This window comes from Candidatus Nanosyncoccus alces, from assembly GCF_004138395.1.
Lineage (GTDB): Bacteria > Patescibacteriota > Saccharimonadia > Saccharimonadales > Saccharimonadaceae > Nanosyncoccus > Nanosyncoccus alces.
In genome coordinates this window covers 55,640-111,845 of record NZ_PRLM01000006.1, presented here as the reverse complement: position 1 = coordinate 111,845, position 56,206 = coordinate 55,640, and the positions used below count along the sequence as shown (strand labels likewise).

General features: G+C 42.8%; 60 protein-coding genes and 1 other annotated feature (2 of these 61 cut by a window edge). Of the genes, 22 read left to right on the top strand and 38 right to left on the bottom strand.

Annotated features, from left to right (window positions below):
• Nucleotides 1–898, bottom strand: the 5' portion of a protein-coding gene (locus G3RUM_RS03195; protein WP_129735309.1) for a hypothetical protein. It extends 773 nt beyond the left edge of the window; 898 of the gene's 1,671 nt are visible here — the first part of the coding sequence; it begins with the start codon at nucleotides 896–898; the stop codon falls past the left edge of the window.
• Nucleotides 899–946: 48 nt separating this feature from the next.
• On the opposite strand from G3RUM_RS03195, the gene G3RUM_RS03190 reads away from it, so the two are divergent.
• Genes G3RUM_RS03190 through G3RUM_RS03175 form a run of 4 tightly spaced genes read left to right on the top strand, consistent with a single transcriptional unit; the run spans nucleotide 947 to nucleotide 4,827 of the window.
• Nucleotides 947–2,341: a sensor histidine kinase gene (locus G3RUM_RS03190; RefSeq protein WP_129735307.1), complete on the top strand. Its 1,395-nt coding sequence runs from the start codon at nucleotides 947–949 to the stop codon at nucleotides 2,339–2,341.
• Complete coding sequence (locus tag G3RUM_RS03185; RefSeq protein ID WP_129735305.1) at nucleotides 2,338–2,958, top strand: response regulator transcription factor; 621 nt, start codon at nucleotides 2,338–2,340, stop codon at nucleotides 2,956–2,958. Before G3RUM_RS03190 ends, G3RUM_RS03185 begins: the two co-directional genes overlap by 4 nt.
• Nucleotides 2,924–3,607, top strand: a complete 684-nt coding sequence (locus tag G3RUM_RS03180) for a pseudouridine synthase (RefSeq protein ID WP_129735303.1) — start codon at nucleotides 2,924–2,926, stop codon at nucleotides 3,605–3,607. The genes G3RUM_RS03185 and G3RUM_RS03180 overlap by 35 nt, the downstream gene beginning before the upstream one ends.
• Nucleotides 3,604–4,827: a cell division FtsA domain-containing protein gene (locus G3RUM_RS03175; RefSeq protein WP_206660904.1), complete on the top strand. Its 1,224-nt coding sequence runs from the start codon at nucleotides 3,604–3,606 to the stop codon at nucleotides 4,825–4,827. Before G3RUM_RS03180 ends, G3RUM_RS03175 begins: the two co-directional genes overlap by 4 nt.
• Nucleotides 4,828–4,859: 32 nt before the next feature.
• Here the strand turns inward: G3RUM_RS03175 and G3RUM_RS03170 are convergent, their stop codons facing one another.
• Nucleotides 4,860–5,081 carry a hypothetical protein gene (locus G3RUM_RS03170; protein WP_129735299.1) on the bottom strand — a complete coding sequence of 74 codons (222 nt, stop codon included), beginning with the start codon at nucleotides 5,079–5,081 and terminating at the stop codon, nucleotides 4,860–4,862.
• Nucleotides 5,082–5,149: 68 nt separating this feature from the next.
• On the bottom strand, nucleotides 5,150–7,030 hold the full coding sequence (locus tag G3RUM_RS03165) for an alanine--tRNA ligase-related protein (RefSeq protein WP_129735297.1): 1,881 nt from the start codon (nucleotides 7,028–7,030) through the stop codon (nucleotides 5,150–5,152).
• Nucleotides 7,031–7,109: 79 nt separating this feature from the next.
• On the opposite strand from G3RUM_RS03165, the gene G3RUM_RS03160 reads away from it, so the two are divergent.
• The 4 genes from G3RUM_RS03160 to G3RUM_RS03150 all read left to right on the top strand — a co-directional run bounded on the left by G3RUM_RS03160 (nucleotide 7,110) and on the right by G3RUM_RS03150 (nucleotide 11,156).
• Complete coding sequence (locus tag G3RUM_RS03160) at nucleotides 7,110–7,307, top strand: hypothetical protein (RefSeq protein ID WP_129735295.1); 198 nt, start codon at nucleotides 7,110–7,112, stop codon at nucleotides 7,305–7,307.
• Between the two features lie 14 nt (nucleotides 7,308–7,321).
• Nucleotides 7,322–7,498, top strand: coding sequence for a hypothetical protein (locus G3RUM_RS03825; protein ID WP_164998356.1), 177 nt, complete (start codon nucleotides 7,322–7,324; stop codon nucleotides 7,496–7,498).
• A gap of 182 nt (nucleotides 7,499–7,680) precedes the next feature.
• Nucleotides 7,681–8,979 (top strand): hypothetical protein, encoded by a 1,299-nt coding sequence (locus G3RUM_RS03155; protein WP_129735293.1) that lies wholly within the window; start codon nucleotides 7,681–7,683, stop codon nucleotides 8,977–8,979.
• A complete protein-coding gene (locus G3RUM_RS03150) occupies nucleotides 8,979–11,156 on the top strand; it encodes a hypothetical protein (protein WP_129735292.1) in 2,178 nt (725 codons plus the stop codon). The genes G3RUM_RS03155 and G3RUM_RS03150 overlap by 1 nt, the downstream gene beginning before the upstream one ends.
• A gap of 2 nt (nucleotides 11,157–11,158) precedes the next feature.
• On the opposite strand, the gene mnmA is transcribed toward G3RUM_RS03150, so the two are convergent.
• Together mnmA and G3RUM_RS03140 are read right to left on the bottom strand one after the other, a co-directional pair.
• The gene (gene mnmA, locus G3RUM_RS03145) at nucleotides 11,159–12,238 is read right to left on the bottom strand and encodes a tRNA 2-thiouridine(34) synthase MnmA (RefSeq protein WP_129735290.1); all 1,080 of its coding nucleotides are present in this window, start codon (nucleotides 12,236–12,238) and stop codon (nucleotides 11,159–11,161) included.
• Nucleotides 12,231–13,376 carry a cysteine desulfurase family protein gene (locus tag G3RUM_RS03140; protein ID WP_129735288.1) on the bottom strand — a complete coding sequence of 382 codons (1,146 nt, stop codon included), beginning with the start codon at nucleotides 13,374–13,376 and terminating at the stop codon, nucleotides 12,231–12,233. Before G3RUM_RS03140 ends, mnmA begins: the two co-directional genes overlap by 8 nt.
• Nucleotides 13,377–13,508: 132 nt before the next feature.
• Here G3RUM_RS03140 and G3RUM_RS03135 point away from each other — a divergent pair, with 132 nt between their 5' ends.
• Entirely contained in the window at nucleotides 13,509–14,975 is a 1,467-nt protein-coding gene (locus G3RUM_RS03135) for a DUF1846 domain-containing protein (protein WP_129735286.1), read from the top strand.
• Here G3RUM_RS03135 and G3RUM_RS03130 read toward each other — a convergent pair.
• The 5 genes from G3RUM_RS03130 to typA are packed head-to-tail and all read right to left on the bottom strand — an operon-like array spanning nucleotide 14,965 to nucleotide 18,393.
• Nucleotides 14,965–15,351, bottom strand: a complete 387-nt coding sequence (locus G3RUM_RS03130; protein ID WP_129735284.1) for a DUF5640 domain-containing protein — start codon at nucleotides 15,349–15,351, stop codon at nucleotides 14,965–14,967. The genes G3RUM_RS03135 and G3RUM_RS03130 overlap by 11 nt on opposite strands.
• A 9-nt stretch (nucleotides 15,352–15,360) precedes the next feature.
• The gene (locus G3RUM_RS03125; RefSeq protein ID WP_129735282.1) at nucleotides 15,361–15,750 is read right to left on the bottom strand and encodes a hypothetical protein; all 390 of its coding nucleotides are present in this window, start codon (nucleotides 15,748–15,750) and stop codon (nucleotides 15,361–15,363) included.
• On the bottom strand, nucleotides 15,729–15,878 hold the full coding sequence (locus G3RUM_RS03820) for a hypothetical protein (protein ID WP_164998355.1): 150 nt from the start codon (nucleotides 15,876–15,878) through the stop codon (nucleotides 15,729–15,731). The genes G3RUM_RS03125 and G3RUM_RS03820 overlap by 22 nt, the downstream gene beginning before the upstream one ends.
• A complete protein-coding gene (locus G3RUM_RS03120) occupies nucleotides 15,853–16,572 on the bottom strand; it encodes a TatD family hydrolase (protein WP_129735280.1) in 720 nt (239 codons plus the stop codon). The genes G3RUM_RS03820 and G3RUM_RS03120 overlap by 26 nt, the downstream gene beginning before the upstream one ends.
• A gap of 3 nt (nucleotides 16,573–16,575) precedes the next feature.
• On the bottom strand, nucleotides 16,576–18,393 hold the full coding sequence (typA, locus tag G3RUM_RS03115) for a translational GTPase TypA (RefSeq protein WP_129735278.1): 1,818 nt from the start codon (nucleotides 18,391–18,393) through the stop codon (nucleotides 16,576–16,578).
• Between the two features lie 63 nt (nucleotides 18,394–18,456).
• Between typA and G3RUM_RS03110 the strand changes: the two genes are divergently transcribed.
• Complete coding sequence (locus G3RUM_RS03110) at nucleotides 18,457–18,660, top strand: hypothetical protein (protein WP_129735276.1); 204 nt, start codon at nucleotides 18,457–18,459, stop codon at nucleotides 18,658–18,660.
• Here G3RUM_RS03110 and G3RUM_RS03105 read toward each other — a convergent pair.
• Nucleotides 18,657–20,456 (bottom strand): cutinase family protein, encoded by a 1,800-nt coding sequence (locus tag G3RUM_RS03105; protein ID WP_129735274.1) that lies wholly within the window; start codon nucleotides 20,454–20,456, stop codon nucleotides 18,657–18,659. The genes G3RUM_RS03110 and G3RUM_RS03105 overlap by 4 nt on opposite strands.
• Nucleotides 20,457–20,559: 103 nt before the next feature.
• Between G3RUM_RS03105 and G3RUM_RS03100 the strand changes: the two genes are divergently transcribed.
• On the top strand, nucleotides 20,560–21,108 hold the full coding sequence (locus G3RUM_RS03100) for a deoxycytidylate deaminase (RefSeq protein ID WP_129735272.1): 549 nt from the start codon (nucleotides 20,560–20,562) through the stop codon (nucleotides 21,106–21,108).
• Here G3RUM_RS03100 and G3RUM_RS03095 read toward each other — a convergent pair.
• A complete protein-coding gene (locus tag G3RUM_RS03095) occupies nucleotides 21,105–21,635 on the bottom strand; it encodes a hypothetical protein (RefSeq protein ID WP_129735270.1) in 531 nt (176 codons plus the stop codon). The two genes, G3RUM_RS03100 and G3RUM_RS03095, sit on opposite strands and share 4 nt — an antisense overlap.
• A gap of 54 nt (nucleotides 21,636–21,689) precedes the next feature.
• Complete coding sequence (locus tag G3RUM_RS03090) at nucleotides 21,690–22,337, bottom strand: uracil-DNA glycosylase (RefSeq protein ID WP_129735268.1); 648 nt, start codon at nucleotides 22,335–22,337, stop codon at nucleotides 21,690–21,692.
• Between the two features lie 42 nt (nucleotides 22,338–22,379).
• Between G3RUM_RS03090 and G3RUM_RS03085 the strand changes: the two genes are divergently transcribed.
• Both G3RUM_RS03085 and tmk read left to right on the top strand, forming a co-directional pair.
• Nucleotides 22,380–23,033: a thymidine kinase gene (locus tag G3RUM_RS03085; protein WP_129735266.1), complete on the top strand. Its 654-nt coding sequence runs from the start codon at nucleotides 22,380–22,382 to the stop codon at nucleotides 23,031–23,033.
• Nucleotides 23,017–23,643: a dTMP kinase gene (gene tmk, locus G3RUM_RS03080; protein ID WP_164998354.1), complete on the top strand. Its 627-nt coding sequence runs from the start codon at nucleotides 23,017–23,019 to the stop codon at nucleotides 23,641–23,643. Before G3RUM_RS03085 ends, tmk begins: the two co-directional genes overlap by 17 nt.
• Here the strand turns inward: tmk and G3RUM_RS03075 are convergent.
• The 4 genes from G3RUM_RS03075 to G3RUM_RS03060 form a co-directional block, all read right to left on the bottom strand.
• Nucleotides 23,640–25,421 carry an ABC transporter ATP-binding protein gene (locus tag G3RUM_RS03075; RefSeq protein ID WP_164998353.1) on the bottom strand — a complete coding sequence of 594 codons (1,782 nt, stop codon included), beginning with the start codon at nucleotides 25,419–25,421 and terminating at the stop codon, nucleotides 23,640–23,642. The two genes, tmk and G3RUM_RS03075, sit on opposite strands and share 4 nt — an antisense overlap.
• A complete protein-coding gene (locus tag G3RUM_RS03070; protein ID WP_129735260.1) occupies nucleotides 25,414–27,165 on the bottom strand; it encodes an ABC transporter ATP-binding protein in 1,752 nt (583 codons plus the stop codon). Before G3RUM_RS03070 ends, G3RUM_RS03075 begins: the two co-directional genes overlap by 8 nt.
• Before the next feature lie 62 nt (nucleotides 27,166–27,227).
• Nucleotides 27,228–28,322: a lysylphosphatidylglycerol synthase transmembrane domain-containing protein gene (locus G3RUM_RS03065; protein WP_129735258.1), complete on the bottom strand. Its 1,095-nt coding sequence runs from the start codon at nucleotides 28,320–28,322 to the stop codon at nucleotides 27,228–27,230.
• A gap of 1 nt (nucleotide 28,323) precedes the next feature.
• Entirely contained in the window at nucleotides 28,324–29,430 is a 1,107-nt protein-coding gene (locus G3RUM_RS03060; RefSeq protein ID WP_129735256.1) for an AI-2E family transporter, read from the bottom strand.
• Between the two features lie 41 nt (nucleotides 29,431–29,471).
• On the opposite strand from G3RUM_RS03060, the gene G3RUM_RS03055 reads away from it, so the two are divergent.
• Genes G3RUM_RS03055 through tgt form a run of 3 tightly spaced genes read left to right on the top strand, consistent with a single transcriptional unit; the run spans nucleotide 29,472 to nucleotide 32,227 of the window.
• Entirely contained in the window at nucleotides 29,472–30,062 is a 591-nt protein-coding gene (locus G3RUM_RS03055) for an epoxyqueuosine reductase QueH (protein WP_206660903.1), read from the top strand.
• Between the two features lie 51 nt (nucleotides 30,063–30,113).
• Nucleotides 30,114–31,112, top strand: coding sequence for a tRNA preQ1(34) S-adenosylmethionine ribosyltransferase-isomerase QueA (gene queA / locus G3RUM_RS03050; RefSeq protein WP_129735254.1), 999 nt, complete (start codon nucleotides 30,114–30,116; stop codon nucleotides 31,110–31,112).
• Nucleotides 31,106–32,227 carry a tRNA guanosine(34) transglycosylase Tgt gene (gene tgt / locus G3RUM_RS03045; protein ID WP_129735252.1) on the top strand — a complete coding sequence of 374 codons (1,122 nt, stop codon included), beginning with the start codon at nucleotides 31,106–31,108 and terminating at the stop codon, nucleotides 32,225–32,227. Before queA ends, tgt begins: the two co-directional genes overlap by 7 nt.
• Here tgt and G3RUM_RS03040 read toward each other — a convergent pair.
• Genes G3RUM_RS03040 through G3RUM_RS03030 form a run of 3 tightly spaced genes read right to left on the bottom strand, consistent with a single transcriptional unit; the run spans nucleotide 32,215 to nucleotide 35,285 of the window.
• Nucleotides 32,215–33,576 (bottom strand): cysteine--tRNA ligase, encoded by a 1,362-nt coding sequence (locus G3RUM_RS03040; protein WP_129735250.1) that lies wholly within the window; start codon nucleotides 33,574–33,576, stop codon nucleotides 32,215–32,217. The two genes, tgt and G3RUM_RS03040, sit on opposite strands and share 13 nt — an antisense overlap.
• The gene (locus tag G3RUM_RS03035; protein ID WP_129735248.1) at nucleotides 33,569–34,312 is read right to left on the bottom strand and encodes an alpha/beta hydrolase; all 744 of its coding nucleotides are present in this window, start codon (nucleotides 34,310–34,312) and stop codon (nucleotides 33,569–33,571) included. Before G3RUM_RS03035 ends, G3RUM_RS03040 begins: the two co-directional genes overlap by 8 nt.
• Nucleotides 34,305–35,285 (bottom strand): DHH family phosphoesterase, encoded by a 981-nt coding sequence (locus tag G3RUM_RS03030; protein WP_129735246.1) that lies wholly within the window; start codon nucleotides 35,283–35,285, stop codon nucleotides 34,305–34,307. Before G3RUM_RS03030 ends, G3RUM_RS03035 begins: the two co-directional genes overlap by 8 nt.
• Before the next feature lie 38 nt (nucleotides 35,286–35,323).
• Between G3RUM_RS03030 and G3RUM_RS03025 the strand changes: the two genes are divergently transcribed.
• Both G3RUM_RS03025 and pgsA read left to right on the top strand, forming a co-directional pair.
• On the top strand, nucleotides 35,324–35,755 hold the full coding sequence (locus G3RUM_RS03025) for a YqeG family HAD IIIA-type phosphatase (protein WP_129735244.1): 432 nt from the start codon (nucleotides 35,324–35,326) through the stop codon (nucleotides 35,753–35,755).
• A complete protein-coding gene (gene pgsA / locus G3RUM_RS03020) occupies nucleotides 35,752–36,309 on the top strand; it encodes a CDP-diacylglycerol--glycerol-3-phosphate 3-phosphatidyltransferase (protein ID WP_129735242.1) in 558 nt (185 codons plus the stop codon). Before G3RUM_RS03025 ends, pgsA begins: the two co-directional genes overlap by 4 nt.
• Here pgsA and G3RUM_RS03015 read toward each other — a convergent pair.
• On the bottom strand, nucleotides 36,301–36,984 hold the full coding sequence (locus G3RUM_RS03015; RefSeq protein ID WP_129735240.1) for a phosphatidate cytidylyltransferase: 684 nt from the start codon (nucleotides 36,982–36,984) through the stop codon (nucleotides 36,301–36,303). The two genes, pgsA and G3RUM_RS03015, sit on opposite strands and share 9 nt — an antisense overlap.
• A 48-nt stretch (nucleotides 36,985–37,032) precedes the next feature.
• On the opposite strand from G3RUM_RS03015, the gene G3RUM_RS03010 reads away from it, so the two are divergent.
• A complete protein-coding gene (locus G3RUM_RS03010) occupies nucleotides 37,033–38,766 on the top strand; it encodes a class I adenylate-forming enzyme family protein (protein WP_129735238.1) in 1,734 nt (577 codons plus the stop codon).
• Between the two features lie 3 nt (nucleotides 38,767–38,769).
• Here G3RUM_RS03010 and recR read toward each other — a convergent pair whose 3' ends face one another.
• From recR to G3RUM_RS02970, 8 genes are all read right to left on the bottom strand, one after another.
• Complete coding sequence (recR, locus tag G3RUM_RS03005; protein ID WP_129735236.1) at nucleotides 38,770–39,375, bottom strand: recombination mediator RecR; 606 nt, start codon at nucleotides 39,373–39,375, stop codon at nucleotides 38,770–38,772.
• The gene (locus tag G3RUM_RS03850; RefSeq protein ID WP_195157060.1) at nucleotides 39,376–39,678 is read right to left on the bottom strand and encodes a YbaB/EbfC family nucleoid-associated protein; all 303 of its coding nucleotides are present in this window, start codon (nucleotides 39,676–39,678) and stop codon (nucleotides 39,376–39,378) included.
• A gap of 1 nt (nucleotide 39,679) precedes the next feature.
• Nucleotides 39,680–41,125 (bottom strand): glycosyltransferase family 39 protein, encoded by a 1,446-nt coding sequence (locus G3RUM_RS02995; protein ID WP_129735234.1) that lies wholly within the window; start codon nucleotides 41,123–41,125, stop codon nucleotides 39,680–39,682.
• A 48-nt stretch (nucleotides 41,126–41,173) separates the two neighbouring features.
• Nucleotides 41,174–42,538 carry a replicative DNA helicase gene (dnaB, locus tag G3RUM_RS02990; protein ID WP_129735232.1) on the bottom strand — a complete coding sequence of 455 codons (1,365 nt, stop codon included), beginning with the start codon at nucleotides 42,536–42,538 and terminating at the stop codon, nucleotides 41,174–41,176.
• On the bottom strand, nucleotides 42,507–43,865 hold the full coding sequence (gene dnaX, locus G3RUM_RS02985; protein WP_129735230.1) for a DNA polymerase III subunit gamma/tau: 1,359 nt from the start codon (nucleotides 43,863–43,865) through the stop codon (nucleotides 42,507–42,509). The genes dnaB and dnaX overlap by 32 nt, the downstream gene beginning before the upstream one ends.
• Before the next feature lie 33 nt (nucleotides 43,866–43,898).
• Entirely contained in the window at nucleotides 43,899–44,417 is a 519-nt protein-coding gene (locus tag G3RUM_RS02980) for a hypothetical protein (RefSeq protein WP_129735228.1), read from the bottom strand.
• 129 nt (nucleotides 44,418–44,546) lie between these two features.
• Nucleotides 44,547–45,596 (bottom strand): DsbA family protein, encoded by a 1,050-nt coding sequence (locus G3RUM_RS02975; RefSeq protein ID WP_129735226.1) that lies wholly within the window; start codon nucleotides 45,594–45,596, stop codon nucleotides 44,547–44,549.
• An 18-nt stretch (nucleotides 45,597–45,614) separates the two neighbouring features.
• Nucleotides 45,615–46,778 carry an aminotransferase class V-fold PLP-dependent enzyme gene (locus tag G3RUM_RS02970; RefSeq protein WP_129735224.1) on the bottom strand — a complete coding sequence of 388 codons (1,164 nt, stop codon included), beginning with the start codon at nucleotides 46,776–46,778 and terminating at the stop codon, nucleotides 45,615–45,617.
• Between the two features lie 509 nt (nucleotides 46,779–47,287).
• Nucleotides 47,288–47,415 (top strand) — a sequence feature (ribosomal protein L10 leader region).
• A gap of 15 nt (nucleotides 47,416–47,430) precedes the next feature.
• On the opposite strand from G3RUM_RS02970, the gene rplJ reads away from it, so the two are divergent.
• Together rplJ and rplL are read left to right on the top strand one after the other, a co-directional pair.
• Nucleotides 47,431–48,030: a 50S ribosomal protein L10 gene (gene rplJ / locus G3RUM_RS02965; protein WP_129735222.1), complete on the top strand. Its 600-nt coding sequence runs from the start codon at nucleotides 47,431–47,433 to the stop codon at nucleotides 48,028–48,030.
• 21 nt (nucleotides 48,031–48,051) lie between these two features.
• The gene (rplL, locus tag G3RUM_RS02960) at nucleotides 48,052–48,426 is read left to right on the top strand and encodes a 50S ribosomal protein L7/L12 (protein ID WP_129735220.1); all 375 of its coding nucleotides are present in this window, start codon (nucleotides 48,052–48,054) and stop codon (nucleotides 48,424–48,426) included.
• A 519-nt stretch (nucleotides 48,427–48,945) separates the two neighbouring features.
• Here the strand turns inward: rplL and G3RUM_RS02955 are convergent.
• The 6 genes from G3RUM_RS02955 to rplK form a co-directional block, all read right to left on the bottom strand.
• Nucleotides 48,946–49,512 carry a TM7S3/TM198-like domain-containing protein gene (locus tag G3RUM_RS02955; RefSeq protein ID WP_129735218.1) on the bottom strand — a complete coding sequence of 189 codons (567 nt, stop codon included), beginning with the start codon at nucleotides 49,510–49,512 and terminating at the stop codon, nucleotides 48,946–48,948.
• Between the two features lie 50 nt (nucleotides 49,513–49,562).
• Entirely contained in the window at nucleotides 49,563–50,480 is a 918-nt protein-coding gene (gene rplA, locus G3RUM_RS02950; RefSeq protein ID WP_338140562.1) for a 50S ribosomal protein L1, read from the bottom strand.
• Between the two features lie 133 nt (nucleotides 50,481–50,613).
• Nucleotides 50,614–51,093 (bottom strand): hypothetical protein, encoded by a 480-nt coding sequence (locus tag G3RUM_RS02945; RefSeq protein ID WP_129735216.1) that lies wholly within the window; start codon nucleotides 51,091–51,093, stop codon nucleotides 50,614–50,616.
• A complete protein-coding gene (locus tag G3RUM_RS02940) occupies nucleotides 51,068–52,093 on the bottom strand; it encodes a hypothetical protein (RefSeq protein ID WP_129735214.1) in 1,026 nt (341 codons plus the stop codon). The genes G3RUM_RS02945 and G3RUM_RS02940 overlap by 26 nt, the downstream gene beginning before the upstream one ends.
• A gap of 203 nt (nucleotides 52,094–52,296) precedes the next feature.
• Nucleotides 52,297–52,974, bottom strand: coding sequence for a 5'-methylthioadenosine/S-adenosylhomocysteine nucleosidase (locus G3RUM_RS02935; RefSeq protein WP_164998352.1), 678 nt, complete (start codon nucleotides 52,972–52,974; stop codon nucleotides 52,297–52,299).
• Between the two features lie 129 nt (nucleotides 52,975–53,103).
• Nucleotides 53,104–53,532 (bottom strand): 50S ribosomal protein L11, encoded by a 429-nt coding sequence (gene rplK, locus G3RUM_RS02930; protein ID WP_129735210.1) that lies wholly within the window; start codon nucleotides 53,530–53,532, stop codon nucleotides 53,104–53,106.
• A 157-nt stretch (nucleotides 53,533–53,689) separates the two neighbouring features.
• Between rplK and G3RUM_RS02925 the strand changes: the two genes are divergently transcribed.
• Complete coding sequence (locus G3RUM_RS02925; RefSeq protein ID WP_129735208.1) at nucleotides 53,690–54,187, top strand: hypothetical protein; 498 nt, start codon at nucleotides 53,690–53,692, stop codon at nucleotides 54,185–54,187.
• A 50-nt stretch (nucleotides 54,188–54,237) separates the two neighbouring features.
• Here the strand turns inward: G3RUM_RS02925 and nusG are convergent, their stop codons facing one another.
• The 3 genes in view from nusG to G3RUM_RS02910 are tightly spaced (at most 50 nt apart) and all read right to left on the bottom strand, a layout consistent with a single transcriptional unit that may run on beyond the window.
• The gene (gene nusG, locus G3RUM_RS02920) at nucleotides 54,238–54,786 is read right to left on the bottom strand and encodes a transcription termination/antitermination protein NusG (RefSeq protein WP_129735206.1); all 549 of its coding nucleotides are present in this window, start codon (nucleotides 54,784–54,786) and stop codon (nucleotides 54,238–54,240) included.
• Nucleotides 54,787–54,795: 9 nt separating this feature from the next.
• Nucleotides 54,796–55,179, bottom strand: a complete 384-nt coding sequence (secE, locus tag G3RUM_RS02915; RefSeq protein ID WP_129735204.1) for a preprotein translocase subunit SecE — start codon at nucleotides 55,177–55,179, stop codon at nucleotides 54,796–54,798.
• Between the two features lie 50 nt (nucleotides 55,180–55,229).
• Nucleotides 55,230–56,206, bottom strand: the 3' portion of a protein-coding gene (locus tag G3RUM_RS02910) for a glycogen/starch/alpha-glucan phosphorylase (RefSeq protein WP_164998351.1). Its footprint extends 766 nt past the window's final position; only the last 977 of its 1,743 coding nucleotides appear in the window; its start codon lies off the right edge, out of view; the stop codon is at nucleotides 55,230–55,232.

Here is a 56,206-nt window from a genome sequence, read left to right as displayed (position 1 = left end):
CCCCGCCCCAAGACAACGAAACGTTCTTGTCGGATGTGAAGGAAAGGCCATTAATTGTGAAGGTTGAACCAGCATTAATCGCTACTGTTCCTTCCCTCTTGAAGAAAGTATATACGATCACCTCGCCTGTAGCTTTTTCGCCATTATTCTTTTGGCCGGTAGCCGTGAAGGAAACTTCCGACACGGATTCTAGTTTCTTTTCCTGGAGGTAGAACTTCCCAGCAGTGGCATCTTCGTCGGCAGCATTAGTGGTGAAAGTGATATTTTCAGAAAAGTTGTTGTTTTCTGTTTTTATACTGACATTTACCGTGGCAGCCGGGGCTATTGCGAAGGCCCATACTAGGACTAATATTAATACCAAGATCCCGATTCCCCCAAAAATTGACAGCTTCTTGTGTGATTTTATCCAATCTATTATTGGGTTGCCAGTCTTCCCGGTTGGTTTTTTCTTCTCGCTCTTTTTATCGGCTTTTTCTTTCTTTTTATCTTTTTTGGACGTCGGCTCTTCTTTTTCATCGTCCTCGGTGGCTTCTATCGTTTCTTCGGTTATCCCCTCTTCAACCTCTCCCTCCGGTTCATCAACTAATTCTTCCTCAGAAACTTCCTCTATTTCAGTTTCTGCTGTAGAAATTGCTGGTGGAGTTTGCAAATTCTTGGTCACGGGCATTTTTGTGGCAGCCGCCAACTTCACAATGGACGGGTCCGTCGTCACTAGTACAATAGTTTTTTCTGATGTGGTTCCCACCTTGGAAATCAATTTAATATTCACTACGCTACGAAATACGCCAGCCTTTTTTGGTGGCACTAATGCCACAATTTTTTCTTTTGAATTCTCAATTTTGGTGATGATATCGGTGATGTCATCTTCCGGCTCAATATAAATGACGTCTTTATTCATAATTAAAATATAACACATTTTATCTAGCTTGTGTTAAAATAAGCTTAGATGAAGATATTTAAGCGCAATAACCCCAAAGACGGCGTGGGTAACCAATCCGGGTTAGCTGAGCTTGCTCTTAAAAATATTCATGACGGGGTAATCATTACTGACAAGTCCGGAGTAATCCAATTCATTAACCCTGCCGCTATTAACATGACGGAATGTGGTTCTGCAGATAAAGCTATTGGTTTAGACTATGGCCTACTTTTGAAACTAGAATCCAAAGAAGGACGTGAGCTTCCTGAGTCCGAGAATCCGCTTATCCAAGCCATGAGTACTGGACGACCTCTTGACCCTTTTCAAAGCTGCTTGATTGCTAGCCAATCTGATAAGCGTATCCCAATCGCTGTATCCGTGATGCCTACCGACGGTTTAGGCCAAAACCGTATTATCACTTTTCGTAATATTACTAAAGAACTTGCAGAAGAAGGTGAGCAAACTGAATTCATCTCCACAGCTTCCCACGAAATGCGTACGCCAGTAGCTTCTATCGAAGGATATTTATCACTTGCGCTTAATCCTCAGACTGCTGCCATTGATGAGCGTGCCCGGGGATATCTAAATGCTGCACACGCCGCTTCTCAGCACTTAGGTAAACTTTTCCAAGATTTACTCGATGTCACCAAACTAGATGACGGCAAAATTAAGCCCCGCTTTGAGCCAGCCGAAATGGTCGGTTTAGTAAAAACCATCGCAGACGACTACCTCATGCGCGCCAAGGATGCCAAACTCAGTTTTACCTTTGGCTCCAACGATTCCATATCATTTGACAATAATCGCCAAATGAACCAGGTGGTTTATGGTTATGTGGATGTTAATTTCATGCGCGAGATCCTGGACAATCTTATAGAAAATGCAATTAAATACACTCCTGCAGGTGGTTCAATCTATGTTAATGTTCGTGGTGATGGTGACAGAGTTCTAATCAACGTTACTGACACTGGCATTGGTATCTCTGCAGACGACCTTGGGCATATTTTCCAGAAATTCTATCGCGCAGATAATTCCGATACGCGTACTATTGGCGGTACCGGCCTGGGTCTATATCTAGTTAAACAGCGTGCCGAAGCGATGGGTGGGCGTGTCTGGGCAGAGTCTGCTTTCGGTGAAGGGTCGACTTTCTACGTCTCGCTGCCACGGATTACTAGCGACGAATACGAAAAGCGCATGATTGTAGTCCGTAATCAGCAAATGCAAAAACAACTCACTCCAACTCCGTCGTCACCCCCAGCTCCCCAAACAGTCGCCCCTGCTACCGCCGCTCCAGTCATGTCAGTCATGCAACCTAGACCAGCAGTTACGCCACCCGCTCCTCCGGCCGCAGCTCCGCCCATATCCCCTCCAACACCTCAACCTATTCAACCTCAAATCAATAATAACTTAAACGGAGTACAACAATGAGTAAAGTAATGGTAGTCGAAGATGACGCAAGCCTACGTGAAATCTATGGCATTCGTATCACTGCCGAGGGTTATGATGTAGTATCTGCCGGCGACGGTGAAGAAGCTTTGGCTATGGCGGTGCGCGAAAAACCGGATCTGATTTTGTCAGATGTTATGATGCCAAAAATTTCTGGTTTTGACATGCTGGATATCTTACGGACTACACCAGAGACCGCTAGCATTAAAGTTATCATGATGACCGCTCTTTCGGCAGAAGATCAGCGTCAACGCGGCGAGCGTCTCGGGGCGGACCGCTACTTAGTTAAGTCTCAGGTTGGAATCGAGGATGTAATTAACGCCATTCACGAAGTGCTAGGCGACCGTGTCGCCCCTACCGTGCCAGAACCAGCTGCTGTCCCAGTTCCACAAGCCAAGTCTGCCGCTCAACCAGTGGCTCCAGAAATGTCGGCCCAAACTGTGCCACAACCGGCACAGCCAATCGAACAGCCCCAGGTCCAAATGCCAACTGAACCAGCAACAACACCTCAGCCAGAAGTTTCGCAACCAATGCCGGCCATTGCACCGGCAGAATCACAAGCTTATGACGGACCAGCCCAAGCCAATCCGACTCAATAAATTTTTAGCCGAGCGTCTTGGCGTCTCCCGTCGCGAAGCAGATGAGTTGATTGTTGCCGGTAAGATTTTTATAGACGACAAGACTGCCGTTTTGGGTGCTAGACTGGACAAATATAGCAAAGTATGTTATAATAAGAAGATAATTCCGTTTGACACGGATTTCTTGTATATCGCTTTCAACAAACCGATCGGTTATGTTTGTTCACGTCGTGCTCAAGGCGGCACCCCTACTCTGTATGAATTATTGCCCAAAGAATACCAAAAATTAAAAACTGTCGGCCGACTAGACAAAGACAGCTCGGGTCTAATTTTGCTAACTAATGATGGCGACTTCGCTTATCAGATGACCCACCCTAAATTTCACAAAGAAAAAGTCTATGAGGTGGGACTAGACCGACCACTTGAACCTCTCCATCAACAGATGATCTCTGATTATGGTATTATGCTTGACGACGGCCCTTCAAAATTTACCGTACTTCGTCAGGATAGCAACAAGTATAAGGTCGTCCTTTCGGAAGGTCGTAATCGTCAGATTCGTCGTACTTTTGCGGCGCTTGGTTATCGCGTTGTTTCTCTTCACCGCACTCAATTTGGCAAATACCAACTCTCCGGCCTTGTCCCGGGCAAATGTGTTATAATCAAACCATGAGTACTATTCTGGCTCTCGATATCGGTACTGAATTCGTCAAGGCGGTTTTGGCACGCCCAGCCAAAAAAGGCAACCTAGAGATTTTAGGCGTTGGCAAGGCCAAGCAGGCTGAGGGTAACATGCATGCTGGCGCAGTGGCCGACATCCCTGCCGTAGTGGTTACCTGTGAAGAGGCTTTGGTCAAGGTGGAGAAACAGGCTGGCGAACGCGCCGGGCTTACCGTAGTCGGCATTGCAGGCGAGCTTATTAAGGGCAACACTACTACCGTTCGCTATAGCCGCAAAAACCCTAACAAGCCTATTACCGAAGCCGAAATGAACGATATCATCAAAAAAGTTCAGCAAAAATCTGGTGAAGTCGCGCGTAAGACTGTAGCGCTAGAAACCGGCAACAAAAACGTTGAAGTCCGCTTAATTAATTCTGCCATTGTTTCCCTTACCATAGACGGCTACAAGATTTCCAATCCTATTGGCTTCAAGGGTTCCGACGTGGTGATTCAATTCTACACTGCCTTTGCGCCCCTTATCCACGTGGCGGCCATCGAAAAGGTTTGTGCAGAACTCAATCTGGACCTGCTTACCGTAGCCGTAGAACCTTTTGCAGTTTGTCGCGCCTGTCTTGGAGACGATTTAGAGTCTAGTTTTTCTAGCGTAGTGATGGATATCGGCGGTGGTACTACCGATATTGCCGTGGTAGAAGACGGTGGCGTAGAAGGCACCAAAATGTTTTCTATCGGTGGCCGTAGTTTTACTCATCAAATCGCCGAATCTCTTGGTGTAGATACCGCTACCGCCGAGCGTTATAAGTTAGACTACGACAGTGGCAAGTTGGACGACCGCATCAAGGCCAAGGTAGAAACTGCTCTTTCGCGAAATCTCAGTGTCTGGCTTACGGGTGTAGAGGTAGCCTTAGAAGATTTTGATATTTCTGGCAGCCTCCCGCGTAATGTTTTACTTTGCGGCGGTGGCGCTGGGTTATCTCTACTTCAAGAGACTCTAGCTGTATCAGATTGGTACCAAAGTCTTCCTTTCTCGCGCCGCCCGGTTATTCATTTGCTAGATGTTAATGAATTGCCAAATCTTATTATCGGCGAAGAAGACCACCTAGACCATTCCTTTGCTACAGCGTTAGGGCTCCTTCGTGTCGGCACTGATACTCTAGCCGGCGCCCCCGAAGAAAACAAACTCAAAGCCAAGCTAGCCAAACTTTTGCAAAACTAATACAAGAAAAAGCCGCCAAGAGGCGGCCGCTGCTATTCTATCAACTGGATTGATTTAAACACAATATTTTTACCATCATCTACAACAGAATAACTTTCTTTTATAATTCTATTATCCATAGTATTCAATATCGTATCTTTCAGTTCATCTACGACTTTGTCAAACTCTTTTTGATCAAGATCGCCAATCCGATTTTCTCTACTATGGAATATTGTTCCTTCGCCAGTTATGGTGGTACCAGATGAAGTTAACATAGTACAGCCATAAAATACACCCCCTTCCTACTCTAATTATATCACACTTACACTAAAAAGTCAAATTTTTACTCTAGTATTGCTTTAATTCTACGTACGCCAGCGGAAGAAGATTCTTCTTTTTTTACCTTAAAATGCCCCAACACGCCGGTATGTTCTACGTGTGGACCGCCGCACACTTCGCGCGAGATTGGATTGTCGAAATCCCCGATTGTATAAACTTTCAAAATCTCGGGGTATTCATCCCAAAATTGGCCATGCGCTTTCAAGGTGTCACGCGCGTAGGCTTTTTCGTATTCATCGAATACTACTGGTAAATCCGCAGCAATCCACTCATTCACCTGGTCTTCTACCGCCGCAATCTCCTCCGGCGTCATCTTGTGGTCCAGATTGAAATCGAACCGCACTCTATCTGCTGTAATATTAGAACCCTTCTGCACTATATCTGAGCTCACCAGTTTTTGTAAAGCCGCCAGGAGTAAATGGCACGCAGTATGGTACTTTACTGTCTGCTCGCCATGGTCTTCCAGGCCACCCTTAAACATCCCCTTGCTGGCCGTCTGCGAACGTTCACGCTGCTTAGCCAATGCCATCTCAAATTCTTTCAGATAGTTTTCGGATAGTTTAATTCCCTCGCGGTAACATTCTTCCACAGACAATTCCAGCGGGAACCCGTAAGTGTCCTGTAGTTTAAACAAATCATTTCCAGATAATTGCTCGGTTTTGTTGGCAATTTTTCTCAGCTCCCTCAGACCCTTATTTAAGGTCTTACGAAAACTCTCTTCCTCCTTTAGTAGTACCGCTAAAGCATTTTCTCGGTGAGTCAAAATACTATCCGGTAAATCGCGGTAATTCTCCGCCACAATCGGTACTACCGCCGAAAGAAAATTCGCCGAAATTCCAAGGTCTAACGCGCGCAAAATCGCTCGTCGCACCAGGCGGCGCATCGCATACCCCTGGGTCTTATTGGACGGCACTAGACCTTGCGCTGCCAATAGATATGCTCCACGAGTATGGTCGGCGATTACCCGCATTTCGTCGGTATTATTTTCATATTTCTTGCCGGAAATCTCCTCCAGCCGATCAATAATCGGTTTCATCAGCGAAATCTTAAACACATCAAACGAACCAATTGCCGCTGCCGCAATTCGTTCTAGCCCGCCGCCAAAGTCTACATTTTTCTTTTCTAGCTCCTCAAACGAACCATCTTCCTTGCGGCGATATTGCATGAACACCTGGTTGCCAATTTCCATAAATCGCGCGCCGTCACTAGCCGGGTGTGCTAGGCCATACTTTGTTTCATCTTGTAATTCTTCGCCAAAATCATAAAACACTTCACTATCCGGCCCACACGGGTCGCCGATCGGCGTAGTGTCAATGCCACCACCACGGCTCCACCAGTTTTCCTTATCATCGTAGAAGAAAATTCGCTCACCCGGCTTGATCCCCCGCTTATCGCCGTCTGCGGCCGAGCCGATTTCAGCAATCTTTGCTTCCACTCCTGCTTCGCTAAACACTTTTTGCCAGATTTCGGCTGCTTCGGTGTCGCGCGGGATGCCGTTTTTTTCATCGCCGATAAAACAAGTTACATAAATTTTACTAGGGCTCAGTCCCACTTCTTTTGTTAAAAATTCAAAAAAGTTCCGAATTTGCTCCTCTTTGAAATAATCTCCCAGCGACCAGTTTCCTAGCATCTCAAACACAGTAGTATGGCGCGGATCGCCCACATCCTCAATATCTTGTAAGCGCATAGACGGTTGCGAATCCGTCAGTCTAGTGCCTTCCGGATGTTCCTTACCCAAAAGATAAGGCAGTAAAGGTTGCATCCCCGAACCGGTGAAGAGGGTAGTCGGGTCATTTTCTAGTACCAGCGGCGCCGGCTGAATAATTTTATGCCCTTTTCGTACCTGAAATTCTAAAAATTTGCGTCTGATTTCGTTCGCGTCCATAGAGATAATTATAACATTTCTTGCTACTTTGGTAAACCTGTGTTACTATAAACTTAAGTATTATAAAAAAGGAATTACTATGGCACAAGCAAAGAAAAAAACTGCAACTAGAACTGCTAAAAAGACTACTCGTACCGCTGCGAAAAAGTCTGGTCGCAAAGGCATTAAGTACGAGAAATATCAGCGCGGGCAAAAGTCCAACATGTTCTTCGTTATCTCAATGAGTGTGCTGGCCGCCACTTTGCTCTTCGCTAATCTTTTGATGATCGTAGCTTAAATATTAGGAGTATTATGGAACCACAATTAAAATATTCGGGTGATGATTCGGATTCTCAGGGCCAATCAATGGATGCCGATACGCTTAACGAGTATAAAAATGATATAGCCCCGGAGGATAATTCTGACGAGAATTTATCTAGTCCTTCCCTAGACCATGAGACGGATGAACCACACGGGGGGGGGTATTAGATAGTCAAAAACTAGGCGGTGCGGCCAACCTTGGTGTACTGAATAGTAACAAGTTAGAATCTAATAAAGAGCCAGAAGGCGGAAGGCCTCATCAGAGCGATCAGAGATCACGGGACGAAGGTAGGATAGAAAGAAGTAATGGGCCACGAAGCGGTAAAGAAATAGCAATTTTTGCCGTAACATTGGGCGCAATAGAAAAACGATTTGGGATCGAAACCTCACGAGGTATTCAAACCGAACTAACCATAATTAACGATATCCAAAAAGAGACTATCGGCGCATTAGAGGCTAGAGGCGAACTTTCGAATGAGTCTCGTGCTGTCATGCACGGGCTAAGTACCCGCGGCATTAATGCTAGTAACTTAACTCCAGTTGAGGCAGCGCGCGTGTATGCTTATGCTACTAATGCCACACCAGAAGTAGTTTCAGAAAAAGTCGACCGCATTTTTGATAGATTAGATATGCACATCAACGCTAAGAAATCGCGTCATGATAGCGCAGACCCTACCTATTTCAATCAGGCCGAAATGCGAGCTAAAGCAGATCTTCAAGACAAATATGAAGCCTGGACTCGCGGCGAACTTGACCTAGAGCGTGGATTTGACGTCGAAGAAGTATATCAAAAGTTGATAGAAAATGGCTACGATGACAATAGCTTTTTAAGGCGCAAGCTGGAAGAAGATGATGCGGAAGATCTCATAGATGAGGGTTTATTAGATGAATCTTCTCTCTATGTGTATGGCCCATTTACTACTGAGGACCTCGAAAACATGCAAGCCTTCGACGTATCCAAATGGCGGGATATAACCGATCAACGCAGTGTGGGAGGATATAAAAAACAGACTAAATCTGATTATGGTAAGAAATTAAAGCAACAATTCGAGCAGCTCGATCCAAACGACAACAGTCGTAGTGCGAGAGCTATCAGGATTGCCTATGATGCCTATAATAAGAGAAGCTTCTCCACTGGCGAAGTAGGGCGTGCTGGAGCAAATTTATCCACATTGATCGGCGACACTATTGCTGCCGGGCCATCAGGTCTAGAACAGGACTTACTTAGCGACTTTGTAGCTAGAGAAATTTTACAAAATCGCCGCCTCCAAGCAAAAAGCATGCTAATATCGTCCTCTTCTATTGCCATTGAAGTCATAGACATGGAAATCCCAAAAGATGATAGCGAGAGGGTTGAATATGATTCTATGAAACGTGCCTGTACTTATTTAGGCTATTATGCTGCACAAATGCTTGGTTACAAATCAGATGATCTTAAAAAACGATATGGGAGTTCTCGCCCTTTCAAAAAAGAGTTCTTCGAAGAGCTGGCTGCTAGTGCAGGAGCTTTGACCGAGAGCAGGTCGAAATATCTCGACGAAGCTTTCCCTCAATATCTTACCAAGATGGACGAACATCTTCATAATGTTAATTATCGTTTACAGAATCTCCAACATGAAAGTCAGCTTCTAAGTGATGAATGGGATTAATGAAAAAACATTTTGAAGCACCAAGTTCCTTGTCAGCGGAAGAATCTCCTTCCGCTGATAGCTTCGATGTCTTAACGGACGCAGAGATATTCTCTGACCGTTATGAATCTGAATCTAGAATCCCTCCAGAGACTATGCGAAGGTTATCGCGCGGCGAAAATCTCTTTCGAGAACTAGCTAGACTACCGGATGACTACCATATTTCCGCTGAGCATAAATTACTTTTTTCCGCCATTTCTGCCACAGATGATCATTCTAATTTTCCAATCCCTATTCGTGACAAAGCCATTTTTACGACTTTTGGTCTCGAATACGGTAGTACCCGCTATCCATTTACCGCAGAATACCAAGAAATCATACACAAAGCTATTTTAAAAAACCGCCTGTCTGACTCATCCGATATTGATGACTTTTATTCTCGTCTAGATGATGAAAATTCATCTTGGCGCGTCCCGCTTCAGAGGGTGTTTTTTGATCGTTGCATTCCTATAGTTAAACAACTTTTTAATTTTCGTATTAATGAAATTAACCAATCAATAACCGAGCTGAAAGATAAACGACCAGCGCAGCTTAAATCTGACAAAAAAGACCTCGCCGGCAACTATATTGATGATGTTGGCGAATATTATGAGGAAAAATTTAAAGAATACGCCATTAATCGTAAATTACTTACTGAAGAAGAAATAGAGGAATATGATAATTTCTCATTTTTGAAAATTGCTGAACTTTTTGAGAGAAAGCTGAAAACTGCCTACAAGAATAACTACCAAGGGGGAAGCAGCAAATATTCCGTTCTTTCAAAAAAATATTTTTCTGAAACAAAAAATATTTTTAGAAGATATCTGGCTTTTTTGGCTCAAAGTCAAATTTCTAGTATAGTGTCTAGTGATTCGAATCTTGATCTTGTGAGTCCGGAAAACGTCCATGATGAACTGAACAGTAGAATTGGAGCTACTCTCAAGAGTACGGATAGAAATGGCGCTTCTTCGAAAGGCGTCGATAAATGTCGCGAGGCCTTATATAGAAAACTTCGTCAATATAGACATATTGCAAAAAACACTGACATTTTGGAATTCATCCAAAATTCCGAAGCGGCCACTTCAGCTTATTATGGTTCGATTGCCCCGAGATATCTTGATGCCCAAGAACGATTTTTTACACCAAATGGTAAAGAAATGCTTCAGTTAGAAGAAAGAAAACGAGCTCTACAACGAAATAAGGACTTATTTATTAATGAGGCTGCCGCCAGAGAAACGGGCAAGGCCATCAATAAATTCCAAAAATCTGTTGCTGAAGTTATTTTTCCAGGACGGAAGGACATTGATAATTTATTCTTTTTTCCTACTGGCGTCATTGCAAGACTTGAATCTGGTTCCGTATTAACTTCTGTTATATCTCCTCTCGATGATCGTCTAGTAAAGCCCTTCGAAGATGATTCCGATGTTGCTGTTTTATGGCAGAAATCTTGGCTAGAAAAACAGAATAAGTATGATAAAGTTGCATTAAGTGCGGTTCATGATGCTATAGACCGAGAAGCTTTGGCGGCAAAAGATGCTACAGATAGCATGGTGTACGATTTTTTTGAACATAATCAAATCAAAAAACCAGATTATTTTGATGCTAATACTGGGAAAATCTATGGCGATGCTCAAATCGAAGATATAGAGTTTTTGGAACCACTTATTTCTCATTTTGGAGACTTTATTGATAGCGTTAATCTAAAAACAACTGAAAGAGGTGTAACTTTAAAGAGTACTCGCCTGGAAATAATATCTTTTTTGTCCGGCGATAGCGATGGGGAATTTATGCTACTATGTGCGCCGCACCGTAGTCTATCGGTTAATATTATCAGATCACTCTTTGATAACACCGATAAAGAAAAACATGACAAAGCTTATAGCCGACTTCTGTCCGAAGTAGGCGTCTCGCTCTACAATGATTTGTCAGGTAACAAATTGAAAGAGTATCGTACGCTCGCTGGAGATTCATTAAATATTTCCGACGCAACTTTTTACAAAGCGTATGGTAAAATCGTTTCGGACGCAACTGTACGTAGAGAGCTAATCGAGCGCACTATTTTTATAAAGGATTTTATAGATTATATCAAGGGTGAAATTGATCCAGTTAAAGCAAGTTTTTTCGATAGCCTCAAGAAAAAACCAGCGCTAAAAGGATAAAACTATACGATAATTCCACCGCCCAAACAGATCTCACCGCCATAAATCACGGCAGATTGTCCACTAGCCGGGCGTTTAATCTTATTTTCAAACTTTAATGCCGCTGTTCCGTCCTCCCTTAATATAATTCTAACCGGGATCAGCGGTGCGCGGTGACGAAGACGTGCAAATGCGCCTTCACTGGTGACGGCAGGACTCATCCGAAGGATGACGTCTTTGAGCTCTAATATGTCTGTCCAAATATGCTCATCGTTCAAATTTTTCGATACATACACAACATTATTCTCGATATCCTTTTTCACCACATAATATGGTAGCCCGTCATTTACCTCCCCGGCCACGCCATTCAAATATAACCCATGTCGCTGTCCAATCGTATAAAATACCGCACCTTCGTGATAGCCCAACACTTTTTCGCTTTCAATCTCGCGAATCTCACCTGGCTCTATGTCTATATATTCTTTCAAAAAATCCTTCATTCCTACTTCGCCCACAAAACACACCCCCATAGACTCTTTCTTGTAGGCGTTATGTAAACCATTTTCCGCTGCTAGCTTTTTTACTTCTGGTTTTGTCATTTCGCCAATCGGAAAAAGTGTGTGCGTCAAAGCTTCATCAGAAATGCGATATAAGAAGTATGTCTGGTCTTTGTTCTCGTCGATGGCCCGCATCAACAGAGGAACCTCTGAAGATGTTTCAACTCTAGCATAATGTCCAGTGGCGATAAAATCCGCCCCGCGCTTCATTGCTTCTTCGTAAAACAGTTTAAACTTAATCTCTTGGTTGCACATTACGTCCGGATTTGGAGTATTCCCCTTCTTAAATTCCGCTAGCATATACTCCACCACCTTTTCGCGGTAGGCTTTCTCAAAATCAAATACCTCAAAATCTATCCCCAACTTCACCGCTACACGCTTAGCATCGGCCAAATCTTCCGCCCATGGGCATTTCATTCCCGGCAAATCTTTGGACCAGTTTTTCATATATATTCCCACCACCTTGTAGCCCTGCTCTTTCAAAAGTAAAGCCGATACGCTCGAGTCCACCCCACCGCTCATCCCGACAAACACTGTCTTAGCCATTGATTCGCTTCCTTTCTGCCGCTACCGTCTCGTTGATTATTCGTGCCGCTTCGTGAATTTGCTCTGCGGTATTGGTTTCTCCCAAAGTCAAACGTAGGGATCCGGCAATCTGGCTATTGTTTAAGCCTATCGCCGTCAATACGTGGGATTTCTGCCCCTTAGAAGCCGCACAGGCCGCACCGGTTGCTACATATATTTCTCTATCTTCCAAGAGATAGATTAACCTCTCTGCATCTACTCCATTATAGCACAAAACTATAAAATTGTCAAGTGTATGCTTTTTATTGATCAACTCATATCCCTGCAGCCCGGAGAGTAAAATCCGCTTCAAATCCTTGTATTTTTTGCGGTTACCGTTCAGATGCTCCTTCGCTTCTTTTGCTGCTGTGGCAAATCCTATTACGCCCGGCACGTTTTCGGTCCCAGATCTAAGGCCCTTTTCTTGCCCGCCACCTAAGGTGAGTGGCGATAATTTTACGCCATGAGAGACATATAATGCTCCTATGCCCTTTGGTCCATAAATCTTCGCTGAGCTTATAGTCAACATATCTACACCTAGTCGTGCTACGTTAATGTCCAGTAAATTCAGCGCCTGCGAAGCGTCGGAGTGTAGATACAGTGGCTTTTTTATTCCTCGCTTATAGCGATCAATTTTTATTTCTTTAATAATTGCTGCAACTTCTGCTAGCGGCTGAATAGTACCTAATTCGTTATTGGCCAGCGATACAGATATTAGCTTTGTTTCATCAGTAATCTTTGTTTTTAAATCATTCAAGTTGATCAGTCCGCTTGATAACACTCTTATAGCTTTGCCACCATATCGCTGCGCTACCGCCCGCACCGAATCGTGTTCGGTCTCCAGATACAGGACCTCATCCTTACCATAGTTGTGTTGTGCCACTGCTGTAAACGCCAGATTATTTGCTTCAGTTGCTCCGGCCGTAATCACCAAGTCTGTGCCTTTAGCTCCCACCGCGTGAGCAATCGTGTCCTTCGCTGCTTCATAATCAGCTGCCACTTTTTTAGCTGGTAAATATGCGGCAGATGGATTGAAAAATTCCGTCGCAAAATACGGTTCCATCGCCTTCAGAGCTTTTGCTGATACAGGGGTTGCTGCGGCATGATCTAAATAAATCATAAAACATATTATAACATATTTTTACGATTCAAAAAAGTTAGCTAAAGTTCCTTCGGTAATTATTTTTTTGTGCTTCTTCGGAAAGCTTTTTAAAATCCCATGCTATAATAAAAAAGTAATAAGGAGGTACTGGTGAAAAAATGTTTTGATGCCGAAAAATACTTAAAGATTCAGAAAAAGAAAATCAAAGAACGCATCCGAATGTTTGATAAACTCTACCTAGAGTTTGGCGGTAAGCTAATAGATGACCAGCACGCGGCCCGCACTCTCCCCGGATTTCTCCCAGACCTCAAGATTCGTCTCCTCCAAGAATTCAAAGACGACGCTGAGGTTATTTTGTGCATCAATGCTAATGCTATCGAAAAATCCAAAATCCGTGCCGATCACATGATCTCTTATGAAACCGAGGTCTTACGGTTAATAGAATTCTTGCGTTCGAAAGGCATCATTGTAAATTCTGTAGTAATCACACTCTTCAATGGCCAGAAAAAGGCTCAAGATTTTGCTAAGAAATTGGAAGATTACCGTATTACGCCATATTTCCACACGTTTACTAAGGGTTACCCTACTGATGTCGACACTATCGTATCGGATGAGGGCTACGGAGCTAACCCATTCATTAAGACTACTAAGCCACTTGTGGTAGTGTCTGCTCCTGGACCCTGCTCGGGTAAACTCGCTACATCACTTTCGCAGCTTTACCACGAAAGTAAACAAGGCAAAAAAGTTGGCTATGCCAAATTTGAAACTTTCCCGGTCTGGGATTTGCCACTTAAGCACCCGGTGAATATCGCCTACGAAGCTGCTACTGCCGACCTTGCCGATAAAAATATGATCGATTATTTCCACCTAGAAAAATATGGCGTCACTGCCGTAAATTACAATCGCGACTTGGAGACTTTTCCGGTTCTCAAAGAAATCCTAACGCGAATTAATGGCAAAAGCATTTATTTCTCTCCTACCGATATGGGCGTTAACGTGATTGGTAAATGTATCACGGACGACAAAGCTGTACAGCGCGCTGCTAAGGATGAAATCATACGCCGCTATTATCGCGCTTTGGTAGACCTCAAAAAAGGAGCCGTAGATGAAGCGGTGCCAGAACGTATTAAGCTCTTGATGAACGAACTTGAAATTTCCGAAAGAGACCGCGCCGTTGCTACTGAAGCGGTTAAGAAACGTGAACAATCCGGCAATCTCCCCAGCGCTTGTATTAAAATTGGTAAGAAATATGTCACTGGCCGCAAAACCGGATACCTTTCCCCAATCTCCAGCACCATGATCAACGCCATTAAAACTATTTCCAGAATCCCAGACGAAATGGACTTAATAGCTTCTGCTGTGCTTGAACCAATTCTGGAGACTAAAAACAAAACATCTAATTTTAAGGAAAGTTACCTCAAGATTGGTGAGGTCCTAATCGCTCTGTCTATTTGTTCTTCCACCAATCCGGTTGTAAAGAAAGCCCTGGATAATTTAGAAAAACTAAGCAGCGCTCAACTCCATGCTACACACATGATACCAGACGACGAAATGATTGTATTATCTAATCTCGGCATTGATGCCACTTGTGACACAGAAATAGATACTAGTTATTAACTGGTATGAACCTGATTTCTTCATCGTCTTTAGTGATTGTCAGCACGCTACCGTTCTGATCCAATTCGTACCCGAATTCATCACTCAGCGTATATAACCACTCGGTGTCGATTTTTATTTTGTTATCCTCCAGCGCCCAGGAAAAATCATAATCATTAGTGTGGTTATTAGTGGTCAAAGTTCCCTTGCCAATCTCGGTAAAATTCCAGATTACCCCAGGCTCGCTTTCTTCTTGCCACTCACCGACGGAAACCAAAAACTCCCCATCTTGCACGCTCGGCCCAGTATTCAATCGCACAATCAAAAAAACCACACCAGCGACCAGTGTGACGATGCCAATGATAAAAACTATAAGTGAAACGCGCCTTTTATTCATAAGCACATTTTAACAATAAAGCTTGGTTTTGACAAGATTTAGGTATCCATGGGCCGCTTGGCGGAAATTATTTAGCTCCGTTCCTTCAATTTTTTTGTATGCACCGCCTAAAGGTTTTTTATATACGCCAGTTGGGCGTACCTCATAGCGAATAGTCATTTCTTGTAACTCGCCAAGTTGGTTTGTCCAGCTTTCATGCCAGATCCACACGTTCTTTTTTGACGCAAAAAACTCGCGTCGATGCCCCACCGGCACTGGTCCAAAGAGCGTTCGACCTAATTCTGATTCAGCGTTAATCAAATCATCTAAACTTAATTTGTTAGTATAAGTTTTTGGTTTGCGGTAGAAAGGATTTTTGATTGCTATGGATGGCTTTTCTAGCAATTTCTTGAACGACATTTTTCAATTTCCTCTGCTATCGCATTTAATTCTTTGTAAACCTTAAAAGATTCTTCAGTTGCATCAAAATCGTAGACTTCCTGCTTGGCGAAAGACGGTATATTAAATGTTGAAGAGTTGTCTTGCATTCTCCGTGGTTTTCCTCTCTACGATTTGGTAATCTAGACCTAGCTTTGTGCTTAGCCATTTGGCTATAGCTGGCACATAACTCGGTTCGTTAATTATACCACGAAAAGGTTCTGGAGTCAAGAAAGGAGCATCAGTTTCTAAGATGATGCGTTCGATTGGCGGCGTGGGTAGCGTAGAATATGTAGCCATACCATTGACACCAATGTAAAAATCTGTTTCGGCCAAAACTCGTTTTAAATTCTTTTTATTATCGGAAAAACTGTGTACTACGCCACGAATTTTTGAAAAATTTGTTACCACTGGAAAGAAATCATCAAACGCCTCGCGCACGTGAAAGGACACTGGCAAATTATGATCGTTCGCTAACTGCAACATTTGCTCAAACAGATGTATTTGTGCCGTTCGATTATAACTAGAGTAATGATAGTCCAAACCGACCTCACCAATTGCCACCGGTGTGCCTTCAAAAGTCCAATCCTCTTTTCCGGCAAATTCCGGATGTACGCCGTAGGTCCAGTAAGTATCGCCGTGCTCTACGGCAAAATCACGTGCCGCCAAAGAATCTTCATGGCTAGTACCAATACAAATGATTTTTTCTACTCCCTTTTCGTGTGCCCGTTTCAGCATTTCCTCGGCCTGCTCTGCCGAAAAGAATTCTCTATCATGCAAGTGACAATGCGCATCAATTAACATATTTTAACTATTTCGATTCTCTCTTTTTCGTTTGACCGGATCTAGTTGTCGTTTGCGTAAACGTAGAGACTTTGGTGTAACCTCTAGCAGTTCGTCATCCAACAGAAAGTCCAAACACTGTTCCAATGATAACTGCGTATAAGGGGTTAGCTGAATTGCCCCATCAGATGCATGCGTTCGCATATTGGTCAACTGTTTTTCGCGACATACGTTGATATCAAGATCATCTTTTTTATTAGAGAGGCCCACTATCATGCCCTGGTATACTGGTACCTGTGGTGGAATATATAATATACCGCGCGCCTGCGCCGCGTCCAAAGCATAAGCCGTGGAGGTGCCAGTTTCAAACGAAATTAGTGCACCGTTGCGTTCCGGTTTATACTTTGCGTCTACCGGCTTGTATCCACTCGGAATACTAGACATTATCACAGTACCTTTAGTAGCGGTAAGCAAATTATTGCGTAGACCGATTAGTGCAGCTGTAGAAATTTCGTATACAAATCTTGTTGAACCAGTGGTAGTAATCTCTTGAGACTTCAGCTCGGCTTTCCGGATACCGAGTTCTTGGCTTACTGCCCCGACAAACTCTGGTGCTACCCCTACTGTTAAACTTTCGATTGGTTCGCACTTTACGCCATCAATTTCTTTATAGACGACTTCTGGCCGGCCAGCTTCTAGCTCGTAGCCTTCGCGCCGCATCGTCTCTATTAGTACGGATAGATGTAATTCTCCGCGTCCAGATACCTTGTAGCCTAGCCCATCTGGCTTTATCTTCAGCGCAATATTGGTTTCTAATTCACGCTCCAGTCTTTCAGCAATTTGCCGTGAAGTCGTAAATTCGCCTTCACGCCCCTTTAGAGGCGAAGTATTTGGCCCAATGTAAATAGATAATGTCGGTGCCTCTAGCTCAATGGTAGGTAAAGCTTCGGGACTATCCCCGGTAGCAATTGTGTCGCCAATATTAGCTTCTGCCACGCCAGTTACTGCCACAATATCGCCTGCGATTGCTTTTTCCACTTCCTCCTTACCAAGGCCTTTATAAACAAAGATTTTTTCTACTTTACCACTTTTGATCTCGCCATTGTGCAAGATTTTTACAGCTTGCCCCTTTTTCAAATGCCCGCGGAAGATTTTCCCAATACAGTACTTCCCCAAATAATTATCCGCCGCTAATGCTGCTACTAGTAACTGTGCACTCTCATTATTGCTATCTACTTCTGGAGCCGGTATGTCATTAATAATAGATTCAAAAATTACATGTAAGTCATCATCCAAATTGGTAGTCTTGCCAGCCCGACCTTCACGCGCTACCGCATAATATATTGGATAAAAAAGCTGCGATTCGTCAGTGGCAAGTTCCAGAAATAGGCTCTCAATTTCATCTTTTACTTCTTCGATTCGTGCTGCTGGCTTGTCGATCTTGTTGATTATAACTACTGGTTTTAAATTTAACTCCAAAGCCTTTTGTAATACAAATTTTGTTTGCGGCATTGGCCCTTCTTGTGCGTCTACGATTAAAAACACGCCGTCTGCCATGTTTAAAGTACGCTCTACTTCGCCGCTAAAATCGGCATGCCCTGGCGTATCAATAATATTTATCTTATAACCGTTATAATACACACAAGTCTGTTTAGCGGTAATCGTGATTCCTCGCTCATGCTCTTGGTCCATGCTGTCCATTATTAGAGTTTGTTGCATTTCGGCTTGATTATCACGAAAAGTATGCGATTGTTTCAAAAGCCCATCTACCAGCGTGGTTTTGCCGTGGTCTACGTGCGCGATGATTGCCACATTGCGAATTAAGTCTTTGTTCAAAGTCATAAAGTATATTTTAACATATTTTCAAATAAAAACAACTGAGTCAACGTGTTATAATGTAATAACATGGCAAACCGGAACAAGCACTTAAACCCTAATCAAATTTACAATCCACTTCGCTGTTGGGTGGGTGACAGCCATAAAATCATATACAATACTCGCGAAGAGGCTGAGCTAGCGGCTAAGGTGGCCGAATACGACCACCATTCGGGCCCGCTAGCCATTTACAAATGTGAATACGGTGATCACTATCACCTCAGTTCTACTTAACGTTTTCCGGTATTTGGCGTTTTAGGGAGAATAAAATCGGCAGTACCTACGATTGCCGCGGTGTCGTTGGCACTACTATTGGCACTACTGCCACCAAAGCCATATCCACTCAAATTTACCTCTATGCCTTCTCCACGGATATCTTCTCCTAACGGTACTAAGCTTAAGATATTTTCTTTAGTCTCATCTAATCCACTAATTATAAGTTCAGTGTCTTCCGTAACACCTAGGACCATATCGTTTAGAATCACTAAAGTTCGTACACCGTCGGTTTCAATTTTTATTTTTACGCCGTTATCTATTTGTTTGGTTTCTTTAATTTCTAGAGTGGGTCTTTCCAATGGCCTATTACTCTCCTCTACTCGTGATAGGCTATCATAGCGTTCGATAATATAATCCGTTAGTAGGCTTAGTTCCTCTAAGTTCGTTACGACTTTGCCACCTGTTCTGTTAGTTAGATCGTTGTAATAATCGCCGTATTCAGAATTTGTAATAACATAGAAATTCACTGGATCAATTGTTTTGCTAAGTTTTACTACCTCGTCTAAGGTCATTCCATCTCGGTCCGGCGAAAGGAAATTTGCGTCCGTCAGCACTACTAAAGACTTTGTTGCGCCGTGTTGCCATTCTAGATTTTGCATAGTATGGAAAGAGGCGGAAAGCAGAGATTCCGGTATATCTCCGCCGCCGGTTGCCTGAATTGTGGCTAGCTCATTCTGAAAAGTCTCCAATGTACAAGTTTCGAAATTACAATGCTCTACCGGCGTGTAGGGATCGGCTAAATCACGATAATCGTACAATGCTACGCGTCCTCCGGAATCCAAAGTCTCCTTAGCCAAACGTAAGGCTTCAGATTTGTAACTTTCTATCATGCCTGACATCGAACCGGTAGAATCAATCAAAAATGCTGTGTCGTGTGGTGAGGAAACATGATTTTCTATACCAAAATGTTTAGTGATTTTATCAAAGATTACTCGTGAAGCATCTTCGTACAGAGCATCCGATATGTACCCCACATGATCGCTAATACTCAAACGTGAGCTACAAAAAATATCGCGTCTGTTGCACCAAGTTCCCACTTTGCCAACGAGTGTTTCTGGTTCATAAGGGATATAAGCGCCCAACAGTCCTTTGTAGGCCTGACAGTCTGGCACGTACATTCGGTAATCCGATAGGTTCTCTCCTTTGCATGCCGCTGGAATTAAACCTTCTCCTTCTGGTAGGTAAATTTTTGGGTCACCAAAAGTTGCCGCATATAATATACGATCTGCATTTAGGCTTTTCAGTGATTTCGATATGACCATCGCCCCCTGCGAGTACCCACCAATTACATATTTGGTATTCGTACAGGCTCCACCGTTTACCATCTTTATTAAGTTTTGTACCCCAGTATTTATACTTTCCCCAAATTCATATGTGTCTCCAGCGCCGAAGAATGCTCCCAGTGTCACATCTAGATTCTCGACTCCCACTCCTACGGCCGGGTAATCTAAATCGATAAACTCATAATTCAAGGCCGTAGTGGCGAGTTTGTTTTCAATGGTTGATTTATATTCTAAATAGTTCTGCTCTTTCCATCTTTCCTCACCCGATCCTCTTGCGAAGACGATACGAACATCCGGGCAGCTTTCAGCATTTGCTTGTCTGTATGGTGCAGATATACTGATCAGAGCCGCTGCGGCCACTAAATATCTGATTTTTATTTTCTTCCCTCTTCTGCCCACATGTTTTAAGCGAATCTTTTTCGTCGCATTTTGACGAGCACTATTAACTTTTTCTCGCAGTTGTTTTGGCATAAATTGCTCCCATTTAATTGATGCGAGATTATAGTCATAAGCTCAGCCAAAAATCAACCCCCCCTTAATATTTCATGCTATAATAGGGGAAATTGGAGGAAATATGGATCAAAAACAACGCGCATGGGACGAATATTTTATGGAAATTGCCGAAACGGTCGCGCTTAAATCCAAAGATCCGTCTAGTAAAATGGGCTGTGTGATTGTGGATCCCAAAAAGCGCGTAGTGTCACTAGGGTACAACGGTATGCTACAGGGGGCAGATGAGTCCAAAATGACTTTGAGCGAACGTCCGATGAAGTATTATTTTGCCATCCATTCCGAAATGAACGCCATTCTCTTCGCTCACCAAGATCTCACCGGCTGCACTGTTTACAATCGTGTCGCCACTTGTGAAAATTGTTTGAAATATTGTCTACAGGCCGGTATCAAACGTTTTGTCTATAAAGAGCTGCGTGTTCATTCTCACTCTACCGACCCAAAAAAATCCATGACGAACGTAGAAACTGATGAGGCCGTGATCCGCTTGTTAACTTCTATGCCAGACGTAAAAACACTGAACCTTCAAAACGGTAAAACCTACATCGAAGATATCTTGGCCTCTTATTTGAAAGACTCAACGGAATATGCACGTCTTGCGAAATGGATTTAGTCTACCCAGATTAGTATAAAATAGCATAACGTAATTATTGCTGCAGATAAAACCACTGTCGCAATCACAAACCACATAAACTTCTGCCATTTATCAAAAGTTGCAGCTGGTTTTTTATGAAAGAAGTTAGAAAAGCAAGCATACATCATGACGGTAGATAAAATCACACTTCCTGCACCAAGCGAAAGATACGCTATCGGATGTAAAATACTATCATTCGAAGTGGTGGCCTGTTGTAGCGTCTCACCCGGGAAGTTCCCATCGCCCATCAGTCCACCTTCGAACCTTTCCATGCCCTCTGGCATTTCAGGCGGTTCGCAATTTGTTTCGCCATCTTCACTCTCTTCGCAATTCATCTCTGGCATTTCTCCCACCTCTCCCGACATAGCCGGCGTCTCGCTGCTATTGCCGTCTGTAGTCGTATCGCTACCTGGCCGAGGCGGCGGCGCTGTCCTAGTGGTAGTTCCATTCGTTTCGGCCACCGAACTGCTGTTCTGCTTGTTTTTGGCTATTGTTTCTGAATCCATAATCTCTCCTTTATGCTTTTATCATAGAATAAGAACCTTAAAATGCGATTAAAACTACCAAACAATTGGCTCTAGGCCGATTTGTTTCAAAAAGTTATTAGTTTTAGAAAAATGATGGTTCCCGAAAAACCCCGCGTGTGCAGATAGGGGCGAAGGGTGTGGCGACTCCAGTATCAAATGTTTACTGCCGTCTATCAGCGGTTTTTTATTGCGCGCATCCCTGCCCCATAAAATAAAAACTAGGTGCGGCCTGGTTTCACTCAGATATTTTATTACTTCAGTCGTAAAAATTTCCCATCCGTGTCCACGATGCGATCCAGCCTTGTGCGCCTCAACTGTTAAAACTGTATTCAACAGCAATACTCCCTGTTTTTGCCAATTTCTTAAGCTCCCAGTCGGGTTTGCATGTTTGCCTATGTCATCGTCAATCTCTTTGTAGATATTGATTAACGATGGCGGTATGGGCTGCCGTGGAGGCACCGAAAAAGCCAACCCTTCCGCTGCTCCTGGAGTATGATACGGATCTTGTCCCAGGATTACTACTTTTACTTCGTTCAGATTCGTAGCAAAAGCCGAAAACACTAAAGACTTTTTCGGGAAGATTGTTTTGGTCTCGTATTCTGCATGCAGGAACTCAGATAGTTCCTTGAAATATGGTTTGTCAAATTCGGATTTCAAAAACGGCTTCCAACTCTCGTGCATATATCTATTATACAATATGATATAATGTAAAAAAGAGGTAAAATGGCAAAACTATATTTCCGTTATGGTGCGATGGGGTGCGGCAAGACCATGCAGCTTTTGCAAGTCGCATTCAATTATGAAGAGCGTGGTCATAAAGTTTGCGTCATTAAACCTGTGACTGATACCAAAAACGGTACCAAGCTTTTGACTCGTATTGGCCCCGAGCGCGAAACAGATTTTTGCTTTAGCCGCGAAACCGACTTATTTAAAAAAATATCTCAAGAATATAGTGACGTCCATTGTTTACTCATAGATGAAGCACAATTTTTAACGCCTATTCAGGCCGACCAGCTAATGCTCATTACAGTAAAACTGGGTATCCCAGTCATGGCCTATGGCTTGCGCCTAAATTTTCGCCGTGAAGACGGTGGCTTTGAGGGTGCTACTCGCTTATTGCAAATTGCTCATGATATCGAAGAGATCAAAACTATCTGTGAATGTGGCAAGAAGGCTACCCATAATGCCAGATTCTTAGATGGCAAATTGGTCGCCGACGGGCCAGACGTTCTAATCGATGACGGAACCATAGATGTAGAATATCGTGCTATTTGTCCATCCTGTTATGAAAAATACCTTGAAAAAAGCGCGTCTCAAAGTTCCGAAACTACCCCTGTTAAAACCAAAAAGGAGAGAAATAATGCACATTGTGATTGAAGGCCAAGATGGCACTGGGAAAGATACTCAGGCCAGAATGGTTGCCGAGTATTTTCAAAGACAAGGCAAAGAAGCGGTGTTTTATGCTGAGTCTGGTACTGCTAGCCAAGACGAATTTGTAGCTGAAATCGCCAAACTCAACTACGGCTCTAAACAGGATATAGACCATCGTACCAGAGTTATGCTGTATCTTATTAACCGTTATGAGCAGTGGCGTAAAATCGCTGAACCGGTTCTAAAACGAGACGGGATAGTAGTGACGGCCCGCAGCTGGCTTTCCACCTTAATCTATGAAGGCTATGGTGCCGGTGTTAGTCGCTCATTAATTATTAAGGTCCACAAAACCATTATGCCGGCCAAATATTTTAATCCTGACAAAATTGCTATTTTAACTTTGAACCGCGATGAACAAGCGAAGCGCTTAGGTATCCAAACCGACAAAAAATGGAACCGCAAAAATGAAATTTGGAAATCTCAAGGCGACAGTTTTCAGCAAAAAATTAACCCCGCATACCTAAAAGTTGCTAAAGACTTCAACATCCCCACTATCGATGCTTCTGGCACCATTGAAGAAGTTTTCGCCAAAATCAAACAGACTTTTGGCATTTAATTTTCTGCAAATTGCGAATTATAAAGTTCGGCATAAAATCCGCCAGCCTTCAATAATTCTTCGTGGTTTCCTTGCTCTACAATATTCCCATCGCGTAATACTAATATCAAATCTGCATTGCGAATCGTGGATAATCGGTGCGCTATTACGAATGAAGTTCGTCCGTGTGTTAGCTTCTCAAATGAGTCCTGAATCAACTGCTCTGTACGGGTGTCGACATTAGAGGTCGCCTCATCTAGTATCATCATGGGTGGATTCGCTACCATTGCTCGAGCGATAGTTACTAATTGCTTCTCGCCCGCCGAAATATTATCTGAGTCCTCCGATATTTCCGATTTATAAGCCTTTGGCAGGGCTTCAATAATATGGTCCACGTTGCTAGCCTTGGCTGCGGCTCGCACGTCGTCGTGTGTGGCAAACTGTTTACCATAGCGTAGGTTTTCTTCTACCGTGCCGCTAAATAACCAAGTATCCTGCAGCACCATGCCGAATAACTTCCGCACATCAGCACGTCTCATTTCACGAATTGGCACGCCATCTATAGTAATATACCCAGAGTCTAGGTCGTAAAATCGCATTAGCAAATTAATCAACGTAGTTTTTCCAGCACCGGTCGGACCAACAATCGCCACATTCATTCCGGGATTTACCTTCACTGAAAAATTCTTGATAATCGGTGTTTTTTTATCATAGCTAAAACATACATCATGGAATTCTACTTCCCCACGTACCGTATTAATCTCTAGTGCCGGCTCCGGGTCTGGCTCTTCTTCTGGTTCGCGCAAAAACTCAAAAATTCGCTCGCTCGATGCTAGTAGAGACTGAATAGTGGACATAGTTGAAGCGATCTCAGTAATTGGTCGATTGAAACGCGAAACATACTGTACAAAAGCCTGTAAGTTGCCAATATTGATTCGTCCATTAACTACGAAAACTCCGCCTAGTACGCATATCGCCGTGTAACCTAAATTGGTAAAAATCTGCGTTACCGGCATTGATAACGCCGAAAAAACTTGTGCCTTTAAAGTTAATGTAGTTAGATCTTGATTGATTTTACCAAATTCAGCGATTGCCGTAGGTTCATAAGAGTTAGTTTTGATGATCGCCTGTCCAGCATAATCTTCTTCAATACGGCTGTCTAGTGATCCAAGCATTCTTTGTCGGTCTAGGAAAAACTTCTGCGCGAAATTCATAATTTTCCCTACTACTATTACCGAAAGCGGAACTACCACAATCGCAATCAGTGATAACTCTATGGAAATAGTTAACATAATCGTCAATACGCCCACTAGAGTAGTTAGATTAGTGGTGATATCAGTGATCTCTTGTGAGAGTGAAGTCGCCATAACGTCTATATCGTTAGTCATGCGTGACAAAATGTCACCATATTTATGTTTGTCGAAATATGAAATTGGCAACTTGGTAATTTTTTCGATAATTTGTTCACGTAATTTTTTGGTGTATTTGGCGGCCACCAGAGCTAGAATGTAACCTTGTATATAGTTTAAAATTGCCGACCCCACGAACAATCCTACCACTAGCCACACTTTGCTAAGAATCGGTCCAAAATCAATTTCTGGATAGCTGTTTACCGCTATATTGGTCATATCTCCCAAAAGTTTTGGGATAAATACTCCCAATGCGGCCGAAGCCACGGACAACGCTAATGCAATAACGATTGCTACACGGTATTCTTTAATGGATACCAAAAAATCTTTCCACGCTTTTTTAGCGTTGTGAATCTTATTACTATCGCTTGAGCTATGTGGCCTAGGCATTGGCCTCCTCCAGCTCGTGTGCATACTCTTTATCGGATAACTGCGATTTCACAATGCCTCGATATACCTTGCAGGTTCTCAGCAATTCGTAATGTCTGCCCTTCCCCACAATTTTTCCGGCATCCAGTACTATGATTTGATCAGCTTCTTTAATGGTACTAATACGTTGTGCTACCACTAATACCACCATGTCTTTGACTACTGGCATGAGTGCTTTACGCAGTTTAGCATCAGTTTTCATGTCTAGCGCTGAAAAAGAATCGTCAAAAATGAAGATATCTGGATTTTTGCAAATTGCCCGCGCGATGCTTAATCTCTGTTTCTGTCCGCCTGATACATTCGACCCCCCCTGTGCAATGTGAGCGTTGTATTTACCGGGTAATTTTTCAATGAAGTTCGTTGCCTGTGCAATCCTGGCTGCTTCTTTCATCTGCTGATCGGTAGCATTGGGCGCACCAAATTTGATGTTTGATGCTACTGTACCGGAAAACAATACCCCACGTTGTGGAACTAAGCCGATTCTGCGCATCAAATCATCTTTCTCGTATTTTCTTAATTCGATGCCGTTAACTACAATCTCGCCGCTTGTTGGCTCGTAAAATCTAGGGACTAAGTTAATCAGCGTAGATTTACCTGAACCAGTAGAACCAATAAATGCTGTAGTTTTTCCCGCATGTGCCTTGAAGGAAATTTTATCCAACACTTTTTCCTTTGCGCCCGGGTAACTAAAATCCACGTCCTTAAATTCAACCGAAGCAATCTTTTCTGGTATGCCACTGGTTACATCTTTCCAGACAATTTTGGGTTTAGTCTTTAGTACCTCATTAATCCTTTCCGCCGACACGTTAGCCCGAGGTAACATTACAAATAACATTGATAACATCAGGAATGAAATCATCAATTGCGTCACATATTGCGTAAACGCCGACATATCTCCTAGATAATCAAAATTTTGCGTCAAAAGTGATATCCCGATATAAGTACAAAGCAAGGTCAGACCATTGAAAATTACGTTTATCAATGGATTAGTCAATTTCATAATCTTTTCGGTAAAAATAATTAAATTTGTTAACTCTGCATTTGCACTTTCAAATTTCTTCTTCTCAATTCCTTCATTATTAAACGCTCGGATTACTTTTAGCCCGGTCAAATTTTCGCGTGTCAATAAAGTTATCTTGTCTATAACTTTTTGAAAAATTTTGAATTTCGGAATTACAAGAACCATCACCACGGTAATTAGCGTGACAATCGCCACGACGCCGACCGCCATAATCCAACTCATATCGGGCGCCGTCTGAATTGCCATCACTAGCGAAATGACACAAGATATTGGTGCGATCAACATCAATGACAGCATCATCATAATAGTTTGTTGTACTTGATTCACGTCGTTGGTTGTGCGGTTTATCAATGAGGCGGTGCTAAAATTTTTTAGATCCGTAGCATTGAAGCTTAGCACTTTTTGAAAAATATCCGCTCTAAGATCCCGGGAAAAATATGCCCCAATTCGCGCAGAAAGAAAAGTAGACAATATCGAGCACCCAGCCCCCAATACTATAAACAGTAACATGCGCAGGCCTATTTGCCAGATATAATCTATATTCTCCCCGGTAATTCCGCCATTAATAATGTCAGCCATTTGCGCTGGCAATTGTAAATTAGTAAAAACTTGTAATCCTATTGCTGCAAACAGTAATAAGACTTGCCACCAGTAAGGTTTTAAATACTTCAGCAATCTCAGCATAAATATATATTATATCACCTTTCGCTTACAAGTCCTTCTTCCGAAAATATCGATAAATTCTGTCATTGCTCCCTATGTCCATGTTTTTTATCTAAGTGCATCAAGAAGTAAGTTATGGCCCCCATTATTATATATATGTAATATGAGAAGAAACGCCAAACCAACATCGCCCAGAAGACATACCCTTCGGATAGTGCAGAGAATACCACATAAAAAGTACCTTCCGCCGCACCAGCATTGCCTGGTGTTGGCACGAAATACACTGCACTGGTAATCGCTACCGTTGTCACAAAACACGGCAAGAAATCTACATCCCCGCCAAACGCCGTTAACACAAAAAATGGGATCATGGACACTAAGAAATGAAAAGTTACCGAAATTAAAATAATTTTGAGAAATAGTCCACGCGTTTTCAGAATCAATTTAATAGAACGTGCATATTCGGCCACTTCTTGCTCTGTTTTTTTAATAACTTCTTCTTTATGTTTTACGATATGGATTTTTGCCAAGAATTTCACCACCAAATTAATTAGCTCTGCCATACCTTTTGGTAAAAACGTCGCAATCATTATTGTCACTGGCCAAAATGCGTAAAATAGTAAGCCAAAACACGCCGTAGCGATCAATGCTGCATTTTCAATACTAAGGCTACCCAATAGAAAACAAAACACCGCGATAATAATAAACCCAATCTGTCCAGATATCATCCCAAATAGCGGAATAGCCGTAGATGCGCCACTCGGCAAGCCACTATTCTTCCGCATATAATAAATCTGGAACGGTTGTCCGCCCACGGCTGCCGGCGTTATGTTGTCATAATATCTACCCAGCAACACCGTGCGTCGCGCCACTTTGCGGACTTTTCGTACGTCAAAATTCTCTTTGTCTGGTGTAAGCTCGCGCATCATCATCACGTATTTGGAAATTTCTAATGTAATCGCTATCACAAAACACAGCGTTGCCGGTAGTAGCAGCCACCAATTTATCACTACTTCCGATAGTTCTGCTGCGTTTTTTGAATTACCAAATTCTGAAGATGCTGTAATCGCAATTACTGCCACATTTAACAAAATAAACAAAAAAATCATCAAGGGTTTTTTAAAAAACTTTTTCACCGAAAAACCGTCATTTTTTGTTTCAGCTTTTTTATTCGACATCTTATTCCCTAGCTGCTTTTATATTCGGGTATTCTTCCGCTAAAACTCGGATACAGCCTGCAATCGGAATTGCTATGATTGCGCCGAGTAATCCAAACATGTACATACCAATCACAATCGCACATAATATTATAACTGGTCTCAAATTCAAGGCATCACCTTGAATCTTTGGCGAGATGATATTGTTCTCTATTTGTGCATAAACAATATAAATTACGGCGAAAATTCCACCAGCAATAGGACTTGAAAACAACAACAGTAACGTTACTAAGGTCCCGCCAATAAACTGTCCAAACATTGGAATTAGGTAGAACGTCATGGTAATTAACCCCATCGGCAGAGCTAAACTCGGCGAAAAGTTAAAGATTAACGACAAAACAAAAGTAATAGCCGAGGAGGCACACCCATCAATAATAGCTACAATTACTTGGCGAGATACATAGGTAGATACCACGTTTGCCATCTTCATTACCACTCGGCGCCCTACTTTAGCGGGCCTATCATCTCCATCTTTGGTCCCAATACGGTTCCAAAAACTTTCCATCATTCCCGGGCCATCTAACAGGAATAACAATGTCAAAATTAATATCAATACTACTTTCATCACGATATTCGCTACGCCGCTCACGCTAGACACCAAGTTGTTCCCCAGTGCTCCGAGCAAGTTATTAGACAGCCCAGACAGTGCGTTGCTGATTTCGCCTTCCAAGTTGTTCACTCCGATACTTCTACCAAAATTGTTAATTCCCTCCCATCCACCGAAAGTATTTTCAAAAGTTTCTGGGAAGTGTTGCACAAATTTTGCGGTCTCATTTACGACTACTGGCCCTACTATAGCGATAATCGTACCAAGCACTAATACTACTATTAAATACGCTAGGACTGCTGATACAGTTTGATGTTTTTTATCTTTACCAAAGTGCTTAGTAAAAAAGCCATTAACTTTACGCACTAATGGTTTTAAGGCCAAGGCCAAAAAAATTGAAATTCCAATTATAACTAGGCCAGTGATCGATTTCTCGATCAGAAAAATTACCGCGATAATTCCCAACGGTACTAACCAAAATTTAATAAAAGTCTGCAAATCAGTCTCGATTCTTTTAGACATAGACCTCCTTATAGAATAATTGTAGCATAAATGTTATAATTATGAAAACGAGTTTTATGAAAAAAGTTTTAATGCACACTTGCTGTGCGCCGTGTAGCGTATATTGTATAGACAGTTTACGGGCGGAAGATATTGAGCCTACGGTTTTTTGGTATAATCCCAACATCCACCCATATATAGAATATAAGGCTCGTCGTGATTGTTTGAAAGATTATTGTAAGAAAGTAAATGTGAAATCTATTTTTATTGAGGATTATGGCCTAGATGAGTTTTGCAGAAATGTCGTTGGTGATATTCCGAATCGTTGTGTCAATTATTGTTATAAAAAGCGTCTTACTGAGACCGTACGCTATGCGGCGAAAAATGGCTACGATGCTTTCACTACTACGCTCCTAGTTTCGCCATACCAAAAACACGAAGAATTAAAACAAGTTTGTAAAGATTTAGCGGCTATGGCTGGCATAGAGTTTTTGTACCGCGATTTTCGTGTAGGGTTCCGCGAAGGTCAAGCCAAAGCTCGCGAACTAGGCTTGTACATGCAAAAATATTGCGGCTGTATTTTTAGTGAAGAAGACCGCTATCGCAAACAAATCGAGCGTGATTTAGCGTCATCAAGCCGACCCACTTCATAGGAAACTATGATCAATAAGCAAAATTGAAAAATTATGGTATAATATATAAACATGTTGGTTTCTGATTATAATTATGATTTGCCAGAGAAAAGAATCGCGAAGTTTCCACCTGAAGAGCGTGGCTCCACTAGGTTACTTGTTTTGAACCGTAAAACTGGCAGAATTCAGGATAGTTATTACAAAAACTTAGACAAATTCTTAAACCCCGGTGACGTGCTAATTCTAAACGATACCCGTGTAATGCAATCTCGCCTATTTTGCGAACTGCCAGATGGCCGTAAACGCGAGCTAGTAGTATTAGAAAAACACGGTGACGAGCCGCAAAAAGTAATGTACCGTGGTAAACTTCATGATAGTGATGTCCTAAAAGTAGCAAACCAAGAAGTCATTGTTGCAAAAATCCTCGGCAACGGCATTGCCGAAGTTGAGTCAGATACTCCCCTTGTAGACCTAGCCGAACGGTATGGCACTGTTCCTTTACCACCTTACTTACATCGCGATGCGGAAGAAAACGACAAAAAACGTTATCAAACCGTGTGGGCCAAAAACATGGGCTCTGCTGCCGCTCCTACCGCTAGCCTCAATATGACTGAGGAATTACTAGAAAAATTAAAACAAAAAGGCGTGATTATCAAATACCTTACTCTTCACGTGGGGCTCGGCACTTTTCTTCCTATCCGCACCGACGAGGTAGAAAATCACAAAATGCATTCCGAATGGTTTAATATCCCCGAAACTACCATAGAAACTATCAACACAGCTAAATCTACGAACCATCGTGTGGTAGCACTTGGTACCACCGTAGCTCGCACTCTAGAATATTACGGCAAAACTGGCGAAACTAGTGGCGAAGACGACATTTTTATCTACCCCGGCTTTGAATTCCAAGTTATCGACGCCCTGCTTACTAACTTCCACGCCCCCAAATCTACCGTTTTAATGCTTGCTTCCGCCTTTGCAGGCTGGGATCACCTGAAAAACGCCTACGACCACGCAGTTGCCACAGAATACAACTTCTTAAGTTACGGAGATTCGATGCTAATATGCTGAAGTTTGACATAGAAAAACGCGATGGACTGGCTAGGGCGGGCATTATTCATACCCCGCATGGAGAGATATATACACCAGCCTTTGTCGGTGCCGCTACTCGTGCTACCGTGAAGGCTCTCACTATGCAGGAAATGCGCGACCTTGGTAGCCAGGCCATCCTCGCCAATACTTACCACTTAATTCTCCGCCCCGGCACAGATTTAATTAAAGAAGCCGGCGGCTTGGCTAAGTTTAGCAGCTGGCACGGCCCTACTTTTACCGATTCTGGCGGTTTTCAAATTTTCTCTCTGCCCAACGTCAAAATTAGTGAAAACGGAGTAAAATTCAAGTCCCACATTGACGGTGCGAATTTTGAAATCACACCAGAATCTAGCATGCAGGCCCAGTGGGCAATTGGTTCAGATATTCATATGGCGTTTGATCATCTAGCCAAGTCCGAAAGCCGTCAAGATATGGAAAAAGCGATGCACCGCACCCATGCCTGGCTAGACCGTTGTGCCGCCGAAAACGAAAAACTTGCTGCCATGGCACACAAAAACAATGAGCCAGAGCAGTATTTATATGCTGTAGTTCAAGGCGGCATTTTCAACGATTTGCGTGCGGAGTCTGCCAAATATTGCGCTTCCAAAAATCCCGACGGCTTCGGTATCGGCGGCGTTTTTACCGCTGACGGTATGGCCGAAATGCTCCAAACGGTCAACTCAATTCTTCCCGAAAACAAGCCTCGGCATCTACTTGGCATGGGCCAAGAGCCTATAGATCTATTCGATGGTGCCGAAAATGGTTGCGATACTTTTGACTGCGTTGGTCCTACCCGGATGGCCCGCAACGGCTCGCTCTACACTCTAGATGGCCGCATCAACATCAAAAACTCCAAATATAAGCACGATTTTGCCCCACTAATGTCGGGTTGCGATTGTGAATGTTGCAAAAATTACACCCGAGCCTATCTGCACCATCTTTTTAAGACCGACGAAATCACCGCCAAAATCCTAGCCAGTATCCACAATGAACATTTTGTCGTTCACACGGTAGACCAAATTCGCGAATCTATATTAGATGGCACATTCAAAGACTATAAAGCTCAATTCCTCTCTCGTTACTATTCCAAATAGCTCCATATTGTGCCGTTCGGTGCATCATCCAGAGCAATCCCCTGTTCTTTTAGTAAATCTCGGAGATCGTCCGATTTAGCAAAATCTCTTGCAGTACGAGCCGCTGCACGCTCCTCGATTAATGCATATTGCTCCGTCGAAATGTCTGGCGTATCAGCGATTAACCGCAGCCCAAACAGTTCATCAATTCTTTGCCAATCCGCCAAAGTTAAATCTAAATTATCTATCAGAGCAAACGCTTCTGCTGAATTTAAATTACTGTTTACTGCTGCAAGAATTTCTGCGAAATGCAGTTCTTCGCTAAGCTTTTGTCTCTGTTCTTCTGACACTTGATAACATAAAGCAATCCTGTTTCGCCAATTTAAACGACGATTTTTTGCTGCGGTCAAACTGTCAAAAGTGAAGTTGCGCGTGCCCTGGTAGTGGCCCGAAAGTAGCCACATCTTATAATCCATTGCCGAGAAACCTTTATCGGCTAAATCGTCTAAGGTGTACGTATTGCCAAGGGACTTAGAAATTTTTTGTCCATTCACCGTAACAAAATCACAGTGCAACCAATATCGCGCCAAGTCCTTACCAGTCATCGCATAGGTTTGTGCAATTTCATTGGTATGATGCACTGGAATATGGTCTACTCCACCAGTGTGGATATCGATTGGCTCTCCCAACGTTTCGTGAATAATTGTCGAGCACTCTAAATGCCACCCCGGATAACCCGGCCGGCCAAGATAGTTCCACCGCATTGCATGTTTTTCTCCGGGCTGAATAAACTTCCATACTGCAAAATCTGACACATTATGCTTCTCGGTGCTAAAACCCACTCTTGCGCCAGCTTGTAGGCCAGCCAAGTTTAACCTAGCAAAATCCGCATACTGCGGGAACTTAGCAGTATCAAAATATATTCCGTCTGTAGTTTCATAAGTGTAGCCGTGTGCCGTCATTTCGTCCACTGCGCGTTCATCCGCCTCTATATAATCTGTTGCACGCGCCAAAACATCCGCTGGCAAAAATTCCATCTTAGCATAATTTTCCATATACACATCAATATAGAAGTCTGCCACTTCAAATGGACTTTTCCCTTCGCGTGCAGCACCTTTCTCTAGCTTGTCTTCGCCTTCGTCGCCGTCCGATACCAAGTGCCCCACATCTGTCAAATTTAATACTCGTTTCACCTTATACCCATCCGCTTTTAAAGTTCGCACCAACAGATCCCAATATGTGTATGCTGCATAATTTCCAATATGTGGGAAACTGTACACTGTTGGTCCACAGGTATATATTTTTACCACTTCGCCTAATGGCTTAAAGTCCTCTACTTTTCGCGCCAAGGTGTTATATAGCCTAAGCATTTAAAATTTTCTCCAAAACATTTACCATTTTACTATACTTATCGCGCGACACTCCATGCCGACCAATAGTCTTGATTGCTGTTAAGTATTTTGGGTTTTCTGCCAAAACTTTCGGTAAATTAAAAGCTGCAATAAACTGGTCAGCATCTCCACATATCAATGTGGCATAAGTCTTTAGGTTGGCTAGAGTTTTGTAATTTTTCTTGTCCAGTACTATTTTCTCCATCGAGCTGTTAAATGCTTTTTCTTCTAAGATTTTTCGATTTTTTACGCTCACGGCATCTCTAAATACCTTTATTGCGGCCGCAAAAGCTGGATTCTCTAGGTCCTTTTCTGTGTAAATTGGCGGCGATATCAGAATTAAATGTTTAACAGATTTTTTGTAAGTATCAGCGTAACGTGTCGCGATAAAAGTACCCATCGAATGACCCACTAACACCAACGGTGTGGTAAGCTTCAATTTCTCGATCGAGTTATGCAGTGCCTCCAGTTGGTCCTTGTAATCATAGTTCAGCTCGTCGCTAGCATAAGACTTACCGGACCCTAACAGATCAAACGTCACAAAACGTATATCTCTGAGAGAAGTTGTTCCTTCCAGATATTTTATTGCATTATTAAAAGTAGAAGAATCCGAAGCTATACCGTGAATAAAAACTACTGTTAATTTTGGTTGCTTAACCGCACAAAAATCATGAGTTTTTTTCAGGGTTAATTTCTTTTGAAACAGACTAGCCATTCTTCAATAACTCCGGCACAATCTTTACAAGATCCTGTACTACGCTTTCATAGGTGGTGTCATAAGTCCTAAAACCAGCCGCTTGTGGATGACCGCCACCGCCAAAGTACCCTGCAATTTTTTCAGCAATCGGTACACCAGAAGCAGTACGAATCTTGCCAGTTACTTTGCCATCTGGGTAAGTTTTTACCGCCACAGCTACCTTTACGCCTTCCACCAAACGCATTTCCTCTAAAATCAACACATTCGGGTTATACTCATCCGAATATTCTCGGATATCATCCCATGGAATATGTACAGTGGCTAACTCTCCGCCCAGTGAATATTCTATCCGTTTAATTAAGTCTGCTTTGTAATCCAAAATCCTTGGCGACTTCTTCATGAACTCTCGTCGTCTATCTTCTAGGTCTGAAATCTTTGCGCCTAATTGCGTTAAATCTGCCGCTATCTCAAAAGTCTCCGCCGTTACGGCAGAGCTAGTTAATCCCAAAGTATCAGACAAAATTCCTTGGAAAATCGCTTCCGCTGCCAGGGTGTCAATTTTGATATCTTGATTTTTCGCAATGCGATAGATTACTTCTGCACAGGCTGGCCTCACCTCTAAAATAATTTCATGCGGAAACTCTATATCGTCAGGCGTTTCGTGGTGGTCTATTACTAATACTGGCGCCGAACGTAGTCTGCTAAATATTGCCGCGTCCTCCAAAAGTTTAGATAGCAGTACCGTCGCTGCCGTATCTACAATAATGTAACCATCCGCTTTAAAGTCAAAGTCATTTGTTACCCGTGACCAATCTATAAAATAGTGCAGATATCTCGGTATGTCTACTGGACAATATAGCGAAACGTCTATATCGGGCAATAAATAATCCAGCGCGATCGCACTCCCTAAAGAATCCCCATCTGGATTTTCTGCCTGTATTACGCAAATAGACTTCTTATTTTTCAAAAACTCTGAAAAGGCATCGTACATAATATATATTATACCTTATTTTATGGTAAAATAAACATATGAGCATTTTTCGCGCGGACCGCAAATTTGAACGCTTTGAGGATGTTACGCCTACATTGTTAAAAAAAGAAGGCGTCAAACTTTTGCTGTGTGATCTGGATAATACCTTGAGGCTTCATTCCGAAAAAGAACCAGCAGATGAACTTGCTAGCTGGGTAGAAGATTGTCGTGACGCTGGCGTACAGATTGTTATTATCTCCAACAACGGTCGCAAAAAAATGATGCAGAAATTTTGCGAGCCAATCAAGGTTCCTTGTGTATGGTGGGCCAAAAAACCAGTTAGCACCAAGCTTACGGAAGCTATGGTTAAATATCAATTTAAGCCTTCCGAAACTGTAATGCTCGGAGACAAATGGTCAACTGACGTTTTAGCAGCTAAGTTCGCCAAAATTCGTGCCTGGCAAGTGGAGCACAGGAAACTTGTAGTATGAGTGACAAAAAGGCTCAACTCACTGGTCCTACGTATCTTACCATCTTGCGCATGGCGCTGTCTATTTTGTTTTTAGTCTTCATTCTGCTGCCTTACGTCTGGGCGAGGGTGATAGCGCTAGCTCTATTCGTCATAGGAGCAATCACTGATTTGGTTGATGGTAAATGGGCTCGCAAAAAGAAAACCGTCACTGACTTGGGGGCATTCCTTGATCCCCTGGCCGACAAGATGTTGGTGAACTTAGCATTCTTGGCGCTGGTGACTCTATATATAATTCCAGTTTGGGTATTTGCTATAATTCTAGTACGTGACTTTGCGGTTGACGGTATGCGTATGATGGCGGCACGCGAAGGAATCACGATTTCTGCCTCATTTTACGGCAAGCTAAAAACTACTTTTCAAATGACGGCCCTAATCGTCTTATTACTAAACCTCGTCGTCAATTTAGAATTTTTTGCCTTCATCGGTAATGTTGCTCTCTACGCCGCACTTGCGCTAACAGTTTTTTCTGGTTTCGATTACATAACCAAAGGCTGGAAAAAGATCCTAAAATAATATTGCCGAAACAATCAATAATATGGTTCCGGTAAAGGCTAAAGAATCTAAGCGATCCAAAAAACCCCCGTGCCCTTCTGTCCCGCCAACCACAAACTCCAATTTCTCGAAAAACTTATTTTTTATGACTATTTCGTTAGAATCCTTTACTTTGAATTGTCGCTTCAAATAACTTTCAAACAAATCACCCATCAAGGCTAACGGCCCGCATAATAGATAGATGTAGTCGCTACGCCCCAGCACTGCCAATAAGAGCAGCGTCAATGCGGCGGAAGAAACTAAGCCCAGTGCAGTGCCCTCCCAAGTTTTATTTTTGGAAATATGTGGGAACGGCCGCGACTTTTTGAAAATTTTCCCACCGAAAGCTTTGCCAAACAAATACGCAAATACATCATAGCTGCAAACGCCAAAAATCAATAGCCAAATCTCTATCACGCCAATTTGCGCTACATACATAGAGCCATAGATTAAAAACATGACTTCAAAAATTGCCAATACTACATTCTTAAAATGTGCCGTCTTCTTAAAAAAGCTCAATAGCTCCATACCTGATATCATCGCGAAGATACCAAATAATATCTTAAATAATACGCCATCAAAGGTAAACAAAGAAACAATCGCAGCTGCCAATAATCCAAACCCGCATAGCACCCTCACCCGAAAATTCTTATCCATACACACATTATAGCACCAATTCCTTAGAAAAAATGATAAAATAAACCTATGCCTTTAGAATATATATACAAAAAGATCAAAAATACCCTGCGCAAAATCGATATGCGATTAGAGCGCGCTAAGTACGGTTACATTGAAAAATTGCCAAAGGATATTGAGTACTTTAATGGTGGATTGTACGACGCCATATATGAGGCTTCTTGTAAATGGCCACACAATACTGCTCTGGAGTATTTTGATGTCCAGATTACCTATAAGGAGATGATTAAAAAAATCAACAAAGTGGCTGCAGCTCTGAAGGTTATCGGAGCAGAAAAGGGTGATCGTATTACCGTTTGCATGCCAAACACCCCAGAAGCAGTTTATATGTTTTACGCTATTAACGAAATCGGCGCAGTGGCCAATATGGTCCACCCGCTCTCTTCCGCTAAGGAGATCGAAGACTACTTGAATCAATCTGAATCTAAAATAATTTTGTGCGTCGATGTCTCTTACCCTAAAGTTGAAACCATCATCAAAAATACCAGCGTCGAGCAAGTTATCGTAGTCTCGCCTACCAGGTCCATGGATCTAATCGTCCGCCTTGTTTACAAACTTACAAAGGGCCGCAAAAACCACATTAACAAGAGCCAGCATATCATTACTTGGGATAAGTTCTTATCGAAAGCCAGCAGATATGTCGGTAACCCCCATGCACGGGTCAATTCTGAAGATGATGCGGTTATCATGTACTCAGGAGGCACAACCGGTAAGCCCAAGGGCATCATCTTGTCGAACTTGAATTTTAATGCCCAGGCTCTTGGTGCCAAATATCTTGTACCAGAACTTTTTAAAACTGACCATTCTTTTATGGCCTTTTTGCCAAATTTTCACGCCTTTGGTCTGGGATGCTGTATCCATATGCCACTTTATTTTGGCGCGCGGTCTTTCTTGATACCACAATTCAACCCTAAAAAATTTAAAAGTTATATCACTAAATACAAAGTGAATATTCTAGTGGGTGTTCCGACAGTTTTTGAACATCTTACGAAAATTAAGTTCAAAAAAGACGGTCTAAAGCACGTAAAATTCGTCGTTTCGGGTGGTGATATGGTGAGTATGTCCAGCAAAGAAAAAATTAATGAATTCCTGAAGGCACACGGCTCGAAGGCTCTCATAGAAAACGGCTACGGTCTTACCGAAGCGTCGGGAGGATTCATTTTTTCGCCACTCAGTATTGCCGAAGATCCAGATGCTATCGGCTACCCATTGCCAGATAATGACGTTATTATTATGGATATTAAGACTAAGAAGGAAGCCGAACTGGGAGAAGATGGTGAAATTTTGGTGCGAGGCTTGTCGGTAATGAAAGGTTATCTGGGCAAGCCCAAAGAAACCGCCGATGCTTTCATCACAGTAGGTGGTAAAAAATATCTTCGTACGGGAGACATTGGCTACATGGACGAGCGTGGCGTGGTGCATTTTCGCTCTCGACTCAAACGTATGATTATATCCAACGGCTACAACATTTACCCAGCCAATATAGAGGATGTCACGCTTAAGTGCAAAAACATAGAAGCTTGCGCCGCAATTGGTCGCGAGGATAAACTTCGCGGCGAGAAGGTAGTTATATTTGTCGTCCCGAAAACTGATGCCTCTGAGCGTAGCATCAAAAAAGAGCTATCTAGTATCTACAAACAGTATCTCGCCAAATATGAAATTCCGCGCGAAATTCGCTTCATCGACGCTCTACCAAAGACTAAGCTCGCTAAAGTCGATTTCAAAGCTCTTGAACAATTATAAAACCTACAACTGAGTTCGGTTTTCTAGAGCAGCACTCAATGTAATCTGATCGGCATAGGATAAATCTACACCTAATGGTAGTCCACGCGCCAACCGCGTAAGATTTAGTTCCGGATATTTTTCGTGCAACAACTTCTCCAACAAAAGTGCTGTAGACTCACCTTCCACTGATGGATTGGTAGCGATGATCACTTCTCTTGCGTTATCGTCATCTATGCGTTTAATTAGCTCCTGTATATGCAGCTGTTCAGGCGTGACCCCATCTATTGGCGAAATCGCGCCACCAAGTACATGGTAAGTACCCTTGTACCCACGAGTTTGCTCTATAGCATATATATCAAGCGGTTCTTCCACTACTAATATCGTAGTTTTATCGCGCCCCGGATCCGTATAAAGCTGTGATACATCATCATTTGCATCGATTAAAGCAAAGGTCACCGGGCAAAATTTTACCTGTGTGTGTAAGTTCGCTAATGTGTCAGCAATATTACCTGCTACTTTTGGATTTGAACGAAATAGGTAGTAAGCATACCTCTCCGCCGTACGTGGTCCCACGCCAGGCAACATACCCAACGCATCTATTACATTGTTCAGTGCTTGCGGCAACATTTACATTCCGAGGCCAAGATTGCCAAGACCACCCATCAAAGGCTTCATTTTGTCTGTCGCAATTTCTTGTGCTTTGGCAAAGCCATCACGCATGCAGTTTTCAACCCAACGTTCCAATTCATGGATATCGTCTAGATCTATCTTTTCCGGGTCAATCTTCACTTTTTTAACTTTCAGCTCCCCATTAATCTGCACCACCACGGCGCCATCGCCGGCTTCTACTTCTACAATCTCGTTTTTTAACTCCTTCTGAGCTTTACGTAGTTGATTCAGTAACTTCATTTGGTCCATAGTCTGGCCCATATTATTCTCCTTCCACTTTTTCAGTATGTGTATATAGATATATTATATCAGAGTTGTCCCTCATTGGGGAAGTAATTATGCGGCTTAAAGTATATTGCTCTGACTTTGCCTCTAATTTACCCAAGACTGCCACTTCGTCCATCTCGCCTATTTCATCTATTACCGTTATATCACTTTTTGCTTCTAATATCTTATAAAAATCGAAATCTTCTTTAACCAGCAAATATCCATCGGTTAAATTTTCTTGTATCACAGACAGCTTATCGCTAAACTCGTTCGCAATATTTGGATTATAACGATAACCATATATGTATTGTAGCAATCCAGGCACTATCATAAGCCCGAAAAGTATCGTAAGTGGCAACAACGCAGATATTCTCGCATACGGGTTTTCTGGGAACAGGCCGTACCATTTTTCTAGTAAATACTTTAACCCATGTGCTATCAATATAGAAAACGGCAAAATAAAGAATACTACTGCTTGCGAGTTAAACCCTGTAATGATTAGACAAAACACTGTCAATATGGAGGCAATAGAATTACGAGAAGCGAAGAAGCCTTTAGTGGTAGAAAATAGTCCAATTAACGCCAAGGCAAAGGTCGGTAGACTTATCAATGGGGCCAAGAACACATTTTCGAGACTATGGTGCCACGAAAACACCGGTGCTAACCCAGCCGCTATATTGCCGAAGAACTGCCCCATATGAAAACCTTTGCTGAATAATAATTCCATAATAGTTTCCGGATGGTTAAAGACGCTAATGCCTAATATCGTAAAACCAGCCAATATCATAATACCAACCAGAGCTAGAGGTAATTTAGGTAGCCCCTTCACTATAAATCTAAGATGTGGCTGCGCTAAAACGAATATTATACAGAATATCGCAAAATATATCATATATGGCGTGAAAATAGAAAATAGCATTGCTATCGCAAACATAAAACAATATAGTGGTCGCGGACGTTTCTCGCCTTGTATTTTTGACCCTAACCATAATAACAAAGTTGGCCAAAACACTACCATTATTAACGGGGTGCCAGACCCAGCCAAAAACAAAAAGGGTGTAGACAGTACTATTAAACACGATGCCAGTAGCGAAACATTGCTCTTAAACCAACGGTTAAGCAGCAGTATCAATAGGAATCCTAATAGCAACCCCACTATAACGCTCGGTAATTTTATGCTATATGTTGATAAACCAAACATGACTACAGAAAATTTTTGTAACAGCCTATACGGTAAGTCCACCAAATCGCCATTTAGAATACCATTTTTACCCAGGTAGTATGAGCTGGTGGCAGAACTCATCTCTGCTTCGGATAGGCCATTCTGTGCGTACAAAGGCAAGGTAATTAGCAATATAGTAAACGCCAAGCCTAATATTATGTAGCCGATTACAAACCTATAACGGTACAAAAAAAGTTTAGAAATAATAATTTTCTTCACATAAGTATTATACCATATTTCGTACAATGTCTAGCGATATAACCATAACTATTCTCTGGTTTTATCTAGCGACATAAAGCGCAATAATTCCGGATGGAAGTATAGCTCAATCTTACCCACCGCACCATGACGATGCTTAGCTACCAATAATTCGGTAATGTGTGTTTCTTCGTAGTTATCGTCGTTTTGCTTATAGTAATCTGGCCGATGCAAAAACATTACCAAATCGGCATCCTGCTCGATAGACCCAGATTCCCGAAGATCAGAGAGTACTGGCCGGGGATCATCTCTTCCAGTTACGCTACGAGATAACTGCGCCAGAGCAATTACCGGTATTTCTAATTCACGTGCAAGAATCTTTAACCCACGCGAAATCTCAGTCACTTCTTGTACGCGATTGCCTTTATATCTATCGGAGCCCTGAATTAGCTGTAAATAATCTACAATCACTATGCCAATATCATGATCGTGCATTGCTCGACGTGCTTTATTACGAAGCTCAACTATTGTCATCGAGCTAGTATCGTCTATGTAAATTGGGATTTCGTCCATTTCGCCCAACGCATCACCAATTTTCGAAAACTCCTCATCAGATAAATTGCCAGTGCGCATCTTCCAGTTATCTACGCCTGATACGTCTGAGATCATCCGGTCAATAATTTCATTTGCTGCCATTTCCATCGAGAAGAATAGCACACCCTTTTTATTAATACTAGCAATATTATATGCTAAGTTTTGTGCAAAAGTTGTTTTACCCATCGCTGGCCGCGCACCAACAATTATTAAATCACCCTTTTGGAATCCGGCCGTCTTTTTATCTAAATCACGAAACCCAGTTTTTAGTCCACGTAGCGCGCCCTTATTTTTGTGTAATTCTTCAATTCTATCAAACGCATCAGCCAAAAGCTCTTCCATTGGTACATAATCACTCTTGACAATCTTGTCTGAAACTTCAAATAATTGGCGCTCCGCTTCTCCCACTAACGTGTCTGCTACAACATCATCTTCGTAGGCCCGATTGGCTATTTCAGTGCCAGCCTTAATCAATCGTCGTCTTATCGAAGCTTTTTCTATTATATCGGCGTAGGCCCTAGCATGTGACGCTGCTGGTACAAAGTTAGAAAGTTCAGTCAGATAAGGTGCACCACCGATCTCCTTCAATTTTTTCTTAGTCTTGAGCTCTGACGTCAATGTCAACAAGTCTACCGGTTGATGTCGATCATATAGATCTAACATTGCCTGAAAAATATCTTGATGGCGCTGTTCGTAAAAATCACGCGGGCGCAGAACGGTTAATATCTCTGGCAATACATCATTGGACAACATTAAAGCTCCGAGCAGAGACTTCTCGGCAACAACATCCTGTGGCGGTACTCGGCCACTACTCTTCGAACGGGTTTCCTCCTCCATCATTTCGTACCTCTCCTCCCATTATACCAGATATTTTATCTAGTACGTCGTCTTTTGGTACTTGGCTAGGTGTTTCGCCAAACTCGTGGATGGTGATTTTTGTGTTCCCTCCTGCCGCCTCAGATAATAGCCTCTTGTTGTTGTCTCGTGACAGAATAGTTTTGACTATCTTTCGTTCTGGATAAATATGTAGCACCCCGCCCAATAGCTCATGGCTGGTCTTTACTAACTGTGAATATACCGCATCGTTCATCGACTGCACTTTGCTAGTAAATGTGTTCCAATCAAAATCTGCACTTGGGGCCGCGGTAGTATTTTTGTTAGTTGATGGAGTAGTCACAACGTCTTTTTCCGAAGACATTTTCCGATCAGATTGTTCTGGAACATGCGCCCCCGATGTAACCGACGGACTACAGGCCAGTGCTACTAATAACTTGGCCTCCGCAAAAGGAGCTTTAACTTCTGGTAATCTTGCTAGTAGCGTTAGCAAATTTGGTTTTGGCTCGGCAATGATTGTGCTAATCATTTCCTCCGCCAAAGTCTCTGGTTTTATTCCGTTAGATAATAAGTCTTTCAAAAGGGTCGCAATTTTTGCAATGTTTCCCGTAGTGTATTCTGTGAGCAGCTCGGCAATTTTTTCACCCTCTGGCAAACCCATTACCGAAATTACTAACTCTTTCGTAATCTCTTGATCAGACAAAGTCGAAATCTGGTCCAGTAGCGACAGAGAATCCCTAAATGAGCCACCGCCTCTTTTTACTATAATATTCAACGCTTCATCAGCAATTTTGATCTTTTCCTGATCGGCAATGGTCCTCAGATGACCGAACATTGTCTTGCTGTCTGCCAATTTGAATGTATAGGTTTGTGCGCGCGAGGTAATGGTCACAGGCACCTTATAGGCATCGGTAGTCGCCATGATAAATATTACATGAGCCGGCGGCTCCTCTAGAGTCTTAAGTAGAGCGTTGAAAGCTTCTTTGGTTAGCATGTGTACTTCGTCGATAATGTATATTTTATACTTACCACTAGTTGGCGCGATCGCTGCCTTTTCTCGCAACTCTCTAATATTATCTATACCACGATTGCTAGCCCCGTCTATCTCAATGATGTCTACATAATCGTCTTCTAGCTCATAATTAAAGCCGTTTACTTCGTGTGCGAAGATACGAGCTACGCTTGTCTTTCCTGTCCCCCTTGGACCAATAAAAAGATATGCATGGCCAATCTTCTTTAGCTCCAACGATTTCGCTAAAGGCTCAGTGACTTGTGGTTGCCCTACTACATCCTCCAGCTTCACCGGCCGGTATCTTCTATAAAGGTTTTTCATCTCTATTAATATTATACACCAAAAGCAAAAAGCCTACAGTGCAGCTTCCACTGCTGCCCAGGTCGCATCTTCGTTATTTGCTGGTATCACTACGGATACCTGGGAACCATCACGCAAATGAAAATAAGTTACGGAAGCATACAAAATTTGATATTCTTTGCCCGCCACTTCTACGAAATATTTATCATCGTGATGAATCAGCGTACCAATGACCGTCTTACGCTCTACTGGACCGATCTGTTTATATAGGAACTTGCCATCCTCCGTAATCGTGAGCTTCATAATGTCGCCCTCAACAAGCTTAGACTTAGAGGCATAGTTAGCCGGTACTGGATAATTTTTGCCGTCAGGGCCAATCATAATTTGCCCGTCAAAAATCCCTTCGATGATCTTGCCTTCTGGACTGGAGACTACCGTCTCACGTGGCGCAGAAATCGCTTCGCCATCCCCTAGTATAGAGATTAACAATTCTTTCGCGGCCGATAAATTTGTCTCAGCCTCACTTAGTAAACTTCGCAATCTTTTTATTTGTTTTTCTGGTATTTCAGACATCACCTCGCATCCTGTCTAAACATAGTATTAATATTATATTATATTTGTTTTATCGTAAAGTCAAGATTTTTTTCCGAAAGTTTTCCACCTAAAAAACACCGGTCATGCAAAAAACGTTGTAAAAAATACTCACTTTGATTCGTACAGCCCAGTATGCCGTTTGCCGTCATAAATCATCGTCGGGATACCCTTTATTCGCAAGTCGTTTTCGACAATCTGACGATTCTCGCTCATTTTATCGGTGATCTCTGAATAGGCTACAATTTGACGAATCTCGGCAACCGCGTCTTCGTTTAACCCTGCTTCATTCAGCCAAAGCTCCAAGTGTTCTACTGCTTCTTCGTGCGAATAGTCTTCGTTAAATTTATTTTGGTAAGAAATTCCTTCACTATTTTTGCCAGTGAAGATATGGTCTATCAGCTCTATCGCTAGACCAGACCGAAACTGCTCTGCTGCCAGCATGTAACGCACTACAATCTCTGAATTTTTAAACTTGTAATTATCGTCAGTGTCTTGAATTGCGAATGGCACCAAACGAACATCATAGTTGTCAAAAAATCCGCTAGCTTTCTGGTTGCGATATGAAATCATACACACTGAACAGCCCGGATCGAAAATATCCACCGCTACTGGCCTATCGGCATCATATGGATTTACCACAACGTAATTAAAATCGTAATCCTCAGCGTTATAGGTGCGGAATTTGTCTGGAATCGCCTCGAATATCTCACCCCATTCAGTAAACCATCGCCCGGTAGCATCTAAAGGATTACTTGGTTCGCTCTCGTCTATCGAGCAAACTTCTGCTCCTAGCGAACACGCCGAAGGCTTAGTTACATTACACGAGCCTAGTGCCCATAGCGCCAGCAAGGATTTGATTGCCGTAAGTATCGCCCACACCGCCACTACTACTATTACTACCGAAATGATTTCAATTATTACCGATAACGGCTTTACCCACTTCGGATGTTTTATGATCACGCGGCTAAGCAAAGTGTGTTTTACGTCGTCTTTAAAACCGGTTTCGCATTTTTGTAGGCGCACCTTTTTCCATAGGCAGCCCCAAGCCTTTTTGAACATTTTCCAGTAAGCTTTACCGACTTTGGGCTTAAAGATCGAAATGATTGCTACAAACACCCCAATCAACGCCAAAATAATAAAAGCAGCTATACACACCATAATGAACTCATTCTATCACTAATAAATAATTTTTTCCATGACCTTTTTGATTTTCGCGATATCTTCGGGTCGGTTATGTAGCCCTAGTGAAAATCTAATTAGGGGTGGCAGTCCTAGCACATGGTCTAAATAATAATGTACGCAGAAATATCCTGTGCGTGCCATAATCTCCTCACGGCTCAGTGCATTGCCAAGCAAGTGCGAGTCTAGCCCACCCACGTAAAACGTCATAGTCGGATTGGCTTTGTAATTCACCAGGTGTACTTTTTCTGATCCTCTCAAGAAATCATATAGCTCAGTTGTGTTTTTTTCTAAATTTTGCCAAGCCTTTTTAGGTAACTTGTCTAGCCACTTTAGCGCCGCGCCTAGCCCAACTATCTCACCCCACGCTTGCAGACCCGCCTCAAAACGCGTATATCGATGCTCTTTATTCTCGGCCGAAAGCAAATAGCTGTCTTTTGTCACATCGTCTACCATGCCCCCACCCACAAAACCTTGCGTGAGTTTTGGCATTAAATCATCTCGCCATACGATTACGCCTAACGACGGCGCGTATAGTTTATGTGCAGAAAAACAAATTGCATCCGCTTCTACCCCACGCACAATATCCGCCGAATGTGCCATGGCCTGCGCCGCATCAACTATTACAATCCCTCCGACCTTGTGAACCGTCTTAACCAGCTCCTTGATGTTCTCGAGTTTTCGCCCGTCAAAATTGCTTGCACAATTCACTACTACTATCGCTTGCGCAAAATCATAATCCGTCAAATTCATCGAACCGTCTTCATTTCGCTTTATCACCTCGCGTGGCAGGCCCGTGCGCTCGCTGAACGCCATTGTCGCGAGAAACGGCGAATTATGCTCGATATCGCTCGTTATAATTTTATTGAAATATTTCGCATCCAATTGATCTAGAATCAAATTAATTCCGTAAGTAGTGTTCAAGGTAAAAGATGCTGTGTATTTCCGCGCGGAAAGTTTCAAGAACTTTAGTACCAGTTCTCGCGTTTCTTCTACTTTTGCATCCGTTTCTACGCCCCATTTATACTTCACTCGTTCACCACAAGAATTATGCTCAGCATAGTACTGGTTAATTGCATCAATCACTGGACGCGGACGCAAACTCTGACATGCACCATCCAAATAAACTTCACCTTCGTCTAAATAATCAAAATCATTCATAGCTCTATTATATAACACCTCTGGGCAGAAATAAGCTTGACTTTTTTGAAAAGTGTGCTATAATAAGAAAGGACCTTGGAAAAGGTTACATTAGAGGAAAACTAACCTCGTTCTTTAGGAGCTGAAAGAGATGAACAATGACAACAAGATGTCAAGAAAAGATGCGGCCATATCGGCAATTGCCTCTATTTATGGAGCCTTTACCATATTCTTCCTCGGTTTTATGATCCTTAATATCGTCCGGGGGGGGCATACCATTAATAATTGGTGATGCAGTGGCGGCCGTTGGCGAGCTGGCGCTGATATTCGACAGGTATGAATATTATCGTAAAGGCTCCCGCATAAGATGGGTTGCGTTAGTAGGGTTAGGCTTACTATGTATTAGTATCCTCATTAAACTTATCCCCATCGGTTAACCGTAAGCCATCCAAGTCTCATCTTCGCCGCCCACTGGGCGGCTTTTTCTTGTCGTACGTTAACCACACTATTGAATTTTTTGTCTATTTATGTTAAACTGGAAATAGTTGCCAAAGACAGTGGCGGTGTCTTGGACACTCAATCATGCCACCGAGGAAATATTCTTGTAATTATTTGGTGACGTTAATTAACAATTGGCTAACCATTTTTATCAAAAATAACCAAGGAACTTTTTATGGCAATTTCAAAAGATAAAAAGACTACATTGGTTGCTGATCTTACCGAGCTTCTTTCCAACTCTAAAATGGTGGTCTACGCCAAGTACGAAGGCCTTACCGTAGCAGAATTGCAAGAGCTCCGCAAAATGGCTCGTGAAGCAAATATTAAAATCAAGGTTGTAAAGAACCGTTTGGTAAAAGTTGCGATGAAAGAAATCGCTGCCTACAAAGACACCGACGCTTCTGGCCTGACCGGACAATTGCTTTACGCGCTTGGTACTGACGAAGATTTCGACGCGGCAAAAGTTCTCACGAAATTCGCGAAAACTCATGCCAAGATGGAACTCGTTGGTGGTTTCAACGGCGAAGGTGCTGCTCTTTCCAAAGAAGAAGTTACTACGCTTGGGAGTCTACCTACCAAGAACGAACTTATCGCTCAGGTGGTGGATACGCTTTTGTCCGGCATCAACGGTGTAGTTTCTGCGCTTGAAAACAAGCCAGAAACTATCGAAACTAAACCGGCTGAAGAAAAAACCGAAACCGAGGAAAAGCCTGCAGAAGAACCAAAAGCTGAAGAAAAACCAGTCGAAGAAGCTAAAGAAGAAGCAACCGCTTAATATTAATCAGAAAGGAAATTTATGGCTACTGATATCAAAAAGTTGGCCGAAGAGTTGGTCAATATGACCGTGCTTGAGGTTAACGAACTCAAAACTTTGCTAAAAGACGAATACGGCATCGAGCCTGTAGCAGCTGTAGCTGTGGCGGCTGGTGGTGCTGGTGACGCTGGCGCTGATGAAGGCAAGTCTGAATACGACGTTGTCTTGAAAGATGCTGGCGCACAAAAGATTGCAGTCATCAAGGCTGTAAAGGAAGCTACTGGGCTTGGCCTCGGTGAGGCTAAGGCTATCGTTGATGGTGCTCCTGCTACCGTCAAGGAAAAAGTTGCTAAGGCGGACGCTGAAGCGATGAAGAAAGCTCTTGAAGAAGCTGGCGCGACCGTAGAACTCGCGTAATTTACAAGGTTAGCTAATTTGTTATAAAAAATCACCCCCCATGGGGTGATTTTTGGTGGAAAATAACTACAGGAAAAAGCCGCCATATAAAGGCGGCTAAGCTAAACTGCTGTGCTAAGAAAAACAATAGATAGACATTATTACCAAATAAGCCACGAATATCATAAAATCTAAGATTGTTATAGAATCTGGAATTCTAATGTCCTTTTCTCTCAAATAGATGAAAATAACATTTGATGCCCAAAAGATAATACCAAGGGCATATCCTATGATTACGTACAGCGGAGCGCTATGTCCAACGATTTCGCCAGTTATAACGAAAATCGTTAAACCGGATGTGCACAGATTGCAACCAATCAAGGCAGCTAATATGGCAAAAAAACCTATAATGCTTTTTAAAATAACTTTTCAAAGTAGCTCAACTCCTTAAGGTGCGAGACATTTAGTCTCTAGTGTAACCCTTTCGCAGGATCCAGCCTTATTATAGCACACTTATGCAAAAAAGTCAAGCTTAAGGGGTTACATGATGCGTTTAGCCGTAAGAAACTGAAATACCGAGCCGATCGCATCCAGCCCACCTAGGATAATAAAGTAATAAGTTTCTTTGCTAATATCCGGAAACAGTGTAAGGATCGCCAAAGTCAATGCATAAGCCCCAGCCGTAGCGGTAGCGATAATGGTGGCTGGTTTCATCATCATTACTGCTGCGCCAGCTGCTATTACGCCGATCACCCCGCCTATCGCTAAAGTTTGCATTTCCGCACCAAAATACCGCACCGTTATTACCATTATTAGTGCAAAACATATGCCGCCTACACAAAGCTTTTCAATGGAAAACCCAAGTAGCGCCAAAAGTAACCCACCACCAATCGGCAGTAGCATTTGATACAAGTTGCTCTCAGCAATCTGCGGCACTAAATTATTAACCGTCGGCATCAAAAACGTCATTAAATTGTAGCCTAAAATAAACCAAATAATAAAGAATGCAATTTTCTTAATGCGATAGCCAAAAAACAGTAGCGCTAGCCCTGCTGCCGCCATAATTATCATTTCTGGTGTGCCCAAATTGCTAAAGTCTAAATTCATATTTTTAGTATACCACAAAAAAATAGCCCCGCAGGGCTATTTCCTAAATCTTAGTTGTATAGGTTTTCGATTGCGATAGAGGGGCCCATAGTCGTAGTAATAAATACTGACTTTACATAAGTACCCTTAAGCGACGCTGGTTTCTGTGCCTTTAGAGAATCAAAGAAAGCATTTGCGTTCTCGATTAGTTTATCTGCACCAAACGAAACTTTACCTACACCAATGTGCACAATCGCCTGCTTGTCTACACGGTATTCTACCTTGCCAGCCTTAGCTTCTTTTACAGCTTTCTCTACATCCATAGTTACGGTGCCGGCCTTCGGGTTTGGCATCAAGCCCTTAGGGCCAAGTAGGCGCGCAAATTTACCAAGCTTTGGCATATATTGTGGAGTAGAAATTAACACGTCAAAATCAATCGTACCCTTTTCTAGTTGTTTCAAGAATTCTTCATCTTCGGCAATATCGGCACCGGCAGCTTTCGCACCCTTGCAGATATCAGCTGGCGCAAATACGGCTACGCGTATAGTTTTACCGTTGCCATTTGGTAGTACCATGGTGGTACGAATATTTTGATCAGCCTGGCGTGGGTCTACGCCGAGACGTGCATGAACTTCTACGCTAGCATCAAACTTTACAGGGCTAGACTTAATAGCTAGATCGACAGCCTCTTTCAAAGTGTAATTCTTACCTTTTTCAATTAGCTTAGCAGCTTCTTGGTATTTTTTGCCACGGCGCTCGATTTTAGGACGAGTTACCGGAATAGCACCCTTTGGTTTTTCTACGACTTCAGCAGCCTTGCGTTCAGCCTTGCGAGCTTGGCGCTCTTCTTCGGCTTTTACTTCTTCGATATGTTTTTTGGATTTCTTACCAGATTTCGCAAAAGTCTCTGGCTCGGTTGTCTCTACGACTTCCTCCACTACCTCTGTAGCTTCGGTATTATCTAAGTTTTTAGCCTCTTCTTCGGCCATATTTCCCTTTCTGTGGTGCTAGCGGATTCTCTCCTCCCACGGTTAAATTAACTTCCCATATTATATCAAAAAATCTTCATTTTTGCAAGAAAAAGCCCCTCTTGAAGAGGGGTAAATAAAGGCGTGATGGATTTTATGTCTCGTCAGAGTCGTTCCCGGGGCTTTCCCCAGGCTCTTCTTTGTGCTCTTCGGCTGCTGATCCACTGGGATTCAACAACTGAATCCCCTTGCCGGAGTCGCATCCGTGCTCTCCACCTGTCGTCGAATCGGCGTCTGCGGTCTGTTCTCTGTCTTTTGACATGATCTTCATCATAAGCAGCAGACCCAGAGGGCTGCTACCGCCGCCGAGAAAATTGAGACCTTCGCCTGCAGGATTCATCATAGACGAGAGCAGCAATAGCTGCCTGAAATCTGATTTGAACGGGGTACTTTCTCCGGAAAAGTTAAGCCCTTCGCCGAATAGCCCACTCTCAGAGAGCAACAGGAACGGCATCAGGCTTTGCATATCAAAAGGGAGGTCGTCCTCCAGCGGTTTTACACCCTCTTCAAAATATGTATTGTTTTGTACCGTGTCGTTTCGCGTCGGATTATTCGAAAATTCTCCAGACATCATGGCCGGCCACCATCAGCATTTTGCCGATTCCGTCGCCGTCGCCGAATAATCCTTTGACTCCGTTATCGCCGGTAAAGCTGTCCAGTAGGCAGACCACCTTGGTATACAGCTTCCAGCCCAGCAGATTTTCGACGGGCACTAGAGTACGAACTTCGCTCTCTTTCGGTGCGATCGCCTTGATACGCCCATCGGCGCAGACCTCCTCGACGAAGCAGTATTTGCCGTCGTCTCGCTTGATCATTTCGCCGACTTTTACCTTGGTGTCAGGCATCAAGAAAATCGGGAAATCGCCGAGCTTCATGTCGCCGGTGTTGATGATCTTCTTCTTGTCATAGACATGCAGACTGCCGTCATCTGTTTTTACGGCTACGCCGAGCATAGTACAAACCAAGTTCGAGTCGTTATTTGGCCCGAACTCCATAGTGGTCCCGAACAGATTAATCTTGTTTTTCAAATTGACACACGTCCTTTCATTATTTGTTTGGCTCATAGATTTAGGCGTTTCTTGGGTACTATCTTCGGTTTTCGATTCGTTTTGTGCGGGTTTAAAGACACAGAACGCCTCGAGATTAGGAATCTTAAACACTACGTCGAAATCAGCCATATCCGAATACCAATCAATGTCTGAATGGTCTTCAAAATATGAAGGTAGATCATCGTGTACAAGACTCTCGGCCCTCGGCGAGAACCGTAGCTCTTCCGCTTCGTAATTTAGATTTAAATCGGTAAGAGATATCTTTCCAACTGATTCTGTTGCATTAACCCCCCACCGATCTTTACTTGGTATGTAGATTTGACAAGAAAATTCGTTTAATAACCCGTAGCCATTAAATTCCATAGCACAGCCACAGTCGTTGCAATATATGTCAAGATAGACAGAATCGCTAAACAAATCTCCAAGTTTTTCTCCATTATTAAATTCAATGAAGTTCCCGCAGCCGGGGCATTTTACCCCAGAGAATTTCAGTCCAAAAAAACTATTTAAATCTTCAACAGTCATAAAATCTTAATCACCTCCTTTTTAAGATACTTAAGTAGAATTTACTTACAATAACAGTCCCCAGAAACTCTAACCTACAACTTTATTTTAACACATAAATGCTCTTTTGGCAAAAAAACGGGCTCAAAAGCCCATATCCTGCCGTTATAGCACACTTTAGACTTCTGTCAATATGTGTAAGCAAAAAGGCCGCTTTCGCGACCTTAAAGGATACAACGTGCAATTACTTCGACGCAGGCCTTAGCAGCACTCGTGACATTTTGTTCAAAAGCTTCCTCGCCTTCATTTACACCGTCCGATACGGCCTTAATAAAACTGCATGGAACATTGTTCTTGTTGCAAGTGATCACGATTGCAGCGGCTTCCATCTCGCAGACGTCGGCCCCAAACTCTTCTCTAAGCTTCCGCTTTGGCTTTCCGGGCCCCACGAATTTATCTGCGGAAGCGCAAACAAATTCCGGAAGTTCGTCAAAACACGCCTGCGGCAGGGCATCTGCCTTGGGCGAAAGGAATAAATCTTTCTGGTTTGGGTATCTTCCTACCGGATATTTTTTACCGACGGATAGATCAAAACCGTAATGTACGATCTTTCTTACCGTCCCAACCACTTGTGCCGAAAGTCCTTCATGCAACCCGCCGACCACGCCGTAATTGATAATCTTATAGACATTGCATCTATCAATAAGACATTGGGTGGCAGCAGCCGCGGCGATTTCTCCGTATCCACTCTCTATGAGATAGACTTCGGCCGGATATTTGTTCCACGCCCACACTTCATATCCGTGGCCTTCACCGAAATGGTATGTAGGCGCTCCGAAGACCTCGAAGAACTGCATCACTTCAGGCTCTACCGCTACAACAATTCCGATTTTTTCTTTCATAGTCATTCCCCCCAATGACAAAATTTAATGTACGTGCTGACGCGCGCAGTAACATTCTAACATAAAACCACTAAAAATCAACCTACAAAAATCCACCCCTGTATCAGGAGTGGATTTCTTAGAGACAAATTAGTCTACAACTTCTACGCCCATCGAGCGTGCCGTACCGGCCACAATCTTAATTGCGCCCTCGATATCTACTGCGTTCAATTGATCCATCTTCTTCTCGGCGATCTCTTGGAGCTGAGCTTTGGTAATTTTACCAACCTTATCTACGTTTGGCCTACCACTGCCTTTTTCAATCTTAATCGCTTCGCGAATTAGGTCATCTACTGGCTGGCCTAGACTCTTCCAGTCAAACGTGCGGTCTTCAAACACTCGAATGTGTACAATCACATTCTTCCCCATCAAGTCCTTAGTTTTTTCATTGAATGGATTGATGAAATCCATCATATTAAGGCCCCACTGGCCCAAGGTAGAACCTACCGGAGGCCCTGCTGTAGCGCGCCCTGCCGGGATGCGTAGTTTCAAATTACCGATAACCTTTTTCTCTGCCATCGCAATATCCTTATTAAAGTTGATAGTTTAGAAGCAATATGTAACTTCTCTATTCTACCCCTATTTAGCGCCTTTGTCAATAGTTTAGTCTTGACAAAAACCAGAAAAGATGATTCAATAAAGATAAGGTAAAGTCCACGAAAGGAGCTGGTAGGTCATGAAAAATGGCACAGTGGACAAGTACATTAACATATCTGTCGATAAGCTACACGAGCTACGCCGGAATCTGATTCGCGATATTGCCATCGGAGAAAGAGAGCGACGCGACCGCAAAAAGATGCGACCCCGTTCGGGCTGGATCTGGAATTCTTTCGGAACAGGCTTCTGGTTGAGTATTGTACTGCTAGGTGCGTTTATTTACGCTATCCATGCAAGCATAATAACAAATTACCATATAATAATTTTCGTTATTATCGTAATTGCAATTCTCCTCAGCAACGGCATTGATGAGACGAACAAGAAGATTGAGATTCGTCAGACTGGAGAAAAAGATGTTGATTCCATCCTTGAAACTGGGATCGGCCACGCGAGAAGATATCTCAAAGAAATCGATGAATTACTACTCGATGCTGGTGAAATTCATATTGACACCGACAGCGAGATTAGCCAGGTCATCGCTGACCTTGACGCAGCCTCGTCCGCCAAAGACAGATAAATACTAAAAAAGACCGCCCCCGGCGGTCTTTTCGCTTGCCCTGTATAAACTTAGTTTAATTGCTTTACCTGCAATGCATCTAGCTCCACTGGCGTTTCACGGCCAAACATTGAAACCATCACCTTTAGCTTACCCTTAGCGGCGTCAATTTCAGAAATTGACCCATCAAAGCCCTTGAAAGGACCATCGGTAATCGATACTACTTCACCCACTTCATATTTCACCGAGAACTTCGGATCTTCTACGCCCATTCGCTTCTTAATCTTAGCGATTTCTTTTTCAGATACCGGAGTTGGTTGCGTGCCAGTGCCGATGAACCCAGTTACGCCAGGGGTATTACGGATGATATACCACGTTTCATCCGATAATTTCATGTCTACTAACACATAGCCCTGCAAAATTTTACGATCTACGATTTTGCGCTTGCCGTTTTTAATCTCAATTTGCTTTTCTTTTGGTACTATTGCTTCAAAAATCTTGTTTGCCATTTCTACTGTGTTAGTGCGCTGGTTTATAGAATCTGCTACCTTATCCTCGTAGCCAGAGTAGGTAGAAATTGCGTACCATGCACGGGTATCATCGTATCTGTTTACTGCCATTTTATCTCCTTATCCTAAAATTAAATTAAATAACCAAGTAAAGAACAAATCAAGAAGCGAAATGAAAATCACAAAGATCGCTGTATAAACCAATACCGCCAATACCATTTTCCAAGTTGCTTTGCGATTTGGCCAACGTACTTGGCGAAGTTCTCTCCATGAATCGCGGATATATCTCCCTAGATATACAAACGGCCGGAACAATATGAACGGGTTCTTATTGGTTCTCTTCTCTGTCGTTACTCTCTTCTCGGCAGCTTTTTTGTCTTTTCTTTTAGCTTTTTCAGATTTTTTGTCTTTCACAATGACTTTTTTGCGAGTAATTGCCGGCTCGTCCGCCTCTTCCTTTTTAGAAGGACCGTCACTTGCCTTAATTCTTGTAATTTTAGCCATCCTACTCCTTTTATTAAAAAAAGTCTGACACCAGACTTGTCAATAGTATACTACGCTGGGAACAAATAGTCAAGGTAATCTTTTAGCATTCTACTACCAGAAATCACTGGCAAATACGCCTTCAGTTGCTGTTGCAAAATATATTCCAAGTCAAAATCGTTTTCACTAGCAATCAGAGCCTCTTCCATCCGCTGGTACAGCATATCCAATTCCTCTTCTTCGTCGACTCCGGACACGTTAAGATATGAATTGGCTGAAGCATCTGCTACACCACCATCGTGAGTAGAAATTAAGAAATTCAAGTTTGCCACGTCTTTCATCCAAGATGTGCCGCAAGCCTCTAAGCCCACAATTGGCACATTGATTGCAGCATTAGAACCGACTGATAATCCATAAGCTAATTTTTCGTCATAATCTGGAATATAATGCACATGGCCACGTAAATAATCATCCGTCGACACTACGTCTAGCAACTTCCTTAGCTTCTCTCTCATCGTCTTGTCGCCAGCGTGCACACGCCCAGCAATGACGTAATGCGCATTGTGTCTTTCCAAGATATTGCGCAACCTTACCGGGTCGCGGAATGGCAATTCTGGCCGCTTGTAATCCACGAATCTTCGCTTGAAGTCGAAAATAAAATCATCATTACCAAACTCCAAAACCCTGCCATTGTGGTCTGGCCGCTCTTTCAAAATATCATTTAGTACTTTGCGCCCAGCCTTTTTTAGGTCTCGGATTTCACCGCTGCTCAAATTCTCTATTTTTTCAGCATAATCTCCAGATGGCATGTTATATTCGTCCAAAATCCCAAAACTACGATAAAATTCCATAATCTCCGGCAATGCCCAAGTATCCATGTCTATGCCATTAGTCACTGCCTTAAACTTTACTTTATTTCCGGCAATATCTCTATAATTAGCCACCCTAGCATGGAGCTTGGAAACTCCACTTCTAAGCTCGGCAATTTCAATAGTCACAGAAGATAACTTAATGCGTCCATCTGTAAACTTATCGGCTAGCCACTTTT

Coding starts and splice junctions, on each gene's coding strand:
- G3RUM_RS03190 (WP_129735307.1), top strand. CDS start 947: ATGAAGATATTTAAGCGCAATAACCCCAAAGACGGCGTGGGTAACCAA.
- G3RUM_RS03185 (WP_129735305.1), top strand. CDS start 2,338: ATGAGTAAAGTAATGGTAGTCGAAGATGACGCAAGCCTACGTGAAATC.
- G3RUM_RS03180 (WP_129735303.1), top strand. CDS start 2,924: ATGACGGACCAGCCCAAGCCAATCCGACTCAATAAATTTTTAGCCGAG.
- G3RUM_RS03175 (WP_206660904.1), top strand. CDS start 3,604: ATGAGTACTATTCTGGCTCTCGATATCGGTACTGAATTCGTCAAGGCG.
- G3RUM_RS03170 (WP_129735299.1), bottom strand. CDS start 5,081: ATGTTAACTTCATCTGGTACCACCATAACTGGCGAAGGAACAATATTC.
- G3RUM_RS03165 (WP_129735297.1), bottom strand. CDS start 7,030: ATGGACGCGAACGAAATCAGACGCAAATTTTTAGAATTTCAGGTACGA.
- G3RUM_RS03160 (WP_129735295.1), top strand. CDS start 7,110: ATGGCACAAGCAAAGAAAAAAACTGCAACTAGAACTGCTAAAAAGACT.
- G3RUM_RS03825 (WP_164998356.1), top strand. CDS start 7,322: ATGGAACCACAATTAAAATATTCGGGTGATGATTCGGATTCTCAGGGC.
- G3RUM_RS03150 (WP_129735292.1), top strand. CDS start 8,979: ATGAAAAAACATTTTGAAGCACCAAGTTCCTTGTCAGCGGAAGAATCT.
- mnmA (WP_129735290.1), bottom strand. CDS start 12,238: ATGGCTAAGACAGTGTTTGTCGGGATGAGCGGTGGGGTGGACTCGAGC.
- G3RUM_RS03140 (WP_129735288.1), bottom strand. CDS start 13,376: ATGATTTATTTAGATCATGCCGCAGCAACCCCTGTATCAGCAAAAGCT.
- G3RUM_RS03130 (WP_129735284.1), bottom strand. CDS start 15,351: ATGAATAAAAGGCGCGTTTCACTTATAGTTTTTATCATTGGCATCGTC.
- G3RUM_RS03125 (WP_129735282.1), bottom strand. CDS start 15,750: ATGTCGTTCAAGAAATTGCTAGAAAAGCCATCCATAGCAATCAAAAAT.
- G3RUM_RS03820 (WP_164998355.1), bottom strand. CDS start 15,878: ATGCAAGACAACTCTTCAACATTTAATATACCGTCTTTCGCCAAGCAG.
- G3RUM_RS03120 (WP_129735280.1), bottom strand. CDS start 16,572: ATGTTAATTGATGCGCATTGTCACTTGCATGATAGAGAATTCTTTTCG.
- typA (WP_129735278.1), bottom strand. CDS start 18,393: ATGACTTTGAACAAAGACTTAATTCGCAATGTGGCAATCATCGCGCAC.
- G3RUM_RS03110 (WP_129735276.1), top strand. CDS start 18,457: ATGGCAAACCGGAACAAGCACTTAAACCCTAATCAAATTTACAATCCA.
- G3RUM_RS03105 (WP_129735274.1), bottom strand. CDS start 20,456: ATGCCAAAACAACTGCGAGAAAAAGTTAATAGTGCTCGTCAAAATGCG.
- G3RUM_RS03100 (WP_129735272.1), top strand. CDS start 20,560: ATGGATCAAAAACAACGCGCATGGGACGAATATTTTATGGAAATTGCC.
- G3RUM_RS03095 (WP_129735270.1), bottom strand. CDS start 21,635: ATGGATTCAGAAACAATAGCCAAAAACAAGCAGAACAGCAGTTCGGTG.
- G3RUM_RS03090 (WP_129735268.1), bottom strand. CDS start 22,337: ATGCACGAGAGTTGGAAGCCGTTTTTGAAATCCGAATTTGACAAACCA.
- G3RUM_RS03085 (WP_129735266.1), top strand. CDS start 22,380: ATGGCAAAACTATATTTCCGTTATGGTGCGATGGGGTGCGGCAAGACC.
- tmk (WP_164998354.1), top strand. CDS start 23,017: ATGCACATTGTGATTGAAGGCCAAGATGGCACTGGGAAAGATACTCAG.
- G3RUM_RS03075 (WP_164998353.1), bottom strand. CDS start 25,421: ATGCCTAGGCCACATAGCTCAAGCGATAGTAATAAGATTCACAACGCT.
- G3RUM_RS03070 (WP_129735260.1), bottom strand. CDS start 27,165: ATGCTGAGATTGCTGAAGTATTTAAAACCTTACTGGTGGCAAGTCTTA.
- G3RUM_RS03065 (WP_129735258.1), bottom strand. CDS start 28,322: ATGTCGAATAAAAAAGCTGAAACAAAAAATGACGGTTTTTCGGTGAAA.
- G3RUM_RS03060 (WP_129735256.1), bottom strand. CDS start 29,430: ATGTCTAAAAGAATCGAGACTGATTTGCAGACTTTTATTAAATTTTGG.
- G3RUM_RS03055 (WP_206660903.1), top strand. CDS start 29,472: ATGAAAACGAGTTTTATGAAAAAAGTTTTAATGCACACTTGCTGTGCG.
- queA (WP_129735254.1), top strand. CDS start 30,114: ATGTTGGTTTCTGATTATAATTATGATTTGCCAGAGAAAAGAATCGCG.
- tgt (WP_129735252.1), top strand. CDS start 31,106: ATGCTGAAGTTTGACATAGAAAAACGCGATGGACTGGCTAGGGCGGGC.
- G3RUM_RS03040 (WP_129735250.1), bottom strand. CDS start 33,576: ATGCTTAGGCTATATAACACCTTGGCGCGAAAAGTAGAGGACTTTAAG.
- G3RUM_RS03035 (WP_129735248.1), bottom strand. CDS start 34,312: ATGGCTAGTCTGTTTCAAAAGAAATTAACCCTGAAAAAAACTCATGAT.
- G3RUM_RS03030 (WP_129735246.1), bottom strand. CDS start 35,285: ATGTACGATGCCTTTTCAGAGTTTTTGAAAAATAAGAAGTCTATTTGC.
- G3RUM_RS03025 (WP_129735244.1), top strand. CDS start 35,324: ATGAGCATTTTTCGCGCGGACCGCAAATTTGAACGCTTTGAGGATGTT.
- pgsA (WP_129735242.1), top strand. CDS start 35,752: ATGAGTGACAAAAAGGCTCAACTCACTGGTCCTACGTATCTTACCATC.
- G3RUM_RS03015 (WP_129735240.1), bottom strand. CDS start 36,984: ATGGATAAGAATTTTCGGGTGAGGGTGCTATGCGGGTTTGGATTATTG.
- G3RUM_RS03010 (WP_129735238.1), top strand. CDS start 37,033: ATGCCTTTAGAATATATATACAAAAAGATCAAAAATACCCTGCGCAAA.
- recR (WP_129735236.1), bottom strand. CDS start 39,375: ATGTTGCCGCAAGCACTGAACAATGTAATAGATGCGTTGGGTATGTTG.
- G3RUM_RS03850 (WP_195157060.1), bottom strand. CDS start 39,678: ATGGGCCAGACTATGGACCAAATGAAGTTACTGAATCAACTACGTAAA.
- dnaB (WP_129735232.1), bottom strand. CDS start 42,538: ATGATGGAGGAGGAAACCCGTTCGAAGAGTAGTGGCCGAGTACCGCCA.
- dnaX (WP_129735230.1), bottom strand. CDS start 43,865: ATGAAAAACCTTTATAGAAGATACCGGCCGGTGAAGCTGGAGGATGTA.
- G3RUM_RS02980 (WP_129735228.1), bottom strand. CDS start 44,417: ATGTCTGAAATACCAGAAAAACAAATAAAAAGATTGCGAAGTTTACTA.
- G3RUM_RS02975 (WP_129735226.1), bottom strand. CDS start 45,596: ATGGTGTGTATAGCTGCTTTTATTATTTTGGCGTTGATTGGGGTGTTT.
- G3RUM_RS02970 (WP_129735224.1), bottom strand. CDS start 46,778: ATGAATGATTTTGATTATTTAGACGAAGGTGAAGTTTATTTGGATGGT.
- rplJ (WP_129735222.1), top strand. CDS start 47,431: ATGGCAATTTCAAAAGATAAAAAGACTACATTGGTTGCTGATCTTACC.
- rplL (WP_129735220.1), top strand. CDS start 48,052: ATGGCTACTGATATCAAAAAGTTGGCCGAAGAGTTGGTCAATATGACC.
- G3RUM_RS02955 (WP_129735218.1), bottom strand. CDS start 49,512: ATGAATTTAGACTTTAGCAATTTGGGCACACCAGAAATGATAATTATG.
- rplA (WP_338140562.1), bottom strand. CDS start 50,480: ATGGCCGAAGAAGAGGCTAAAAACTTAGATAATACCGAAGCTACAGAG.
- G3RUM_RS02945 (WP_129735216.1), bottom strand. CDS start 51,093: ATGATGTCTGGAGAATTTTCGAATAATCCGACGCGAAACGACACGGTA.
- G3RUM_RS02940 (WP_129735214.1), bottom strand. CDS start 52,093: ATGACTGTTGAAGATTTAAATAGTTTTTTTGGACTGAAATTCTCTGGG.
- G3RUM_RS02935 (WP_164998352.1), bottom strand. CDS start 52,974: ATGAAAGAAAAAATCGGAATTGTTGTAGCGGTAGAGCCTGAAGTGATG.
- rplK (WP_129735210.1), bottom strand. CDS start 53,532: ATGGCAGAGAAAAAGGTTATCGGTAATTTGAAACTACGCATCCCGGCA.
- G3RUM_RS02925 (WP_129735208.1), top strand. CDS start 53,690: ATGAAAAATGGCACAGTGGACAAGTACATTAACATATCTGTCGATAAG.
- nusG (WP_129735206.1), bottom strand. CDS start 54,786: ATGGCAGTAAACAGATACGATGATACCCGTGCATGGTACGCAATTTCT.
- secE (WP_129735204.1), bottom strand. CDS start 55,179: ATGGCTAAAATTACAAGAATTAAGGCAAGTGACGGTCCTTCTAAAAAG.